Raw genomic sequence first — 57671 nt, 5'->3', positions numbered from 1 at the left:
TGGAGAGTTTCTTCATTATTTCCCCGTAGATTCGGGAGAAGGGAACTCCAGTTCCTGCAGGGAGAAATCCGAACAATTGCTTATATATCTGGGCGAAGATATTAAAACGAGTATTATAAAGTTGACAGTTCACATAAGCTGTGGCCACCTTTTGAGACTTTCTTTCAACCATTTCAAAGATTTTGTGGATGGCTGTGGTTTTGCCCGTGGCAGGAGACCCTATCACCACACTATTAACTGGTTTACCCCCCTTCAAAGCAGGCCTAAGACAAAGGGCCAAGGCTTCCATTTGAGATTCCCGATGAAGGAAATTTTCAGGAATATAATCCGGGTTAAACACAGTTATATCCTTGAAAAGTGTTTCTTCACCCATTAAAATGTCTTCAACACGATCTGGCATTTCTTCACACCACTAAATTCAATTAATAGATATTATCATATTTGTTATGTTTACTTATTAACCCGTTATGGTTTCAAGTAACTCTGGATCAATATTTTCCACACATTCCACAGGTTCTCCCTGTGAAATATTCAAAAACTTCACTTCAGAATTAACTGCAGCCCACCTGACCAGTTTTTTGGCCCATTTCAGTTTTTTCTGTTTTATCTGGTCTGCTGGACCATCTTCCTGGTCTGGTCTGGAATAATGGGTTACCATCTTCCCAAAGTCCATGCCAGATAATATTATAACCTTTGCCCCCAGGGCCATGGCCAGGAAAACACAACGATCACCATCAGTGAATCCTCCAAAATTGTAAACACTGGCAAGGGGTACACTCTGAGTGGTTCCCAGGACATTCATCAGTTTTTGAGTGTATTTCTCAATTTGTTCCAGGTTATTTCCATGGGCATGGACCACCATCAAGGCTCCTTGCTGGTTAGCAGATATAATGTCATCTATCCGACCGTCCAGGTCGGTTACTATGACATCAGGGCTTATTCCTTCCTCTAAAAGGGCGGTTGTGGCCCCGTCTGCAGCTATGAGGGTGAACTCATCTAGGTTAATCCTCTTTAAAACATCAAGATTGGGTTTTAAAGAAGGTCCTGCTCCGAAAACAATGACTTTATCCTTGATTTTGATATCTTGTGGTGTTAAAGCCCCGATATCATCCAATATGTTGTTTAATATTTCTGCAGAGCGTTCATCATCCTCCCGAACAAAACCGAAGTCTTCCAGGATGTGCTGGTACCACTGCATCCAGAGGGTCAGTTCCATATATAAGGTATATCCCATTATATACATAATAATACTTTGGAGGAAATTTTTTAATTGGAGTTGAAAAAGATGGATGAAACTTTACTGATGATTCCCGGACCCACCCGTGTGGCCCCCAGGGTCCTGAAGGCCATGTCAGAGAACATTGTTAACCATAGAAGTGCTATTTTCGGTGAAATTCTCACTGAAACCAACCAGATGATGTCTGATGTATTCCAGACTGAAAACAAATCTTACCTTATCACTGGCTCCGGCACAGCCGCAATGGAGGCCGCCCTGGCCAACACCATCAGTAAGGGAGACCGTGTGTTAAATATTGTGGGAGGTAAATTCGGACAACGTTTCATGCAGATAACCGAAACCCACGGCGGAATTCCTGTGCAACTGGAAGTTGAATGGGGACATGCAGTTAACCCTGATGATGTTCGTTACATCCTGGAAGAGGAAGAAGATATTAAGGCAGTGACCATTGTACATAATGAAACATCCACTGGTGTTGCCAACCCCATAGACCAGGTGGGTAAAATAATGGAGGATTTTGACGCCCTGTACATCGTGGACACTGTGTCATCCCTGGGTGGGGATGACGTGTTCGTGGATGGTTATGGAATTGACATTTGTGTTACCGGTTCACAGAAGTGCCTGGCTGCGCCTCCAGGTATGGCTGCCATCACCCTCAGTGATGATGCCTGGGATGTAGTGGATAAGACAGAAAATCAGACTTATTACCTTAACATGAAAAAATACAAAAAGAGTGGAGACGCAGTACCACCAGAAACACCCTACACCCCTGCAGTTTCATTAATGTATGCTATGCAGGAAGCCCTCAGAGTGATCATGGAAGAAGGATTAGAAGAAAGGGTTAAAAGACACAAACTCGCAGCTGAAGCCACCAGAAATGGTGTTAGTGCCCTGGGACTGGAATTATTCGCCCAGAAAGAAGCAGCCAGTAACACCGTGACCTCAATCCGGATGCCTGAAGGAATAACTGACAAAGAACTCCGTGGTACCATGAGGGAACGTTACAGGATTGAACTGGCTGGAGGTCAGGACCACCTTAAAGGTAATGTCTTCCGTATCGGCCATATGGGTAACATAACCCACAGAGAAATAATAAGCACCATCGCTGCCCTGGAAATGACCATGCAAGGCCTGGGACTGGATGTGGAAATTGGTGAAGGTGTGGCTGCTGTGGCGGATACTTATTTAGAGGGAAGTATTTAATAATACTTCCAAATTTCCTTTATTTTACTCGATCAAATATACTATTAACTATTCTAAGACTATTCCTTTTTTTAATTCACAAAAAGTGGAAATCCCTTTCCGAGATATAACCCTTAGTTAAAATCATTAGTATTATTAATATCCCAACTGCAGATAGTACTACAAGTCAAAATAAATGTCCATATGACAAAACCAAACATTAACCATTTGGGGTAGAGATGACTTACTAAAAACTTAATATCAATCATCATCATCATCATATAAATGATCTGAAGATATAAAAAGGTTATCCTGGTGTTATAATGAGGGTTTTGGACTTAATCAAGGCACATGAACAGGAAATTAAAAATAAATATAGTGTCACCAAAATAGGAGTTTTTGGCTCCTATGCCAGAGGGGAAGAGAAGGAATCAAGTGATGTTGATGTTCTAGTTGAATTTAATGAGGCCACATATCATAATTTTATAGAGCTGATATTTTTCCTGGAAAAATTACTGGATAAAAAAGTTGATCTGGTTACAACTGGAGGTTTAAGCCATTATATGAAACCTACTGTTGAAAAAGAGGTGTTATGGTGTGAACAAAGATGAAGTATTCCTATACCACATTCTAGATGAGATACACCTTGTAGAAAACCAGACAAAATCATTAGAATTTGAAGATTTTTTATCGGATCCGGTATTGCAAAGAGCAGTTTCAAGGAGTTTAGAGATTATAGGTGAGGTCTCAAAGAGTATATCAATTGAATTTAAAAATGCCAACCCACAAATTGAATGGAAAAAAGCTGCAGGTTTACGGGATAAACTCATTCACCACTATTCTGGTGTTGAATGGAATATAATTTGGAATGTTATTTACAACGAACTTCCACAAATGGAAAAGAAAATTGAAGCAATTTTAAATCAGGAAAAATAACTGTGGCAGGTATTTATCTAAATGGCAGTTTTTAAGTACTTCCATTTCCTTATTTTCCCCCTTTTTAAAATTACATTTTATTCCTTATTTTTCCTTTTATTTTTAATTCATCCCATTTTTTATCAATATTCCTTCTTATAATCATTATATTAAAATAAAACCTATTTTAAACAGCTTAATTATAACATATGTCCCAAAATGCAATTTGATAAAACTATTTTCACCCCTTCAATTCCATTGTTTATTAATTTTTTAATAAAAAGTATTAAATAGTAGTTCTTCTAAAAGGAATTTGTGGTGTTAGTATGAATAAAAAGTATTTATATATGATTATAGTAAGTATATTTTTGATGATAATCTCCTTCAATGGAACAGTTTCAGCTGCTAATTTAACTGTTAATCCAGGTAGCAGCATTCAAGCTGCGGTTAATAATGCATCTAATGGTGATATAATCATAGTTAACGATGATAATGGCTCTGCTTATACCTACACAGAAAATATCATTGTTAACAAGACATTGAATTTACAGTCTAACAGCAGCAACGTTACAATTCAGGCTTATGATGCTTCAAAATCAGTTTTCACAATAAATTCAAATGGCAGTGGTTCAACCATTAAAGGATTCACAATAACTGGCGGCACCAGTTTTACTTCGTCTGGAATCCGTCTGAATTCTGCAAGCAATTGCACCATCCAATCAAATAAGATAACTCGAAACAGAATTGGACTTTACATTAGTGGTTTATCCACAAACAATAATATATTTAACAATTACATTCAGAATAACACCGGCAATGGCATACTTTTATATTCAAAAAACAATACTATTACTGGAAACAATATTTCCAACAACTATGCTGGAATTTGGATTTATTCACGTGACAATCTGATTTCTAGGAATATTGTGTCGAATAATAGGGGTTTTGGAATTTACATTGAGGGTTCTAATAATAACTACCTCTATGGAAATATAATATCCAACAACAATTATGGTGTTTATTTCTTTGAATCTAACTTCGAAATGCACTTTAATCAGATATTCGGAAATCAATATGGTGTTTATTCAGATTTAGCTGGTTTTTTAAATGCGACCAATAATTGGTGGGGTAGCAACAACCCCACTGTCACCTCCTCTAACACACCAGCAGATATTGTAATCTATGATGGAACCGTGACTTATGATCCCTGGTTAGTCCTAAACTTGAGTGGTGCAGTTATTCATGTAACACATAACAACACATCCAACTCTCAGATAACTGCTGATATAACCCATAACAATCATGGGCAGGATACCTCTGGTTCTGGAACAATACCTGATGGTTTGCCAGTGCATTTCACCACCAATCTGGGAACTATCACTCCCACTGGAACCACCAGAAGAGGTCAAGTTACAGTTACACTCACCTCCAGTCCATCGTTTGGTGCAGCAACGGTTACTGCAACATTGGATGGTCAGACAGTTTCAAAAGCATTCCGTAAATCCTTCAGCACCATACAAACAGCCGTTGAAAATACATTAACAGTTGATGGTGATATTATCCTGGTGGAGAATGGAACCTACACAGAAAATATTGTGGTTAACAAAAAACTGGGCATTTTTTCTGACGGTAATGTTACTGTTCGATCTGGTACTCCCTCAAGCCCAACATTCACTATTAATAGTTCTGGCAGTGGTTCAGTAATAGAAGGTTTCATTATTACCCAATACACGTCCTCATACGGTATTCTTCTAAACTCAACCAATGAATGCTATATTTCAAATAACATCTTAACCCTTACAGGAGGAATTGGCCTTCACAATTCCCATAACAATACCTTATCTGGAAATATATTAGACGATAACAGTTGTGGAATTTATTCAACTCATTCATGTAACAATACCCTGTACTCGAATACTGTGTCCAGAACAGTGGACAATTCTGGAATCATATTAAGTTATTATTCTACTGATAACACCATCATAGGGAATGATATCAAAGATAATGGTGATGCGGGAATATACATCACAGGCCATTCCAGTGTTCAGGTTAAAGGGAACAACTTCACAAATAATACGATCCGTATCAGTAATTTATCAGATGTCCAAATATACAATAATAACATAACCAGTGCATCCACTGGAACTGGAATTTCGCTTTCTAACTTCTCTTCTGCAGAGATACACTTTAACAGAATCACTGGGAACTTCAGTTATGGGCTTATGGTGTGGAAAAGCACCGTAAACGCCACTAACAACTGGTGGGGTACCAACAATGTGATTTATAGTAATTCAACTATTCCTTCATCATGTAATATCTGGAATAGAAATGGCACTGTGATTTACGATCCCTGGTTGGTTTTAACTGTGAATACTTCATCTGTTAATTCTGGTGGGAATGCAAGTGTGACAGCAGATTTAACCCATAACAATGTGGGTAGTGATACTTCATCTGAGGGGCATATTCCAGATGATGTTCCAGTGAATTTCACCACCACTTTAGGCACTGTTATCAGTCCAGTTTACACTTTCAATGGGAAAGCAACAACTATTTTGAATCTGGGCACTACACAATCTGTGACTGTGACTGTTTCAGCATCAGTTGATGGACAGAATGTCTCCAAAGAGACCACACTATCTCCAGGAATGGCTATTCTGAATATCACCAGCACAGCCCTGGATCCTTCCAGGCCCTATTATGAATTAGTGGGTTACCAAAACATTACCGAAACAAAGGTTTTTAACTGGTATAAATTAGCTGTGATCCTTACAGATCCTTGTGACCAAAATGTTAATGCACTTAAAAATTATGTTTCCAGAACCTATGGTGATATGAGAATAATAGACTGTGCAATCCCTCCCGAAAATGTAGTGGAATACTTATTATATGGAAATCTTTACACTGACTGGTGGAGTGAAGAGCTTCTACAAGAATTTGTCTACTGTTGGGGTTTATCTGATGATGATTTCCATTATATCCAACAAAACTATCTTAGCTGGGATGTAATTAACTATCTCTATGATTGTATGTGGGATGATCTGGGTAATTGCACAGTTCAACAACCACCAAGCAATGATCGTGATGATATATTATGGTACAGTAGAATATGGAGTGCGGGAAATGCACCTTATGTACGATTCCCTTTAATGTTACCATATGTGCCTCCTAGCTGGACACATACCTCCACAACAAGCATTCCTATTTACCATGAAACATACAGTCCTCTGAATATAACCTGTGAGATTCCTTTAAATGAGTCTGTGACTTGGGTGAGTGTGGTTTGGAAAGCTAATGAATTTGATCGATTCACCGAAGAAATCGATCTGATTGTTAATGGACAGGTAGTAATTAACAAGACAGTGATTAATGCGGCTTATCTAGCTAATTCCCACATAGTTGATCCCAACAGTTATGATTCAGATGTATTTGATGATATAAACAATATAAATTATTATCTTTCAGATTCTACAATACCACGGACATATCTTGGCGCTATACTGAATATGACAGATTCTCAACTTCAGAACTTTACCAAAAGCCAGTTAGGAGAACTATTAATATCCCGTTATACTAATGTCTTTCAGTATAATGCTACAGAATCAGCAATGCTTAATCACTACGAATCATTTACTGATGATCTGATAATTTCCCTGTCTTATCCTGGAGATGAAGGTAAAAAAATAACAGTTGTGGATCCAGATACAAACAGTACAACCCTGATTAATCTCCCTGGAAGTTATACTCAGAGAATGAGTGATTTGATTTATCATAATGGAGCATACGCTTACGAAACAATAAACAATACTAATTGGTACGAGGGTTATGATGGTGTTAGGAGTTTTGCTATTGCTACCACCAGGGTTAGTGATGATATTTTAAGGTACTGGTTGAATCAAAAGGACAATTACAATCTTACAACAAATTACACTTACACAGAGGGTAATATGACTTATCTTTTTGGTCAGGGTCCTATGAAGGCGGCTTATGGTACTTTCTTAACTTCACTTCTGGTTGAGTACTGTCATGATAAGACTGCAGATGCCGCAGCATCCAAATACAATGTCACATGGAGTAGGACGGTTCCAGTTGTGGTTTCTGTGGTGGACGATGCTAACGTTTGTTACGTTACAGGTGAATCTGATCATAGGATGGGAATGGATGTTATTGGTAACCCTGCTAATGCCAGGGCGTTCCGCTATGCATGTTCCTCAGCTTTTTCACCCATAGAATACTGGGTTTTCACAGCATTAGGATTTGGAGACGACCCACGAGGAAGTGTCACACTGGGCCTTGGAGACATACTCATAGATGGTGAACCATTAGTTATATTTGAGAATGATGGTTACACTATAATTAAAAGGGCTGGAGATAATAGCATGTTTCTTATTATCGATCCAGTTACTGGAATAGTTAGAGATTGTGCTTCACCCCTTGATATATGCGGTAATTTCTGTTATAATGACCCTCAAACAGAATTAGCCTATGATTGGGGTGAGAGTTTATGGGCCCATAACACAACAATAAAAGACATCCTCGAAAACAATAATGGAACCATAGACTTCAGTGGAATGGCAGATAATGTTAAAGAAGGACTCACAGGTTTCATGAGCAGTGCTATGATGTCTTTAGAAAGCGCTGCTATGTTCCTTGTTAACAACCCTTCTATTCTTTTACTAAATCCAATAATAGGTACTAATATGGTTGGATTGATTGCAACAAATATATTTTTGGCTAAAACAATTTCGGAAAATAGTGGTAATATTTTCCAGTTTGTATCTACACATCAAGATACACTCCCCGGAGATATTGCATACACTACAACAACTGGAATTTCTGCATATGGCATATATGGCCTTATTTTTAGTGGATCTGTTGTGGCAGGGCCTTTTGGAGCAAGTATTGGTTTTATGGTTGGTTCTGGAAGTTTACTCCTTAGCCTAAGGACCAATTATTTTCCTTTAGACTATTGGCAATATTTTAACGTTCATCGTTCTTGGGTACAGGGTTATGAACATAGATGTTTTGTTGGAAGTGACAATCATGTTTATCATGTAGAAACTCCTAGAAACCCCGATGGTTCGCTTAGGGAGAATGAATCAGTGATCTACGATCAAGGTTATTTAATGGTGCCATGAGGTGACATATGTCGGAGAATTTAAAAAATTCAAAAGATCTGGAAAGAATTGCTAAAATCACTTTTGTTTCAATACTGTTAATTTTTTCAAGTCGAATCATTTATAGTCTAGGGCATTATGTTGATAATGTAATGATTTTGAGCCTTTTTTTAGCAATTATTGGTGTGGTTATTTTTATAATTTCTTTAGTAGGGTTAGTTAAGAGAAGAAAAGAACCAAGAGCGAAGCATATCATCAAAGGGTCACTAGTTGGCTTTATTCTGGCTATATTATATTTTTTTACTATTTACATGTGATAAATATAATATTGCCTGGAGTCGTACACATCCTATTGTGGTTTCTGCAGGTGATGAGGTCTACAATTATTATTTGACTTTGGAGAGTGATCATACTATGGGTATGTCTGTTGTTGGTGCTGCGAATAGTATGAGGGCGTTTAATTATGCTTGTTCATCTTCAATTTCACCTATTGAAGGTTGGGTAATGCAGACACTGTTCCCCAATGGTGATGGTTATTCTGTGACTATTGGTATAGGTGAAGAACTCCTTAATGGTACTACGATAAATATGTATCAGAGCAATGGCTATATTGTAATTACAGCAGTTAATGGCTCCAGTGAATTCATTCTAGTTGATCCTGAAACTGGTATTGTACGAGACATTTTCTATGGAACCTACTGCGGAGGCTACTGTTTCCCCAACCAGCAAACAGAATGGGCCAGTGATTTAGGTGAAGCTCTATGGGCCAATAACACAACAATAACCGACATCCTTATAAATTGTGAAGGAAGCATTGACTTAAGTCAAATACCCAATAACATTAAAGAAGGACTCACAGGCTTTATAAGTAGTGTAATGATATCATTGCAATGGGCGAACATGTTCATTATTGATAATATTCCTTTTAATCTATTCTCAACATTTGCAGGTTTTGACATGATTGGATTAGCTGTGAATAACGCTTACATGGGCAGTAAAATTGAAGAAAAGGATTACACTACTATTTATGGCTCAAATTATACACTAGAAAAAAATGAGAATAATCTTACACTTGAAGAAGCCCAAATAATTGTCCAAACCCATCCTAATGCTTTTGAATATGATGCTTGGGAGAGTCTTCAGGAAGCACTTGAAGATAAAAATCAACGAGCTGCTTTATAATTGGTGGCTGGTGTTGCGTTGTTGGCCGTGCCCGGTTGTCAAGAATTTGCACTTGGTTTTTTTACCGATAGTTTTTTCATGTTATTCCTTGATGATGAGGAAGGGGCTCCAAAGACTCCAGATACAAGTGCACCTAAGATAATAAGAGTAAAATATACAAGTACACCTAAAATAATAAGAGTATAATAATATGAGATGGCACTATGAACAATAAAAATAATTTAGCTATGGTTATAGGGATAATCATTTTAATTCTTTTAGTTTCCAATGTGTTCATTAGTTTTTTTAATAATTCTACTAAAACATTTTCTGATGCTTATATGAGTTTTAATTATCCTAATGACTTTGAAAATGCAGATTATTCCAGTAATGATACAAATTCTAGTTTTCCCTTAGAATTAATCGCTTATTTTGAAAATACTGCTCCATTAAAAGTACAAAACATGATGGTTTTTAAGAATATTAGCACAACTTCCACTTCGGAAATGAAAGATAGAACCATTTTGAGGGTTAAAAATGATTCTACATGTAAATTATTATCTTCAACCAATGAAACTAATCCGAATGGTGTTTTTGTGGAGAAATTGACATACAGTTATGAATACGCAGCAGGTAAACTAGTTTCTAGCGAAATGTACTTTAAAATTAACAATGAAATATACGCAATTGCAGTTTACGGGCCAGATACTAAAATAGGCAATCAAGTGATTAACGAAACCACTCAAACTATCTCCCAATCAATAAAATGACAAATGGGTACACTTTACTCTCAACAGATCCAATTACCAACATTAAACAACTATTGGAGAACAGTAGGGTATGAAGGTGTGAAATCTTTGCTATACCTCCAAGTGTAAAAAAATAGTACATTTACCTATTGGCTGAAACAGAATTCCACATATCAAGTAATCGCTATGAAATCAGCTTATGGAACATTCCTCACCGCATTGCTTGTGGAGTACTGTTATGATATGGTGGCGATCAGCAGCCAGTGAATTTGATAGACTGATTCACTCCATATACGTCCATTAACGTCTACAGGCTTCTATTCACTTTATACATATTTAAAATTATTTTGAAAACAATTTAATGCAAATTCTTCATATAACTTCCCTAATAACCCCAGCAATGGTCTTAAGAAGTATAGGCCCATCCATCCATGCCTGCCTTATTATGTAACCTGGTCTGAGGTAAAAGTTCCTGAAGGCCTTGTACTGTAGTTTTCGTAGTTCTTCTAATGAGCAGTCCACTGTTTCCAGGACTGGGGATATGAGGGTGTATTTAGACCAATCTTTTACCTTTATCAGGTTCTTTTCAAATGATTCCTTGTAGAATCTGGTTCCAGGGTAGGGTGTGGCCAGTGAAAACACTGCGTAGGAGGGGTTGAGTTCCCTTACAAACTTCACAGTCCTTTTTATACTGTCTTTGGTATCTCCGGGCATTCCCAGAACTACAGAGGCTATGGTGCGGATTTTATGTTTTCTGGATAGTTTGAAGGCCTGGCGTATTTTTTCAATGGTGATGTTTTTATTGGTGGAGTCCAGCATCTGCTGGTCTGCGGATTCCACACCCAGGAAAAGAGTTATACATCCAGATTCCCTCATTTTCTCCAGTAATTCTCCAGATAATGTGTCCACTCTGGCTGTGCACCCCCAAAAAACGTTCAGGTTTCTTTTTTGGATTTCATCACAGATAACCTCTACCCTGCGGTGGTTGAGGGTGAATGTATCATCCATGAAGGCTATGGTTCCCACGTGATGGTCACGCACCAGGTGTTCCATTTCATCCACCACATTTTCAGGGGAACGTAGTCGGAGTTTTGGACCATGCAAAGCTGCGGATGCGCAGAAAGAACATTGCATTGGACATCCACGGCTGGTGATCATGGTGGCCATACCGGTTTTCATGTTCAGCATCTTGTAATGGTCCATGGGCAGCAAATGTCGTGCTGGGAATGGTAATGAATCCATATCTGTTATGAGTGGTCGGGGTGGGTTCACCTGGTCTTCCAGGGCTATTCCCCTAACCTGTGACAGGTCCCCATCATTTTCCAGGGTTTGCACCAGTTCCAGCATGGTGTATTCCCCCTCACCCATAACCACCACATCCACATAATCTGTCTTCAGAAGCTCTTGATGGTTGAAGGTGGGATGGTATCCTCCCATAACTACCGTGGCCTGAGGACATGTTTTTTTCGCTATCTGGGCGGTTTTGTTAGCCTGCCCTATGGTGGGTGTGAGGGCAGTTATGGCCACCACCTGTGGCGTATTTCCCTTTAATTCTTCTTCCAAGTCTTCCCATGTCATCTCCAGGGCAGAAGCATCTATTATGTTCACATTATAACCATTTTCTTCTAAAACCGCTGCCATGTAAGATATTCCCAGTGGCGGGGCCACCACTCCAATGAATTTATATTTGGAGTTGGTTTGAGGGGGATTTATAAAAGTTACATCCATTTTCTCTGCTGTGATTTCATGAGGTTTTTCCATTTGCATCATCTTCATACGATCTTATTATCCCGTAGTGTTAGGCCCATCCTTGTTTTCTGCAGATAGGGTATTTTTGTTCCTAATATAGAGATATTATTGAAAATAGAAATAATTAAGAAGATAATGTGCCAGTGATTGGCTTAATGGGTGTGAAAGATAAAATAATATTGTTTTATATGGGTGGAAAAAATTAAAATGGGTTAATTATTGTTATAACTGATCTCCTATTTAAACTTCTTTTATCATGGTGGCAACAGTCTTGAGAAGGATAGGGCCATCCATGCGGACCTGCTTCAATAGATAGACTGGCCGTAAGTAAAACTGCCGGAAAGCCTTTTTCTGCAGGGATTTGAGCTCATCCCTGGAGCAATCCACTGTATCCAGCACTGGAGAAAGGAGAGTGTATTTAGACCAATCTTTAACCCTGATAAGATTATCTTGTACTGCTTCCTGGTAAAATCGGGTTCCAGGATAGGGTGTGGCCAGACTGAAAACTGCGTATGATGGGTTTAATTCTTTAGTGAATTTAATGGTCCTTTCAATACTTTCCCTGGTGTCTCCAGGCATACCCAGGACTACAGAGGCTATGGTGCGAATATCATTTTCCCGGGCCAGGGAAAACGCCTGTCTGATCTTTTCAATGGTGATCTGTTTATTGACCCGGTCCAGTTGTTGCTGATCAGCGGATTCCACTCCCAGGAACAATGTTATGCAACCAGAATCACTCAGTTTACGAAGTACTTTTTCAGATAAATTGTCAACTCTGGCTGTGCATCCCCAGTAAACATCAATATCCCTTCTCATGATCTCATCACAGATTTCTTCCACCCGGCTGGGTTTGAGGGTGAAGGTGTCATCCATGAATGCGATCATGCCGGCATCATGGTCTTGAATGAGGTGTTCCATCTCATCCACCACATTATCTGTGGACCTCATTCTAAGCCGGTTTCCATGCAGTGCTGCAGATGCACAGAAAGAACACTGCATGGGACATCCTCTACCTGATATCAGGGTGGCGGTGTCCAGTTTCATGTTCAAAATTTTGTAGTGGTCCATAGGTAACAGGTGCCTGGCAGGAAAGGGTAGTTCATCAAGGTCCTGGATAAGGGGTCGGGGAGGTGTTAGCACACCATCACCATAGGCTATGCCTTTAACATTTTTAATATCCCCTCCATTTTCCATGGTTTTCACCAGTTCCAGCATGGTGTATTCTCCTTCACCGATAATTACCAGGTCAACATAGTCTTTTTCCAGAATTTCCTGGTAGTTGAAGCTGGGATGGTATCCTCCCATAATCACCATGGCCTCAGGACAAGTTTTTTTGGCCAGCTGTGCAGTTTGCAGACCATGATAGATGGTGGGGGTTAAGGCGGTGATAGCTATTATTTGGGGAGATATTCGTCTGATCTCAGATTCCAGAGTTTCCCAGCTCATTTCCAGAGCTGCAGCATCTATGATCTGGACATCTATATCATTTTCCTCGAGAACTGCGGCCATGTAAGCTATGCCCAGTGGAGGTGCAACTAATCCTATGAACTTGTACTTAGAATTAAAATAAGGCGGATTAATGAACAGGACTTTCATGTGATCACCATAAGAAATGGGGACTTAAAATACTTACGGTGTAGGTATGATGATTTACTCCGGGAGTGGGATGTCTTCATTTTCATCAACTATAACTTCTATTAATACTGGTTTATTAAGTTTTAGTGCATCCTTCACTGCAGAAAGAATATCATCTGGAGAATCCACTCTTTTAGCTTGCATATGGTAAGCATTGGCCAGTTTCACAAAATCAGGATTGTCAAGTTCCACTTGGAATGGTGCACCATAGTAGAGTTCCTGCCACTGCCTGATGATGCCCAGGGAACGGTTATTGATCAAGCAGATTACTATGGGCAAATCCAGTTCAGTGATTGTTGCCAGTTCCTGTAGGGTCATCTGGAAACCCCCATCACCCACCACTACCACCACTTTTTTATCTGGCCTGGCCAGACTGACACCCACACTTGCTGGGACTCCGTATCCCATGGGTCCTAATCCTCCAGAAAAGATCAGTGAAGGAGATTCCAATGCTTTTATAAGCAGGTTTACCCATGTGGTGTGGCTTCCTGCGTCATTAACCAGGATTGAATCATCTTTACCTTCTAAAATTTCTTTAATGGCCCTTTGTGGTTTTAAAGGAGTTTTTTTAAAGTTTGTTCTGATTTTGTGAGTTTTAGGATGTTTGGAGAGTTGTTCTAACCATTTGTCTGTATTTTTTGGTGGTGTTTTCCTGATTTTTTCCAGGAATTTTTTTACATCTGCCTGAATATTCACACTGCCTTTTAAGACTTTTTCATCTAGATTCACCTGGATGATTGGCACATCACCCAGTCCTTTCAGTGTTCGTTCTGATAGGCGGCAGCCCATGGCCAGAACCAGGTCAGAGTTTTTCCCAGCGAAGTTAGCTGCTTTGGTACCTCTTTGACCTAAAAGTCCTAAAGAGAGTGGATGGTCCTCACTTAAGACTCCTCTGGCAGGATATGTAGTGGCCACCGGGATCCGGTGTTTTTCTGCTAGAACATGTAAATCATCAACTGCATGAGCCCATAGAACTCCAGCTCCAGCCAGGATCAGTGGTTTTTTGGAGTTTTCCACTAATTTTTCTGCCGGTTTGAGGTTGCTCCAATCATTAGGAAGATTTAATTCCACGGTTTCATCCAGCAAAGACTGATCAACCTCCATTTGGAGAACATCACGTGGAATATTTAAATGTATGGGACCGGTTTTACCTGTTTTGAGGGTTAAAATCGTCATTTTAAGAAGTTGGATTCCTTCTTGTGGTTCTTTTACAAGATGACTCTGCAGAGTTATGGGTTCAAAAACAGCGTTTATATCCACATCCTGGAAGACGTTTTCACCCTTTAACTGAGAGGAAACATCGCCAGTAATAACCAGTAGAGGTATTGAATCTTTGTAAGCGGTTGCCACACCCATTACCAGGTTTAAAGCCCCTGGTCCTGCGGATGCCACACAAACTCCTGGTTGGAATGAACTCCGGGCATATCCATCTGCTGCATGAGCAGCACCCTGTTCGTGACGTGTTAAAATATGTTTTATGGATGAATTTTGTAGGGCCTGGTAAAAAGGGAGGATTTGTTCCCCAGGATGGCCAAATACAAATTTGGTGCCTTCTTTTTCCAGTATTTTGACCAGTGCATCTGCCAATCTAATCTTGGCCATGTTTTGCATAACCCAAGGTATGTTGTTAACTATTATTAAATAGATAGTCCAGAGGTTATGGTCTAACTCCTGCAGATTGAAGTGCCTACTTAGAGTTGTTGTCAGTTCATTTTCAGGAAGGTAAGAAAAAATTTATTGGATTTAATTGACATAATAGAATGTAGTGTTCATCATTAATTACACTCTGGTAATGGATAAATGGTTTTAGAGGAGGGGTTACTATTTCCAGTGAATTAGATGCGCTGCTTAGGGAGAACAGATTATTTCCACCATCTGAAGATTTAATTAAAGCAAGTAACATCCAGAAATGGATGGAACGTTATGGTATTAACGACTATGACCAGCTTATTATGCGGGCTCAGGATGACCCGGAATGGTTCTGGGACGAGCTTGCCCGGGAATTGGAATGGTTCCAACCCTATACTGATGTTTTAAAATGGGATCCTCCCCATGCTGAGTGGTTTTCTGGAGGTAAGTTTAACATCACTTATAATGCCCTGGACCGGCATGTTAAAACCTGGCGTAAAAATAAGGTAGCCTATATATGGGAGGGGGAATCAGGTCAGGTGGTGAAGCTCACCTACCATGATCTTTATGTTAGGGTTAATCAGATGGCCAATGCCCTGCGCAGTCTTGGTGTTGGGAAGGGGGATCGTGTATCTATTTACCTGCCAATGATTTTGGAGTTACCAGTTGCCATGTTGGCATGTGCCAAGATTGGGGCAGTGCACAGTGTGGTGTTTTCTGGTTTCTGGGCTAAAGCATTCCAGGAAAGAGCAAACGATGCCCAGGTTAAGGTGGCCATAACTGTTGATGGATTTTATCGCCGGGGCAAGGTCATACCCCTTAAGGAAAATGTGGATGAAGTGTTGGATGGTATTCCTTCCCTTAAACATCTTATTGTAGTTCAACATGCCGGTTGTCCTGTGCAGATGAAATCTGGACGTGATTTCTGGTGGGATGATATCACCCAGGAACAGGAAAAGGAGTGTGCCGCCGAAGTAATGGATTCAGAAGATCCCCTGTTTATTCTTTATACCTCTGGGACAACAGGAAAACCAAAAGGTGTTGTTCATATCCATGGTGGTTATGCAGTAGGCACTTATACCACTTTAAAATTCGTCTTCGACATTAAAGATGAGGATATATGGTGGTGTGCTGCGGATATCGGCTGGATAACCGGCCACAGCTATATTGTTTATGCCCCTCTCATTATGGGAGCTACTTCTGTTATGTATGAAGGTGCCCCAAATTACCCTCAACCAGATCGTCTGTGGAAGATGATAGAAGATTATGGGGTGAATGTTTTCTACACTGCCCCCACCACCATCAGAATGTTCATGAAATACGGGGAAAAATGGCCCCAAAAACATGATTTAACATCTTTAAGACTTCTTGGTAGTGTGGGGGAGCCCATAAATCCAGAAGCATGGATATGGTACCATAAACATATTGGTAACCGCCAGTGCCCTATTATGGATACCTGGTGGCAGACCGAAACCGGGATGCACCTTATAACACCCCTCCCCATAACCTCTCTGAAGCCAGGGTCAACAGTTAAACCATTCCCCACAGTCAAGGCAGATGTGGTGGATGATGCAGGAGAATCAATAACTGAAGGTGGAGGTCATCTGGTTATCAAAACACCCTGGCCATCCATGTTCCGCACCCTTTACCATGACCAGGAACGTTATGTGGAGGCATACTGGAGCAGGTTTCCAGGATTATATCTCAGCGGTGATGTGGCCCGTGTTGACCAGGATGGCTATTTCTGGATACAGGGAAGGGAGGATGATGTCTTAAACGTTGCTGGGCATCGTATAAGTACTGCTGAGGTTGAATCCGCCCTGGTGAGCCATGTGAAAGTGGCTGAGGCTGCAGTGGTTGGGAAACCAGACCAAATTAAAGGGGAAGAGATCTTCAGTTATGTTACGCTAAAAGAAGGGTACAATCCATCTCCGAAATTAAAACACCATCTCAGGGAACATGTAAGGAAGGAGATCGGCCCAGTGGCCAGCCCGGCATATATTGGCTTTGTGGAAGATTTGCCCAAGACACGTTCCGGTAAAATCATGCGCAGGGTGATTAAGGCAAAGGTTAAAGGAGAAGACGTGGGTGATATAACCACACTTGCCAATCCTGAAGCCGTGGAAGGACTGGACCATGCATTATGAAGGACTATAAGTTATGAAAGAAGGAGTTAATGGTGGAAATAAAAAATAATCTAATAAGAATAAATAAATTAGAAGAAAATTAGAATGGAAAAATTAAAAAAAGAGAAGGCTAAAATTCAAAATTGTGCCTTTAAACTCATTTGTTCGATTATTTAGTCTTCTTTTTCCTGGTAACTTCCATCGTATTCGCCTGAACCCTCAACCGGGAAAACAACTCCCTGTGCAATTCTTTCACCACGTTTTAGTGTGAAGGGGAATTCTCCCTGGTTTACCAGGAGGAATTGTAGGGTTCCGTAGAATCCTGGGTCGCCCACTGCTGTGTGTATACTTATAAATGAGCGTAAGAGAGTGGAACGAGGCAGATAAAGCATTGCATAGCCTTTAGGAATTTTTATCTTCCGGTCAATGGTTACACTGTAAGCAGTTTTTGGTTGTAGGGTGTAAAGTGGTGGATCCAGTCTTTCCAGTTCTGGAAGATTCTTTTCATTGTCAATAAGGGATCCTGGTCCTTTCTGCTTGTAAACTTCATTAACTCTCAGATCTATGCCGGATGGTTCCACCAGTTCCCTGAATTCTGGGAATAATTTTATGAGTTCTTTTTCACCTAACATTGATTTTCACCTAACATGGATAGCTTTTTCCTGCAATAATTAGGATGATTTTTTTTACATTAGATTTTTTACTTGGATATTAGATAGATTCTGATTTAACACTTAAAAATATGACATCTTAAAAAAATAAAATTACATGACCAGTACGTCTATATCACCAGTTCAGCTTTCAATAATTCCCTATCAAGAAGTTGGTTGGATACAAATCCATCCACACCCATGGATAAAACAAACCTGAGATCTTTAACTGTATCCACCACCCCAGTATATACTTCAATATTGTGATTATGGGCTTTTTCCACCATTTTTTCACTCAAATACTGATAAAAAGGGAACATAACATCTGCCTGGGCATCTATGGCCTGATTTTCAGGATGTATTGGCTGGGATATGAAAATAACCCCTGTTTTAAGGGATTTGTCCAGGGATTTAAGGTTCAGTGAAACATTATGATAGAATGAGGCTACAATAACCTCTTGCAACATATTTTCCTGCCGGAGAGTATCTAAAACCTGTTTTTCAATGTGTGGTTCCTTTATTTCAATCACCAAACTAGGTTGCCCTTCAACAGTTCCTGTTCTTTTTACCATCTTCAGAACTTCTCTGAGTGTGGGTATGGTTTCTCCTTTGCCTGCATCAAGTTCCTTTAACTGGGTGAGTGTTTTTTCCTTCACCAATCCCGTGCCATTGGTGGTGCGGTCTACAGTTGCATCATGGATAACCACCAACTCTCCATCTGCAGATTGACGTACATCCACTTCTACCATGTCCACTCCTAAGCAAAATGCATGATTCATGGAGAGTAATGTGTTTTCTGGTTCCAGGGCAGAAGCACCCCGGTGAGCAATGATCTTCATAGGTATTTAATATGTGCTTTGACTCAAAAATCATTTAAGATCATCTCAAGAATTTAATCCAACATATGAATGATAATAATGATTTAATCCATCGTGGTTGAATGGTGATGAAATGAAGCAGGTTAAGGACCATTTTGAAAAAGAAGCAGAGGTATTTGACGAACTCATAAAGACATTGATCCCTTTCTATGATGATATGGTTAAATCCCTGATATTATCATTGCCTTTTAACAGGGAAGATGAAATTAAGGTTTTGGATCTGGGTTGTGGTACTGGAAATATATCAAAAGGGGTTAAAGATAGGTTTCCCAATGCACAGATTACTAGTGTGGATATGGCTGAGAACATGATCCAGATAGCAAAATCCAAACTATCACCTTACCGTGATATTGAATTTAAGGTAGCTGATTTCCGAGACCTTAACTTCCAAGAAGAGTATGATGCGGTGATATCCTCCCTGGCACTGCACCATCTACGCCCTGAAGAACAGGAATCATTCTACCATAGAATAAAAGGGTTCATTAAAGAGGGAGGAGTCTTTTATAATGCTGATAATATCACCGGAACTTCTCCCTACCTTAACCAGATTTATATGGATAAATGGGTGGAGTTCATTCTGGAAACTCATACCCTGGAAGAAGTAGAAAAGATATGGCTGCCCAAACACCGGGAAGAGGACTCACCTTCACCCCTGCGCAGTCACATTCAGTGGATGGAAGATGCAGGGTTCCATGATGTGGATGTGGTGTGGAAATATTATTATTTTGGAGTGTATGGGGGGCGGAGTTAGTTGTCAGCTTTAGGATAAACAATAATTCTAAAATTTTATTAGGTTCCATTAATAAGATTATTATCAAGTCTCTTATCTTTGGGTGATTTTGTGGAAAAAAAATGGCAGAATCTTCAAAATGGTTTAAACTGTGAAGATATTGTGATGATTCTCAGGGAACTCAACCCACAAATAAAAAAAGAATATAAAGCAGAAATTGTTGGTTTTTTTGGTTCATTTGCCCGTGGAGAGCAAAGAAAGGATAGTGATCTGGATATTCTGGTTCAATTTCAAGAAGGAGCATCTTTACTTGACTTTGCAGGTCTTGCAGATTTCCTGGAAGATGAACTGGGAATTAAAATCGATCTGGTTTCAAAAAGAGCTATTAGGCCTGAATTAAAGGAACAAATAATGGCTGAGGTTGTGTCAGTGTAAGAGAGACCAGAAATTATTTTTGAATGATATTGTCTCTGCCATGGAATCAATAGAATCTTTTGTGGAAGGAATGACTCTGGAAGAACTAGAAAAAGATGATAAAACATCCAGTGCTGTTGTTAGGAAATTTGAAATCATTGGTGAAGCCACTAAACATCTTTCTGAGAAAATAAAAGAAGAAAATCATGAGATTCCCTGGAAAAACATGGCCGGGATGAGAAATCGTTTGATTCATGCTTATTTTGGAGTAGATTATAAATTGGTGTGGGAAGCTATAAAGATTGAAATACCACGTTTAAAGCCAAAATTAGAAGAAATTTTAGAAAAATTAGATTAAAAGAATTTATTAATCCCCAAGAACCTGTTCCACCATCCAATCTGGATGAAATTCCATGATGTCTCCGTAGCCCTGTCCAACTCCTAAAAAGAGTATGGGTTTATTTATAACATGCCCTATTGAGAGTGCTGCGCCTCCTTTGGCATCGGCATCGGCTTTGGTGAGTATGATTCCGTCTACTCCCACGGCATCATCAAATTTACGGGCTTGCTCTACTGCATCGTTACCAGTGAGTGCATCCCCTACGAATATGGCGAGTTCTGGTTTGACCACTCTCTGGATCTTCTTCATTTCATCCATGAGGTTCACGTTGGTCTGCATTCTTCCCGCAGTGTCAATGAGTACCAGTTCTTTTTTCTGTGCCCTGGCATGTTCCACTGCATCATAGGCCACAGCTGCAGGATCTGCACCTTTCTGGTGGCGGATGATCTTCACTCCCACTTTCTCGGCATGGTGGGATATTTGTTCAATGGCTCCTGCCCTGAAAGTGTCAGAAGCAGCAATAACCGGAGTGTAACCTTCCTTAAGATAGTAATCAGCAATTTTAGAGATGGTGGTGGTTTTACCTGTTCCGTTAACACCCACGAACATTATTTTAAGTGGTTCGCCAGTTTTTTTGGCATCTTTAACTAATTTTTCCAGATCAGGGCCTTCAACAACCAGTATGTCAGATATGGCATTTTTTAGGGCTTCTTTAGTAAATTTGGCCACATCATTTCTCCTTTTTATCTTGCGGCCCACCAGGTTATCTTTAACTGATTTGACGATCTGTTCGGATACTTCCAGTGCAACATCACCTTCCAGAAGGGCAAGTTCCAGTTCAAAAAGGATGTCATCTACATCCTTCTCAGATATGGTTTTATGAGTGGCGAAGGTAAACAGGCCAGATGGTTCTTCTTCAGCGACATCTTCAGACTTTGTTAAATCTGTTTCAGAATCACTTACATCTTTCAACTCGGTTTTTGTTGAATCTTCATCTGTAGAAGTTGAATCTTCATCTGTATATTTCCTGCGTAAAAATGAAAAACGAGATTTTTCTTCCTCATCAGTGCCTTTTTGAGAGGATTCATCCTTCCTATCTTTAAGGGATGGGGTTTTTGAATCGTTATCTTCTGTACTCTCTTTTGGTAGTGTTTCAACCTTTTTTGAAGTAGTTTCAACCTTTTTATCCTTGGATTTTTTATCTCTATCTTTATTTAAGGTTGATTTTGCCTTTTTTTCCTCTGATTTGGCAGTTTCTTCTTCGGAGACTACCTCATCAGAGATTTTTCCAATTGCACCGGAGAACTTCTTTTTGAGAGATTCAAACAAAAACATCCCCTCCTTCAACAGAACTACACGATTTTAAAAAAAATATCTTGAAAAAATGTGGTTTTTTATAATGTTATAAATATTTTTTAACAATGTCCTTGTCTATAAAACAGAAATAAAGTTTAGGGTAATTATTCTTCTGGTGTACCCTCAATTTTTTGGATGAGTTCTTCAGCTTCTGGGCTTTTCTGGGTGATGATGTCACTGATCTTCTGGAGATCTCCCATCATCTTCTGCATTACTCCATCCAACTCTTTTTTCTGTTCTTCAATGCTTATTTTAGCATCTTCAATGTTTTTCTTAACCGCAGCCCCGGATCCGAGACCTACAATCACTTCTTCAGTGTTTTTAATTTCTGTGATTAGAAATGAGCCTGCTCCTATTGGTACCAGGGTTTCAGGTGATTTTTTCCCCTTAATAGCATCCAGTGTTTCTTGTGCAACTGTCAGATCTGCGATGGTGTTTTTAAGGGTTTCCACCTGCTGGTTTAACATTTCGGCCTGGGCTTTGTAGGCGTTAAGCTCGTTTATGATCTCTTCCAGCCTTTTCCGGTCTTCCATGTTGTTCACTCCGAAATCAGTGATTTGATCAGTGGATCAATTACTTCTTCAGCAGAGATTTCCTCTATTTTCTCAATATGTATCTGGTTGCGCACAATGTGATGTTTGCTACCGAATTCTGAGTAGATCTTCTCTTTAATATCATCTTCACCCATGGCTTTCAATTCCCTGGTGAAGGGTTTGAAACTGTCTCCCATGATGAATTTACCTTGAACTCTGTATATCTTCGTTTTCATAATAATTCCTCAAGAAAACCTAATGATTCTTCGATTCTTGCCATTTCCGGACCTGTAGTATTTTCTCCTACCAATACACCATTTGAATTGGCAACTGTGCCTGCACCCACCAGTTTTGTTCCCTGGTTAACTGTTCCAATATCTGCAGGGACTTTCATGGTTTTTTCCATGAATTCTAATTCTTTTGGGGTTGATGATGGGTGGACAAGTACTCCTTTGTTGGTGGCTACTGCCACTGATCCGGTGATTTTGAAATTAGCTATACTACTTCTGACCACGTCCACGTCAAGGGTTTCGGAAACCACTTCCATGGCTTCTTCAGATAGTAATGGGTTCACCAAAGCTCCGTGGTCGTTAGCCAGTATTATGTTGCCCACTGCAGTAAGTCTGTCAGGTATCCGTTCTACTTTTAAACCAGATTCTGTTATGGTTTTTATCTCTTTGTCAAAGGCGTATTTGGATACCAGAATTCCTCTGGAGTTTCCTACTGCCAGGGCTCCGGCCAGGCTGCTTCCACTTATAGGAGTTTTAATTACAGGTACTTCTAGGCATTCTTCCACAACTTGTACCATTTTTTCTCCCAGGTTAGGTGGTGCCAGGGCCACTTTGTCAGTGGCTGCCAGGGAAACCCCTAAATTGGGATTGCCGGCCAGATTAACTCTCCTAATCATAGGAGCTCACCTATTGGGCTAGGGTGACCAGTACGGAACCATCATCTTCTTTGGTTGCCTTAACTTTGATCTTAGGGGGTATTTTTTGAATTCCCCTTTCCCATATTGTTTCATTTACCGATGCATCCAGTTTGACGTCATCAGATTTCATGTGTTTCTGGATGAATTCCCTCACAACACGGGTTGCTTTTGGTGACCTTTTGGTTCTTGGAACCTTTTTAGCATCCCGGAGGGGTATAACATAAACTCTTTCCATCTCTATTCACTCCTCAAATTAAAATTATGCTTTTATCTTACTTCTTCTCCAATGTCTCATTTTCGGGTGGGTTCTAACTTTACGATTGGTTTTCATCATCACCCATAGAGGCACCCGTCTGTTTTGTTTGCCTGCCTTTGCCAGTCTTAACTTTTTGGCCAATGGTTTATTTCTGCTCATCTTTTCTCCATCCTGTTACTCTTGATTGTATGTGTGGGGGGAATAATTTACTAGCTGTGTCTTTACCTTCCACCTGGTTTATTAGACATCGTATTTCAATCTCATAGTCTGAATTGTTATCCCTGTTGGTGGGTTCCCTCACAAGGTTAAAGAGCTGTTTTGACAGCTGATTTATGGTTTTATGACCCCATCCAGCCAGATTTAAGTATTGAACACTTTTAGAATCTTCTAGGCTTTGAATTTCATTCAAATTTAATTTGGGCACCCGATCATCTCTTCTGGTGCCATCAGCCAACACCTGATATTTCTCTGCAGCCTGTTTGAGGATTTCTTTGTGTAGTAGATTGATTCCGTGGTTTGGAAATCCATCTTTTAATATTATGTTAACTGCTTCTTCCATTATCTTAGGATCTGCCCTTAGGACATGGTGTTTAAATCCTAAACAAGATGCAGATTGTGATGCGGATTTCCATGAAGGGAAAATACCAAAATTGGCTGTTACCAGTTCCACTTGATATCCTAATCGTTGGAGTATTACAGCTACCAGTGAGCTGTCTTTACCTCCACTGTATAACACCGCGGCTTTCATTTCCAGGTGATGTTAATATCTCTTTTCTGACCTGCCATCTTACGCAGTAATTCTTTAAGTTGAGGGTCAGTGATTTTTGATTTAATCCTGCCCATTTGGGCCAGTTGGATGAGTTGCAGTTCGATCTGATCCACGAACTCAGGTTTAGTGAGGCGGAGGTTTGCCAGGCGACTGCGGGCTTCAGGGGTGAGTATTTGAATCATTGCTTGTCTTTTTTGGGCTTCTAATTCCCTGCGCATCTGTTCCTGGGATTGGGCATCTTGGGATTGCTGTTGAGCTTGTTGTGCCGCTGCCTGTTGTTGTAGTTCCTGCATTCTTCTTCGCCTTATTTCCTCAATATCGCTCATCTTATACCTCCTCTCTTTTTAGTACCTTTATAAATTGATTATATATTCCTAATATTTTGCAAGTTCAGGTATGTCTTCTTTCAGTTTGAAAGAGGCTTTGTCAAGGAAAGATCTTCCGGCAGGAGTTACAACTCGTCCTTCTTCTCTTTTTTCAACTAGACCTGCTTTTTCTAACTGGTGAAGGGCTGTTCTGGTTACAGAACCACTGCCTCGTTTAAATTTCTCAGGGTTAGTACCTTTGTCCTTTTTTCCACCATAGTAGGTTCTGAGACTGTTTATGCCCACTGGACCGTCTATGTATACCCTGCGAAGTAGAGATGCGCAGCGCACATACCACCAATCAGGATTTTCGGGTCTTCTCTCTTTATGAACCCCTGTTTTGACGAATTGCGCCCATTCTGGGGGGGTTATCTTTTTGTTTTCACTTAACTCCTTGGCGATTTCGCTAATTAGCGAATCGGCAGGCACATCATAAATCGTAGTCATATTATTTCTCCTAATTTCTTCTTTTTTTGAAGATTACCGCAACGTTACCTCTAAAATCAATGAGTTTAGCATTTGATTTTTCGGTGATGTGGGTAATATAGTTTTCTTTCTCATGGGATATACCCTTGGAAAATCTGAGCTTCACCACTTCTCTTTCCTTAAGCTGGCGCTTAATTTCGTCCATAACACCGGGGTTAACTCCGGATTTGCCTATGTTTAAGGTGATGGTGGAAAGTGACCTACGCATCAGCTCCTTCTTGGAATGTGCGGGATTCAATTTTATTCCTCCTTTTTGCCTTCTTTTCTTTAATGTAAGGCTTTCTCATGATTTCTCCACATTCCAAACATTTGATATTTACCATTGAATCATGTAATCGTATTTGGCAGTTGGAACCTGGTTTTAGAAACTTATGACAGTTCCTGCAGAACCTTCCCCTCCATGAAGATGGTATCTTCAGGTTGTATTTAGTGGCTATTTTCCAGGCCATTTCCACGTAACGATGGGAACGTTCCGGATGAATAGAAAACTCCCCATCTGCAAGGTTTAAGAGGATTTCCATTCGCTCTAGAGCTATATCAATCATCCATCGCGGTCTTCTTCCTCTTTTCAACTTATTAACCCCTTGTGGAACCTATAAATGCCAGAATACGGAGATCTTAAGTTTCATCAGGAGTGTAAATCATAGGGGTTAATTCCTAAAAAACCTGAGGGTGTACTTAAGAATAATATTACAGTTTACTACTTTACCCCTTAAAAAGCTTTCCCCATTAATTATCTGTATAATTTTCAAGGGCCTCAAAGGTTTTATCTGGTTAAAAACCCTGAAAAATCTATATTGCCCGGCGGACGTGATTTTTCTCCCCTGATAATCTCTAAAATTGTGTTAACTGATTCTTCTGGAGTAATATTTGTGGTATCCACTTCATGCACCTTGGAACCATGTGTTTGGTGGGCTTCCCATGTGCAGATATCCAGGGCTTCTGCCTCGAGGTTTTCATGAATCTTGGATGATTTCCAATCCCTTTTTATGAGTCTTTCTTCAAGGACACTGGGTTCTGTTCGCAGAACAACCACGAAATTTGCCCGGGGGAAATAATGAGAAAGGTGTCCTTCGATTATTACACATTGATGGTCTTTTTTATCAATGATTTTTTGGATTTCTCCCTCTAAAGCAACCATATCCACAACTTTATAACCCTTTTGAGAATCCAATCCAGTGTAGAGTTTTTTCTCGTCAACTAATTGGTTAATATCAATTAGTGTGCAGTTAAACTCTTCGGCCAGTAAAGGTGATACAGTGGTTTTACCGGTTCCTGGGGTTCCTGTAAGGAGTATTATCATTTCCAAATCCATTTTTTCGATTCATTAATTTATTTTAGCTGTTAATTTGAATGTTCGGAATGTTTCATTCCGGGATCATCTGAATGTTTTATTTTAGCTGCTAATTTGAATAGTCAGAATGTTTTATTTCAGTTTTTCAATCAGGATTTCAGCAACTTTTTCTCCGGATAAAAGCATTCCCCCAAATATGGGGCCCATACGGGGAGAGCCATGCACTGCGTTGGCTGCCATACCTGTTACATATAATCCAGGGTACACTTCACTGACATTGCTTATGATTTTTCCTTCAGCCACATCAGCCCACATGGATTTTTCTCCCATTATCCCTCCGGTTTCAGTTTCCAGGGATGCTTCCATTTTTCTTTCCAGGACTTTCACTATCTCACATGGGTGTCCGGTGGCATCTATCACTGCTTTTGCACCTAATGTGATGGGATCTACATGGAGACCTGCCATTTCAACAGGGCTCCAATTAATCACTAATCCCTCCACTCCTTTCTCTTTTATCATCACGTCTTCAATTTCCATTAGGTTGAAGACTTTAAGTCCTGCTTGACATGCTTTTGAGCAGAGTGTGGAAGCAGATTCCACAGAATCAGCCAGGTAGTAGCCTTCCTGGTATTCTTGGTAGTTGATGCCCATTTCATCCAGGATTCGTTTTCCTTCTTCCTGGACTACGATCTTGTTGAACATCATTCCACCACCCCACATTCCACCACCCATACTGAGTTTCTTCTCAAATAGGGCAACTTTAAGACCGGCTTTGGCAAGGTAGTAACCGGCGGTGAGGCCAGATGGTCCTCCTCCACCTATAGCCACATCCATGTCCATGTAATCTAATAATTCCTCCATGTATCCTTCTACAATTCCCCTTGATACTATGATATCATCCAGTTTCATCGTTTTTACACCTCATAATATGTGATTAAAAATTTATTGTAATAAAATTACTTGATTTTTCTTGATGATTATTTTTTGATAATTATACGTAACACATCCTTATCTTCCAATACATGATCCAGTCCTACTTTCTGACCAGGAAATTTCACTGAACTACCCCATACTTTGGCGTGGCGAAAGTTTTTAAGAAAATCCCGGTGAAGTCTGCCTGCCACATCTTCCACAGTAGACCCATCCCTAACAATTAAAGGTTCATTTAAATCAGCTTTCTTACCTTGGGGCTTCAGATAAATTCTTATAAGCTTCAAACGATTGAATATTTCCTCTTTAAGTTCGTCAACCATCATTCCTTTATCCGCGGCGATGTAAAGCGCATCTTGCATCTTTTCATGAAGTTCTTTTAGGTATGATTCTTCTGCCAGATCGATCTTGTTAACCACCATTAGGAGTGGTATGTATACAATGCTATTGTCCAATGAATCAATGAATCGATCAATGGTAACGTCTTCTCTGATGAGTACATCAGCACTGTGCACCCCGTACTCATTGAGTATGGAACGGATCGTGCCTTCATCCATGTGGGTGAGGGGAACCGTAGAGGCTACTTTAATTCCTCCTATTTTTCTGCGTTTCACCTTTATATCAGGAGCGGTTTGGTTGGGTCTTATTCCAATGTTCAGTAGTTCATCCATAATCAGTTCCTTATGGTGGGGGTTGAATACATCCAGTACCATTACAACTAAATCCGCATTACGGGCCACTGAGAGGATCTCTCTTCCCCTTCCTTTTCCCTTGGAAGCACCGGCGATAATTCCCGGAATGTCAAATATCTGGATCTGAGCCCCACGATATTCCATGACTCCTGGGATGACATCCAGGGTTGTGAATTCATAGGCTCCAATTTTAGATTGGGCATTGGTAATCTGGTTGAGGATTGTGGATTTTCCCACGGAAGGAAACCCAACCAGGACAACTGTGGAGTCTCCTGTTTTTTTAAGAGTGAATCCTCTTCCTTTAGTGGATGATGAGCTTTTTTTTATGGATTCTTCCCTTAATTTTGAGATTTTTGCCTTGAGTTTCCCAATATGGTGAGATGTGGCCTTGTTATAAGGAGTTTTTGTTATCTCATCTTCAATCTTACGGATCTTTTCTTCGATGTCCATAAAGCTCACTTTAAAATAAGAGTGTAATCTATCAATATCAAATTCATATTAATTCTGTTAATATATTTGAATTATCCTTAAAACTACATTTATTTCTAATATAGGGTTTTTCACTTAAAATAGTTTTAATTAAAAATAAAGAAAATGGCAGAATGGAGTTTTAACTCACATCCCACACCATTACTTCAGATATTCCTGTTGATGGTTCCTTATTGGCCAGTTTGAAGTGTGTTAATCCAGATCCCTGCATGAAGAACAGGCGGGTGAACATGGAATCCTCCAGTTCCCGGTTCATGGCCACGGTAATCAGGTTGTTGTCCTGATAAATTACCAGTATGGAGAAGGTACTGTCGTTGTTAACTACAGTATCCACTGCCGTGGTACCATTGGTAACTATTATCAGACGATGAGGTGGGGCAACCTGGTTTTGACTCACCTGCAGACCACCAGTGATGTTATTGCCAGTGATCTGAACAGTTACATTATTTTCGCCTGTGATGTTAACCGTGCTGCCTGAGGAAGTGGCACCGGCCTGGGCCATTGAATAGATGTAGTTAGTTGAATTTCCAGTGGTGAAGTTCCAGCTTCCAAAGTAAGACCACCAACCTGCCTTACTCACCATGTCCATACTGGTAACCAAAACACTAGGAGTAGAATTGGTTGGATGGGTGTATTGTAAGACACTTTGCGCCTGTTGTGTGGTTAAACCATACTGGGAGGTTAAAATACTCTGAGCTGCGGTTTTATTAGTGACCAGAATCTTATCCATGATTTCAACTGTCTTACTTGTATCATTGGTGTAGTTTTCCAGGGTAGTGTAACCATCATCACCACTGGCAGCCAACATTTTCAGTATACCTGCAGAAAGAGCCTCGTCACTGGTGAATAATGCTTTACCAACCCAGTATGCCCTGGCATTGTTCTGTGAACCTCCATCAAAAGTTACTCCACGGTCTGCCTTGGCTGCAAATAGGTGTCCAAAGTCCCACCAGGAAGTCATTACCGTATCTTGATCTGTGTTATTTTTCACCCATGAGAGGGAATCAACCATGGCATCATCTGTACCAGGCACCACTGAGTTAGATAGGGTGTTAGCAGAACTTACTGGCACGAAACAAACCATCGCTATCACTATAGCCATTGCTATGACATGATAAGCGGGTTTTTCAATGTATTTTCTTAGATAATCTGCTAGGAACCCTACGAAAATCCCTGCACACAGAGATATTGGAAGTGAAAAGGCTTCCACAAATCTTACACCCTTGGTGAATGCATAAGCTGTAATTAAAAGCCATACTGCAAACAATATGGCATAATAAAGATAGGTACTCCTATCTCCAGGTTTTATTCCGCTTGCTTCTTTTTTTTCTTCTTTAACAGGTTTTTCAGGTTCTTTTGTCCTGTTTTTCCTGGATTTTCTTCCCCTCTTTGGTTTTCTATCCTTTTTCGGAGGTTTACTTTTGCCTTTTGCCCTGGCTTTTTGGATCCTCAAATTCCAGAAAATGATACACAAACCAAATATTCCACATACAAAGGGTATAACTCCCCCAACATCAACTACCACTGTTGAAATATCTGGAACCTGCAGTTCACCAACTGATATGAATACGTTAGGATAGGAAGCAGTGTGTGTTGCTGCTTGTAGTTTAGTTGCACTGATTGGCTGTATTAAATAGTACGTGAATAGGGAACTACCCCAAGCCATGAACATTAACACCAGACTCAACACTATAAATATGATTAGTGGGAGTAGGACTGGTTGTTCAAGGAGCCATTGTTTCTTACTGGAGTATTCTGACCATAATTTAAAACTATCCATTTTAAAGAGGTATTTTGATACCAGCAAATAGACTATGGCGACGAAGACCACTAGATAGAATATGTACCACCATCCTTCCCATGCTAAAGAGAACACAAGCATGGAAAAAGCTGCCAAAACAGCATATATCATTTTTTTCCGATTGTCAGTGGCGGTGATACTTTCACTGAAGAACCACACTACGAAAAGTGGTAGAATCATGTTAAACATGTCAGTGTCAAAGAAACCAACAAATGTGTGGGAAAAATAAAACGTGGCAACACCCACCAGTACTCCGGCAGTGATCCCTCCGTAATCATTGGTGATCCTTCTTACGAATAAATAAGCAGGAATCACACACAGTGAAGCTATAACTGCGGGTGTCCAGAAGCTAACTGCTAACAGAGGATAATCACCGAATAAATTGGCCAGGTAATAGAAAAATGCGGTTACCCAAACAATCAGGGGTGGATATTCTGCACTTCTTCCGGGAGGGAAGAATGAATGTAGATCCCAATCCGTACCATTCTGGATGGTATCCCCAAGATAGCCATGTTCAATGAAATTACTGGTTAAACGATAGTTATAATATGAATCCATCTCACTGAAATAGGGTAAACCAGTTTCTTCCTGGTAATAAGATTTATAATTGTCTGGCACTCCACCAATATCTGCAGCTTCTGCGCGGAGGAAGAATACCAGAGAAAATATAACTAGGATTATTATGATTGGTTTTAATTTGGATAAGATGTCATTTGCTTCCATGTTTTTCATTCCCCTATTACTCTTTTTGGTTAAACCCGTGAAAATTTGTGAACGTGTTTTTATCTATTTATCTTATATTGGACTGTTTAAACTATTTAAATTATAAAGTCTTTGGAGGTTATTAACAAGTTATAATACCATAAAAACACTTCCTGACTAACTTTGAATATCCAAATAACCCTTTGTTACAGGGGCTTAAGTAACTTTTTTTGGGTTGAATTTATTACCATAATGTTTAAACACAATAACAACAAATTATTTGAAGATTAATCAATGATATTTTTATCTTTGATGACAAAACCAATGAAAATCAGTCGGATGCACCAAAACAATGCAAAAAAAATAGTAAAAAGAAAAAAAGTAAAAAAATTAAATTTCAAGTTTTCTCAGATTTTTGATCCTGTTTTTCTTCCAGTGAACGAGTGTATCTGCATCGTGGAAAACCACTGCATCCCACAAATTCACCATAACGGCCCCTTCTTTTAATGAGATCCTTTCCACATTCCGGGCATACACCCACAACCTCATTTTGCATAGGTTCTTCACCGTCACGTCCACATTTGGGATCCATGCAGGCTCTTTGTCTGGGTTTTCCAAAAGATATCATTGGCAGGCCACATTCCTCACATTTTGTTTTAAGGACCGTAGCTCCACGAGGCATTGAATAAGTTGATTTACACTCAGGATAGGAAGTACAACCCACGAAACTGCCTCCTTTTGGTGAGTTAATCATGATGAGATTGCCACCACATTTACACTTACCCACGATCATACTTTCCCGGTAGGCAGCGTAAAGTTCTTCCCCGATTTTGATCTTGTTTGCATCGATATCATCCAGTATAGAACTTACTTCCAACTTGGCTTCAGCTATTATCTTCTCTTTTTTAACTTCGGCCTTCATTATGCCATCTAATTTGGTTTCAAATTCACGGGTGAGTTCTTCACTGGTGATCTTCTCTGAATATTTTTTAAGGGTATCAATAAGGTGTTCTCCCAGCTGGTTAACTGAGATCTTCTTACCCTCCACATATTTCCTATCATACAAGATAGATATGATGTTCGCCCGTGTGGATTTTGTTCCAAGTCCTCTTTTTTCCAGTTCTCGGATAAGTGAAGCCTGGTTGTACCTGGCAGGAGGTTTAGTCTCTTTTTCCTCCGAATATGCCCGAGCATCCAAGCTATCTTTCTCTTTTAGAGCAGGAAACTCATCATTTTCAACTTTACGGTAGGGATAGTGTTCTCTCCACCCCATTTTAGCCATTCTCTTCCGGCTGAAGCTGAATGGCTGGCCTCCAATATCCAATTCTGTCTTCATGGTTTCCATGATGCCGTTTTCACCGAAAACGCTGATGAAACGGTGAACAATAAGTTCGTATAATTTCTGATAATCTCTTCCCAGTCCTTTAGGAACCAATCCTGTGGGGTGGATGGCAGGGTGAGCTTCATCTGTTTTTTTACCTTCACGAGGTTTTATTGGTTCTTTCAACTTCTCGATCTGTTTACGGAATGCAGCATTCTTTTTCAGTTTGCCCAATATCTTTTTATAGCCAATACTAGGAGGTAATTTCTGGGAAGATGTACGGGGGTAAGATGTGTAACCTTCAGCATAAAGATTCTGAGCAATGGATTGAGTTTTCTTGGGACTGAATCCAAATACACCGTATGCTTCAGATTGCAATGAACCTAAATCAAAGGGTACTGGAGGTAATTGCGGAGTTTTTTTAATGTTTATTTTATTTACAAGGGCATTTTTACCCTCACAATCTGCCAATATCTCTTCCTGAACTTTTTTATCGAAGATCTTTCCCTTTTTATGGTCAGCAATTATGTCCCCTTCAATTTCTGCTTTGATAAGCCAGTAAGGCTCAGGGATGAAATTCTGAATTTCTTTCTCCCTTTCCACCAGAATTGCAAGGGTCGGAGTTTGTACTCTCCCTGCAGAAAGTTGTATGTAACGACTGGTGGCTTTCATAACTGAATCAGTGAGGTCTTTAGATATGTTTACTCCAAAAATAAAATCTAAAACATGTCTGGCCTCTCCACTGTCTACCTGGTTGAAATCCAATTTTATGGGTTCATTATAAGCTTTTAATAGGTCTTCCTTGGTGAGTGTGGAGAATTTCATACGCACTGCTTTATCAATACTTTCTGATCCACAAGCATACTTTAAAGCGTTAAATCCTATTAATGTACCTTCAATATCATAATCACAAGCATGAATAAAACGATCAGCATTTTTAGAGAACTTCTTTATGGCATCGATGTAATTTTTAACATATTTTTTACTTTTATCCTTTTCATGGAGTGGAACCCAGCCCACTTCAAACATACGACCTTTTTCCTTTTTCAAAGGTGACAGAGAGTATAAATGACCTACGGCAGAGAGTACTGTGGTTTTTTTACCATTTTCTTCGATTTCATAGTAAGGTACCCGTTTATAAGTCTTTTTTACCGCTTTGCCCGGTATTGCACCAGCTATCTTCTCTGAAGCCTTTGGTTTTTCGCATACTACAACTTCATGCATAAAAATCACTTGGACAATTAAATAATAACTATTATAATATTAATAATAATTACCGATCTGTATAATCATAATAATATTATTCCCATGGAATATAATTGATGATATTAGATTATAATAAATGTTATTGCAGTTGATGGTGCAGATATTAATGTTGATCTTAAAATAACCATGACCATAAAAATCTTGATTATGAAAATTATCACCAACGTGTGAAGTCCATATCTTGCAATTAAACCAAAATTTCAGATTAAACCATCTTTATCGGAGATTAAAATGTTAATCGGCGTTATATCAGACACCCACATCCCTGAAAGGGCAGATAGTATCCCTGAGATAGTATTTGAAATTTTTGAAGATGTAAATCTCATATTACATGCAGGAGACCTTGTTTCTCTTTCAGTTAAAAACCAGTTAGAAGCAATGAAACCTACAGTATGTGTTCAGGGCAACATGGATCGTTATATTGGTCTAAAACTACCTCAGAGGAAAAAATTAAATCTTGAGGGTATTAAAATTGGTTTAACACACGGAGAAGTTTATCCGAGGGGAGATACCCAACAGTTACGTTATATTGGTCTGGAAATGGATGTGGAAGTTTTGATTACCGGCCATACTCACTGGTCTTTCATCAAAGAGTTACCAGATATGCTCTTACTGAACCCAGGAAGTCCTACAGTTCCCCGACTCTCAGATCCGTCAGTAATGATCATAGAAGTTGAGGATGGTCAATTAGATGCCAAGATTGTTAAAATCGGAGATCCTGTTTGTAAAGCCCTCAATTTCAATAAACCCTAAATTTAAAATCTAGAATAAAAATAAACCCTAAATTAAAGAAATCCCCAAAAAACCCTTTGAATTAAATGATAACACAACCCCAATGAGAAGAATCCCTGCAGTTAAGGAGAAGAAAGGCAAATGAGTCAAAGATGGAATCAGGAACGGAAGAATGAAGAATATTACAAGAAAGCTAAAAAACAGGACTATCGTTCTAGAGCTTCCTTTAAACTACTGCAATTAAATCGTAAATTTAAAATAATTAAAAAAGGCAACTCAGTTGTTGATTTAGGAGCTGCTCCGGGTGGATGGTCCCAGGTAGCCCTTGAAGCTGTGGGTGAAGACGGTGTGGTGGTGGCTGTGGATCTTAATAGAATAAAACCATTTGATGAAGATAATTTTTGGAGCATAAAAGGAGATTTCACTCAGAAAGACACTTTAGAAGAAATCCAACGTACTCTGCAGGGTAAAACTCAAGTGATCATATCTGATGCCTCCCCTAAACTATCTGGAATAAAAGACTTGGATCAGCTCAGATCCATTGATCTAGCACAGAGTGTTCTGCAGATAAGTGATGGAATCCTGAAATATAAAGGTAATATTATTATGAAAGTTTTCCAGGGTGAAGGATATCCAGAACTCCTTAAAGATATTAAAAAAAAGTTTCAAACAGTTAAAACCACTAAACCTCCTTCTTCCAGGAAAAAAAGTGGAGAAATGTACATAGTGGGCCGAGGTTTCAGAAGGGAAGGAAAAAAACATTAAAATTAACTAAACAGATCATCCTGCCAATATAATTTAAAATTAGACTAATATAATTAAAAAAAAAGCTAATGTAAATAAAAAAGCGTTAGGCAGTAGTAGGCTAATGATCAAATTTTGCTCGTTTAAATGGTTCATGTTGAAAAGAATTACTTCATTAACCATTTACCTAAATGCCTTCACCCAGATACCTGAGACCTTATAGTAACTAAACTTGATTTAGCTGTTTGCAGTTGCGATTTGGCTTCTTGAAGCCTCTCATTAATTTCATCAGGCGATTTATTAACAGCAATTGCACTTTCAACATCAGTGATTGCTTGATCTGCTTTTACCAACTCTATTTTTGCATTATCAAATTTCGTTTTCAAATCCTTGTCGTTGGTTGCCTCCACTTGAATCTCTAATTCGTTATATTGGGCTTCTAAAGTTGCATAATCAGATTTAATGGCTGCTAATTCTTCATTAGCATTACTATTACTGGCATCGTCAGATATAAAAGACGAAAGTGATTGGAATCCAAAGTAAGCCAGTATGGCCAATGTGGCCACTATCATCAACACCCCCAAAACCGATATAGTCATGGAAGTGACCTTAAACATTTTCAATCTTGATCTTTTCATTTATTCACCTTTATAAAGGGATTAGTTAAACTAAAACTCATGTTAATCACAATTTATGGGAACTAAATCCCACATCAACGAATAATAAATCAATTTATCAGATTACATGTCATTATACTTAAGCACTTTTATCATTTATCTTCCATTATTATTTATTTCTACCTAATAAAATCCAAGTATTAACGCAAGTTTTAAAATAATGTTTTATTAATTATGGGAATAAATTTATTACTAATAAAGAAGGAATTCATTATAACAAACCCACTTTACCTTAAAATAAGGCCCTATTCTATTACATTAAAGTTAATAAATAATCAATCTTAATTACAGTAGTAATGATAGATTTTTATATGATTTCAAGCCAGATACTATCTTTAAGTCTGGATGGGTAAAATTTAATAATAGAAAAGATTATAGTTAGACGATGGAAACTTCAGCCCAATCTACCACTGATAAAACTAAAAATCCGGTGGCCAAATTCGAGGAATTCTTTAGTACCAAATACAAAGACACTGTATTCGAGGCTCTGGAGAAATATCCCGACCAAAGATCAGTTTTAGTTGATTATATAGAACTGGAAATGTTCGACCCAGACTTAGCAGACCTGTTAATCGAGAAACCAGAAGAAGTGATTAAAGCTGCTTCTAAAGCCATTCAAAACATTGACCCCCTTCGTAAGAATGCTGAATTACATATTCGCTTCGAAAACGTGCGAAACAACATACCATTACGTTATTTGCGCAGTAAATATATTGGTAAATTCGTGGCAGTGGATGGTATCGTCCGTAAGACAGACGAGATCCGCCCCAGGATCATGAAGGCGATTTTTGAGTGTCGCAGCTGCATGCGACTCCATGAAGTGCAGCAAAAAAGTAATATTCTCACTGAACCAGCTTTATGTCAGGAATGTGGAGGCCGTTCATTCCGTATTCTCCAGGAAGAGTCTGAATTCTTGGATACTCAAACTACTAAGGTTCAGGAACCACTGGAAAACCTTTCTGGAGGTGAACAACCCCGACAGATCAATGTTGTGCTGGAAGATGATCTTGTGGACACTGTAACCCCTGGAGATGTAGTAAGAATTACTGGAACCATGAAAACTGTCAGGGATGAGAAAACTAAACGTTTCCATAATTATATTTATGGTAACTACATCAGTGCCCTGGAACAGGAGTTCGAAGAATTAGATATCAGCCCGGAAGATGAAGAAAAGATCAAGGAACTGGCTGCTAATCCTGATGTTTACAATAAAATCATTAATTCCACTGCACCCTCTATTAAAGGATACCGGGAAGTTAAAGAAGCTATTGCCCTGCAATTATTCGGTGGATCTGCTAAAGAGTTGGAAGACAAAACCAGAATCAGAGGAGACATACATATTCTCATTGTAGGGGACCCTGGTATAGGTAAGTCCCAGATGCTTAAATACGTCTCTAAACTGGCACCAAGGGGTATTTACACCAGTGGTAAAGGAACCAGTGGAGTAGGTTTGACTGCTGCTGCTGTAAGAGATGAGTTTGGTGGTTGGTCCTTAGAAGCAGGTGCACTGGTACTGGGGGATAAGGGTAATGTCTGTGTGGACGAACTGGACAAGATGAGACCAGAAGACCGTTCAGCTATCCACGAAGCCCTGGAACAGCAGACCATAAGCATAGCCAAAGCAGGAATTATGGCCACTTTAAATTCACGTTGCTCGGTACTGGCAGCTGCTAACCCCAAATTTGGACGTTTCGATCGTTATAAATCTATCGCAGAGCAAATTAATCTTCCTTCAACAATTTTATCACGTTTTGACCTCATATTCGTGGTCGAAGATAAACCAGACACTGAAAAAGACGGTGCACTGGCCAGCCACATACTTAATATTCATCAAGACACATCAATCCCTTATGAAATAGATCCAGAACTTCTCAGGAAATACATTGCTTATGCTCGTCGGGACGTGCACCCCCACCTCACTAATGAAGCTATAGATGTTCTTAAGGAATTTTACGTAGGTATGCGTGGTGGTTCCGGTGATGAAGATTCTCCCGTACCCATAACCGCAAGACAACTGGAAGCACTGGTTCGTCTTGCTGAAGCAAGTACTAAAATCAGATTAGGACAAGAAGTGACTGCTGATGATGCTAAACGTGCAGTTAGTCTCCAGGAAAAATGTTTAAAACAGGTTGGATACGATCCAGAAACTGGTAAAGTGGATATTGACAAAGTAGAGGGACGTACACCTAAATCTGATCGGGATAAGATCAGAGTGGTCCAGGAAATCATCAAAGAATTGGAAGAGGAATATGGAGGACGTGCACCCACCAATATACTTATAACTGAAATGCGAGATAGATATAATATGAGCGAGGAAAAGGTTGAAGACCTGATCCGCCAGTTAAAACGAAAAGGAATCATTTACGAACCCCAACAAGGTTACCTGAGGGTTGCCTAAGCTGGAAACATCTTAAATTTTTCTAAATTCAAGCTAAATTCATTTAACAAGTTTTTATGAAATTCTATTTATGGAGGTATTAAATATGAGCGATTATGAAGAATTACTGGATAGAGCCGTCAAACAGATCCCCCCACAGGCACGTGAAACCAAAAGATTCTCTGTGCCGAAGGCCTACTCCATAATCCAGGGAAACCGCACAATTATTCAGAACTTCGGTGAAGTGGCTGATGCCATGAACCGAGACCCCCAACATGTTCTTAAATTCCTTTTAAGAGAATTGGGTACCGCCGGAAACCTGGAAGGAAACCGGGCCATAATGCAGGGAAAGTTCACCCATTACCTGATCAATGACCGGATGGACGACTATGTGAAACGTTTCATCATGTGTCATGAGTGCAACCGTCCCGACACCAGGATCATAAGGGAAGACCGTATCTTCATCCTCAAATGTGAGGCATGTGGTGCTAAGGCTCCACTGAAAACCCTTTAATTCCCTTTTTTTAATTTAATTCTTTTTTAAAATGACAAGTTCTATTAATTGAATACTGATAAATCAAGATTAGATATTATGTTCTGTATTGAGTGCGGTAAAGAAGACGAAGAACTGTTTAAAGGTCTTTGCAAAACATGTTTTGCTGCCAGGAACAGTTTGATCCATATACCCTCAGAGTTAGAGGTGGAAGTGTGCGCACACTGCTCCGCCACCCATGTGGGGGATAAATGGATGGAAACAGGGAAATCCGAAGAAGAACTTATTGCAGAAACCATAGTCCGTGAATCGGTTCCTGATGAAGATGCCGATGCAGTGGTGCTGGAAATAGATCTTCTTAACCAAAAGGGTTCCATGCTGGAAATACTGGTGATTGCTACTGGTAAAGTTGCAGGAGTGCCTATAAAAAGGGAATACAAAGTAAATGTCAAACTTAACCGAAGTGTCTGTCCGGAATGCAGCAAATATGCCTCAGGTTACTATGAAGCAGTACTACAGTTAAGAGCAGATGACAGATCTTTAGCATCTGATGAGATCCAGAGTGTTGATGATATCATCAAACATCAGCTGGAGAAATTATCCCGGAATAACCGTATGGCTTACCTTTCCCAGAGATTAGAACTTAAAGAGGGAGTGGATTACTATTTGGGCTCTTTGAAAGCGGCTCGGAAGATTTCGAACTCAGTTAAAGAGAATATGGGCGGAATTCTTGGAGAATCACCCCGCCTCATGGGCAGGGACAAATCTGCCGGCAAGGACTTATACCGGATATGGATATCTTTACGCCTGCCTTTTTTCCAAAAAGGCGATTTTTTAAACTATGGAGAACATATTGGACGGGTAATTGATTTAAATGGTCGAAAGATCACAATCCAAGACCTGGAAACAATGAACAAAACATCCCTATCCTGGCGTGAATATTCCAACCTGAAGATGGCAGTCATGAGGGATGATGTGAAGATTACTACGGTGACTTCTAAAACACCCACCCAAATCCAGTTACTTCACCCTGAAACATATCAACCCCTGGACCTGGATATCCTGCCAGAAATGTCTGAAATAAATATTGGAGATCAGGTGGAAGTAGTTGAGATTAAGGGAAAAATATACATTACACCACCCAAAAGATAAGGGCATAATAAAATAAGAAGGCAACAAAGAAATAATTGACTAATAACATTGATCATTGGTGATTACTATGGACATGGATTCAACAATTGATAAAATAACAGAAGGTACTCTGGAAGTGGTAACTCCAGAAGAACTCAGAGAAAAACTCATAAAAGACCAAAAAACAGCTTACATCGGATATGAACCATCAGGAAAGATCCATTTAGGCCATGCCATCACCGTGAAAAAAATGAAAACCCTGCAGGAAGCCGGTTTCAAGATCAAGATTCTCCTGGCTGATCTTCATGCTTATCTCAATGGTAAAGGAAGCCTAGAGGAAATAGAGGAAATCTCTGAATATAACAAACAATGTTTCCGGGCTCTGGGACTTTCTGAGGATACCCAATTCATTTTAGGAAGTAGTTTCCAGACTCAGGAAGATTACACCATGAAAGTGTATCAGTTAGCCCTATCCACCACTCTGACAAGGGCTCGGAGGAGTATGGCTCAGATAACCAGGGATGCTGAGGATCATCAGGTGGCAGAGGTTATCTATCCCCTGATGCAGGTGGTGGACATGCTATTTTTAAATGTGGATCTGGCTGTTGGTGGTATGGAACAACGAAAAATCCACATGCTAGCCCGGGACAATCTACCTAAATTAGGATTTACATCCCCGGTATGCATTCACACCCCACTCTTGCATGGTACAGATGGTTCAGATAAAATGTCTTCTTCTAAAGAAAACTTCATAGCTATTGATGATGAACCAGATGTAATTAAAAAGAAGATTAAAAAGAGTTACTGTCCCCAAGGTGAGGTTGAAGGAAATCCCATCATAGAAATAGCACACCATTTTATATTCAGCGAAATGGATACACTTCTTATTCAAAGACCGGAGAAATTCGGGGGAAACCTGGAATTAACCCAGGATGAACTCCTGAAAATGTATGGTGAAGGAGATCTGCACCCTCTGGATCTGAAAAATGGTGTTGCAGAATGTTTGGTGAATATCTTAGAGCCAGTGCGAAATTATCTTAAAACCCATAAAGAAAAATTATCTTAAATATGCAGGATGAATATATAAAAAGCAAATAAAGAAGGTGTTACCAAATGGGAGAAGAGATGTTATATGAGATGAGGATTCCTGCAGGAATCACTGAAAGGATCATGGCTGAAGTTATAATTAAATTTGACCTGGAACTCAAAAACACTGATGACGGCCCTATACTTTACGGTACAAAGGAAAACCTGGAAAATGCCCAGGACCATATTGTAAAAGCATTGAATCAACGTTTGAAAGAATTGGAAACCGGTAAAGAGGATTAAATACGCTAAATAAACTTTAAAAGAATTTTTAAACTAATTTAATCCTTATTTATTCAATTTCAGTATCTCCCTTCCCATAATTATTACTTACCGATTGTTGCTGATAGATTGATTTAAAAATCGATCAATTTTTGTGTTATTATCCAATTTTTTTTATATGCATAGGCTAAGCTTAGGTTTATATGCACATGCCAAGTTTGGGGGCTACTATCCTCTTTATATCATCATGCACTTTATTAACACCATTATTGGCATTTACCACCATGAAACCATGCTGGTCTGCCAGTTTAAGGTATCTTTTACGTACTTCATCCAGGAAATCCTTCTCTTCAAAGCTGTCTGAACCATCACATCTGGTTAGAGCGGTTTCTATTTCCAGATCCAAGAGTATCACCAGGTCTGGTTTTAGAGCATAATGGTTTATCTGCGCGATCCATTCTTCACCATTCTGGTAGGCCAAACTGGAGTAAAAAGAACGGTCACTTAGAACTATTCGATTCATATCTACCTCTTTTTGAATATGATCCATGAGTAAGGTTCGATCCGCAGCAAAAAGGAGAGCTAATGTCCTCTGAAAGCTTTCATCCTTTGCATCCGGGCTTTTAAGCATTTTTCTGATTAATTTTCCCACCATAGAATCGGTGGGTTCCCGGATACGAGTTACAGTGAGGCCACAATCCTCTAACCATTTTCCTAAAAGTTCCAGTTGTGTTGATTTTCCTGAACCATCAATTCCCTCTAAACAGATGTACATATTATATTCCTATGACGGCTTAACTAATAAGATTCACCCCTCTAAAACAGGGAGGGTGTGTTGAATCCAATATATTTTAAACGTTATAAATTATAATTCAACCAATGTGTGGGTTTTACCTCCCTCCCCCATAATCCACCCAAACGTAGTAAAAATTGCGTGAAGTGATGAGAATGTATATAAAAAATATGGATAATAAAAGTTAAAGACACTTTCCCACTTGCAAACAATATGGAAATTGTCTTATACCTTAAAAAAGTACTAAAGATTCATGGAACCCGGTGACATAATAGGACTGGCATTGGTCTATGGTTATGTGATCTTACTCTTGGTCATCTCTGAAAAAGTACTCAAAAAGTATCCGAACTTCAGCAGGAAGTTTCTGCATATTATGGTGGGTAATATCCTTTTTATTCTGCCTGTGTTCACATCTCGATGGGTTATGGCATTTTTAGCAGCAGCTCCATTTATTATTTTAACATTTCTAATGAGTCCGTCTTCTCCCTTAAAATTCAAGGACCGGATTTCCACTTCAGGCCATGGTTTAGGTCTGGTATACTATTCTATATCCTGGACTGTGCTGGCATTGATCTTCTTTGACCAACCCTGGATTATAGCAGTGGGCATAGCTGCCATGTCCTATGGAGATGGTATGGCTGCTTTAATTGGGAAACAATACGGCAAACTAAAATATAACATATCTGGAGATGAAAAAAGCCTGGAAGGCTCTTTAACCATGTTTTTAGTGCTTATAGCTGCCCTATGGATAGTTTTAGTCTACTATGGCATTCCTATCAACATAACTGTAATTGCCATTGTGGCTCTGGTGGCCACTATATTTGAGGCAGTGACACCCAAGGGTATGGATAACTTGACTGCCTGTTTTTCAGCAGTGATTTCTTATATTTTGCTGACAATATAGAGAACACATTTTGACTAGAATTGTTACCGTGTAAAATCACATAATATTGACTGAAAGTTACTGACCGTGTAAAACATCATAATTTAACTAACAGTGACTGGCAGTAGCACCATAATCTGACTAAAAGTGACTGGCAGCATAGAACAGACCATCGAATAAAGAGATGGTAAAAAAAATCACAGTGGATTAACATGCGTTTTATCATTGTTGATGGCCTGGATGGGTCTGGTAAGACCACCCAAGCCCAATTCATCCAAAAAAAATACCAATCCCTCGGTGAAAGTGTTATTCTAAGGGAACACCCTTCCCCTGATAATCCCTATGGTCAGAAGGCTAAAAAAGCCCTGCTTGGCAGAGGAAAAATTAATAAAATTAAAGCAGCGGTTTATTATGCAATGGATGTTATTCGTTCTGTAAAAAAATACAACAAAAACGCAGATAATATTATCATGGTTCGTTATCTGATGGGAGTAGCCTACTTACCCCTTCCCCTGGCCAAAATTCTTTACAAATTTTTTTGTCTGATCCTGCCCACCTCAGAATATATGTTTTTTCTGGATCTCAAACCAGAAGAATCCATTCAGAGGATGTCACAACGTGATAGTAAGGAAATGTTTGAGAATATGGATGATCTCATTAAGGTGAGGAAAAAGGCACTTGAACTGGCCAATGGATGGCATATTATCAATACCGCAGGCACCATTGATGATGCAAAAGATGAAATAAACATTATTCTGGATGAATTGGATGAAAAAGATGCTTAATATCCAATGAATCCATAAATCCGGTTAAACCTTCAATTTGCAGATTACCCCCCAATTACCCCCCCTCAACAAAAAAAATCCAGAAATTGAATGGTGGTGAGAAATGGACTGGGCGGGATTTGAACCCGCGGCCTCTGCCTTGCGAAGGCAACGCTCTCCCATCTGAGCTACCAGCCCAACTGATCTTATCTATTGAATTAAATATGATATTTACCTATTTGATTGGAGATTGAGTTATTTACTTGTATGGAAGATTTGCATTTTATTATCTGATTTGAGATTGAAAAATATATCTTACACTATCCTCACTTCTCTAGCTTATACGCCAACAACTTATTCCTAACAACTCCTGGCACCTATTGGAGAATTTTCATTTAACACAGGAATTCTGACAAGTTATATTCCCCTAATAGGATAACCAACAACTATTAATGATATGTAATTGTTTTCGAGTTTTTTTAAGTAATTATGAGCATAAATCACAGTTGTCTTTTGGGTTTTAAAATATTACAAAAATGACACATTTATTGATTTTCACCACCAATTCAGTGGGTTGTTACTATCATTAGAATGAAACGATCCATTAAAATAAGGATAAGTGCATAATTTCATATATGTAGTTAAATTACCATTCAAGTTTCATCAATAGGGATGCATCAGGGGGATATGAAAAATGATTGATAAAAGTGAGCTAATAGATCAGATTGAAGAAACTGAACTGGAAAAAACACCCGGAAAAGGGGACAGTTGGGAGAAACACATCTACCTCGAAGATAACACTATCCTAATTGTCGGTTATGAGGAAGAAGAATCATTCAGTGAACAGAATTCCCGGGGAGAAGCTGTTAAAAATTATTACTGGTTCTGGGAACTCCGGGACTCAAAAAATTGGGATGTGACTTTTGATAATCATGATAAAGAGTTCAGTTTTTGCGAGTCAACTGTTGGTGACTATACAGATCAGGACCGTGTGGAAGATATTGTGGGAGATATTGAAGAGGAAGATGTGTGCACCTGGAGTGAACAGGACTGGATCGAGGATATATCTGAAGAAATCGTAGAAGAAGTTATGGAATGGTTGGATAACCCTAAATGATTGAAAGTTACCCTAAAATTGATAATCTTAGAAAAAATTAAATTTTCCATCCCACTGAAATGATCTAATTAACCCCCTATTATTTCCAATAATTCAAACCCACTTTCTAGTCCAGATATTTCAGATTATTCTTTTAATCTCCCATCAATTATTCTCTTTTTTACTTTGTCTTCTGTTGTAAATAATAAGGCCAATCACTGCCAATACAATAATCACCAGCACCACGTTACCTAAAAAGGATATTTTAGCCTCTAAAGCCAGGTAAATGTTTCCAGAGAACCATGCCAGTAACCCCCAACCCAATATCTGCACTGCAGACCCAAAAAAGGTTGTTATGAGATATTTTTTGATGTCGTATTTGATTAACCCACAGAACAGGTTAATAACTATGGCCGGAATGATGGGGAGGCATCTGGCAATGAACATGAAAATATCATCGTAACGATTTTCATTGATGTGTTCTCCGATCTTCTCCACATCTTCCACTGAAACACCCAAATATTTGCTTGTTCTATCAATAAAAGGTGTTCCTAACTTATAAGCAAGGACATAGTATACTAAAGATCCTACAGTTATTCCCAGTGATGCTGGAATGACTATTTTTACGATTAAGGTTCCTAAATTCATAAGAGAAAAACTAGCTCCCTGCATGACCAGGAAGGTGGAAGTTAAAACTATCAAACTGGCTGGGATGGGGACTATGATCTGCTCCAGTATACAGCCTAAAAAGACTGCTAAAGACACATTACTAATAATAAATGATTCTGCACTGTTTATAATTGTAGATAACATGTTGTCCTCTAGATTAAATTTAGGTATTTTCCTATGAATATTCATCAATTCTATTTAAGTCTCATCCCCATTTTTGTATAATATTAGTATACCCACAAACATCAACACCCCAAACAACAATTGACTTATTTTTAATGGTTCTCCAAGCACTGAAAAAGCTATAAACGCCCCAAAGAGGGAGCTAGTGGAGTAAATAGATCCGGTACGGGTGGATCCAATTTCTCTTATGGCCAGATAGATGAGAACTATGGAAAAACTCATGCAAACCAGACCAATGAATAATAAAAGTGGGATCATATTCACAGGGAGGGTGAAACTCAATCCCAGGTAAAACGAAATAGTAAATAAAATTAATCCACCTATTGAACATTTAAGGCCAGTGAGAAAGAATACGTCCCTTTTGTTACTCAAAAATTTGGTTAAAATGGTGTCAAGGCTCCAGAAAAAACCAGAAGCGATCACCAGAAGACTGCCCACTAAATTCTGGTCAAATGAAAGATTTTGAAGATTGTTAGTGCTTAAAAAAATCGCACCTATCATTAAAAAACCAAAACCAAGTATATCTTTTGGTTTAACCTTTTCTTTAAGGAAGAATATTCCTAAAATAATAATGAACAACACTTCAAAATTGGCTAAAAGAGCAGCGTTAACTGCAGTTATCTGATTCAAACCATTCAGATATAATGCAGGGGCCAGCACAGCCCCAAATATGGCTGTTAAAAATAGGGTTAAGTAATCTCTTCGGGAGATGTTGATTTCCACCTTAGTCTCCCTGTGGAGGATTTCCAGAATTTTGTCGTGTAAAGGAGATACACGTATCAAAAACAGGAAGGCACCTGCCAGGGTGTAAACCATGGCTGCAAGAGCCAAAGGATGTAGATAACCAAGTAAGGTTTTATCCAGAGTAAACCAGATCCCAAAGAGCAGTGCCACCAGTAATGCACTTAAATATCCCCATAAACGATTCATGTTCCATCTATCCTCATGTTACATTAGTATTATTCAGATAGTCTATAATTCAGATAGTCAATTAATTGTTTATGAACTTATCAGTAAAATATTAATCTGGGCATTGATATCTGATAATTAGGGTTTTGTGAAATTATCTGGAAGTAAGAGTGTTTTTATGAAATTAACAATTACACATATTGAATTAATAAATAAGAGGGATGATGATGAAAATTGTTTATCTTCTGGTATTTGATGGCCTATCAAACAGGAAAAACTGTAAACTGATTTAAATTGATTGGCATCTTACAATTATTCTTCATCCAAACCCCACTTTTTCCTGAACTTCAGTTTTTCTTCGGCTGTCATCCAGTGACTGCCATCACAGTAGGGTTTATTTTCTGATTTTCCACAACGGCAGAGGGTTACACGGTTACGGGTTTCATATTGGGTGCCATCAGACGATTCTACGGGTATTCCACCCCTCACCCATATCGGACCCTGACATCTTTTTTGATCATCATGCACCAGGACTATGGAAGGTTCGAACTGGTTTTCAAATGTTTTTCCGGTTTTTTTATCCCAGAGTACCAATCTTCCAGAGGGACAGATCATTGCCTCTTCTATGGCAGTCTGTTTAGCTTCTGGGTTGTTTGATTCCTGTATTAGTTTCCTGATTCCCCCAGATCGGAGGCAAAATCGGGAGTGATCACAGAATTCCGGGACGTCAGTTAATCTTAGCTGGGGGCCTTCAAATATCTCGGCTTTTTCTATGTAAGGTTTTCTGCTAGCAGTTTCCGTGCCATCAAAATCAATATCATTATGTGTTCCATCACAGAATGGTTTATCCTTTGATTGACCACAACGACAGAGATTGTAGGTTTCCATGGTGCTTATTTCCTGTTCATCAACCAGATCCTTGGTGTGACCGGCCTCGTCTGTGATTATGATTTGCTCATATAACCGAACACCACCTGAAACAATATACGGACCGTTTTCAACGATTTTTATCTTCATTTTATTTTTCAAAAGATTATCTTTAACCATAACAACCTACCTCTTTGGGGGGGGGAGTATTATCTGATCTTTACCCATTATCTTTAACCTTTCCATTATCTTTAATGTTCAATTTAAATGCCAGTATTTTATATTAATAAACTGCCTAATACTGATTTGTCTAGTTGATTTTAACAGACACCTGATTGACTGATGCCCATGTATTTGAATAAAGATTTGGTATGAATAACAATTACATTGAAAAAAAAATTAATTGAATAATATATGGGGGTTTGAAACCTGGTTATAACTCTATTCACCTTAATTCCAATAAGTCTCATTATAATTGTGATCATTGCATTTTCTATGCTATGGCCCCTGGCAATTGGTGCTGCCTACTCCCCCTCATCCATGAAAGTGGTTAGAAGGATGCTTAACATAGCAGAAGTTGGTGATGAGGACGTGGTATATGATCTGGGCTCTGGTGACGGTCGCATAGTTATCGAAGCTGCCCAAAAATACCATGCATGGGGAGTGGGGGTTGAAGCCGATCCTTTAAGAGTGTTCTGGTCCCGGCTGAAGATCAGGAACATGGGACTTCAGGATCATGTGAAAATCATCTGGGGTAACCTGTTCCACCAGAACATCCACCATGCCACGGTGATAATCCTTTTCCTCTGGGGAAAAACTAATGAAAATTTAAAGGAAAAACTCCAGGAAGAACTTGAACCAGGAACCCGGATTGTGTCATATGTATGGAAATTTAAAGGATGGAAACCAGTGAAAGTAGATAAAAAAGAACGTATATATCTTTATATCATTGGTGAAAGTAACAAAACCAAGCATGATTCTGATGAAACCAATCCTCAATTAATAGCTGAATATGGGGAATGAATAACTAAGATTAAAAATAATATAAACTCAGAATAATGAACTTAAAAATGGTGAACCAAGGGCGAATGCCAGGAATACAATTGCCATCCCAATTTTTATTCTTTTAGATATTTTTCTAGTGTTTTTTAGGGATTGGTCATGCAATATGGACACTGCCCCTGCAACAAAAATAACAATGGCGATTATGAGAATTATAAGGTAGAATATGTTGAATATGTCCATAAAATAGAGTACAGGACTGGTTAAACTTGCAATTAACATGAAACCCGCTGCAATTATTGCAGATGTTCTTTTCCCGTAGACTATGGGTAGAGTGGTGGCACCTTCTTTTTTATCACCATCAAGGTCTTCCATGTCCTTGACAATCTCCCGGGCCATGGTCATTAAAAAGGCATAGATCCCCAGATAAATTGAAATTTGGATCTGACCCACAGCTATACCTCCAAAAACAAAACAAAACCCTGTTAAAAATGAAATGCTTATGTTTCCAATGAAACATTTTGTTTTCAGATCTTTAGCATAATAAATCATTAAAAGGGAACTTAAAAGAGCGATTAATCCCAGAAGCCAGTTGATCAAGAAGCCTATAATTATTCCAGTGATGAACAATAAGATGGAATAAATTAGTGCTGTTTTTAAGGCAATTCTCCCAGAAGGAATTGGGCGTTCTGGTTTGTTAATAGCATCTATTTTGTGATCAAAATAATCATTGATACTGTTTCCGGCACCAGTAACCAGGAAAACCACTACCGCTGCCATTAAAGCTTCTAAGGTGAACTGGCCGCTGATTACTGCCATTAAAAAAATGGCAATAACCGCCATTACCGCATTCCCTGGTCTTAAAATTTCAAGATAAGGATTCATAATAACACTTAATTATCTTTTCAAATCAAATAACCAAATATCCACTATACTAAAAACAATACAGCTAATTTAATTACTCTTTCATAGAATCAGCTTTCATCATCATGCGTTTTAGATTTCCTGGCCATATCCCCTAGTTCTTCCCTGCATTTTCTAAGTTCACGTTTAATCAGTGCCAATTTCAGATACAAATAGAGTGCTAAAACCAGGAAGATGAAAACCAGGATCAGTAAAAAACCAGTAATAATGCCGGCAGCCATTGCTTGCCAAAGGATGGTGAAACCATAAACCAGGTAGAACACCGCCCCAATGATTCCAATGATAAGTGCCAGTATTAAAACTATTTTCAAAGTTTTTAAGAGCTGTTCTGTTTCCATATTTTCACTTGAGCATATTTATTGTAGAATTTTATTATATAATTTGCCCATATAATAAATATTGAACTTGAGTAGTTATTGAACTTGTATTGAAGTTGAGTAACTATTGAAATTGTATTGAAGTTGAGTAGCTATTGAAATTGTATTGAAGTTGAGTAGCTATTGAAATTGTATTGAAGTTGAGTAGCTATTGAAATTGTATTGAAGTTGAGTAACTATTGAACGTGTATTGGATTTGAGTAGTCAATTGTTCCCGTCCTTAGATAAACTTATTACTAAATCAACACTAATCATTCGAGGATAAATGTCAAAAATCAACATACCCGAACTTTTAGCCCCTGCTGGTTCCATGAAAGCTTTAAAAGCTGCTGTAAATGCAGGAGCAGATGCAGTTTACCTTTCCGGTAAAAGATTCGGTGCCAGACAATTTGCCCAGAATTTCAGCTCAGTTGAACTGGAAAAGGCATTGGAATACGCGCATCTTCGTGGTGTTAAGGTTTACGTAACTGTGAACACTTTGATAAAGGAAACTGAAGTTTCCAGGATGGCTGATTATCTTGTGCAACTCTACTCTTGGGGAGTGGATGCTGTGATTGTGCAGGATCTGGGTGTGGCACAACTTGCCAGAAAACTTGTACCTGACCTGGACCTGCACTGTTCTACCCAAATGACAATCCACAACCCCCAGGGAGTTATTTGGGCTGCAAATAATGGATTCAAAAGGGTTATACTTGCCAGGGAGATGAATCTGGAAGATATTGAAGCTACCGCCTGCCAGCTTTCCAGAAAGATAGAACTGGAAGTGTTCGCCCATGGAGCTATCTGTTATTCCTATTCAGGACAATGTCTCCTCTCTTCATTCATAGGAGGGAGGAGTGGTAACCGGGGTACGTGCGCCCAGCCCTGTCGTAAAAACTATCAGCTCATCCTGGCAAAAACCGATAAGTACGGGAAATATAAAGATCACCAGGAAATACCCTTAAAAGATCATTACCTCCTTTCAACCAGGGACCTTGCAATATATTCCCATCTGGATAGGATAACAGAGGCACCTGTGGATTCAATTAAAATAGAAGGTAGGATGAGGCCTCCGGAATACGTGGCCAGCGTGGTTAAAATCTACAGGGAAGCACTTGACAGGATTGCCCTGAAAAAATGGAAACCGCAGAAAAAAGAGCTTTCAACACTTGAAATGTGTTTCAACCGGGGTTTAACTAAAGGTTGGCTCCTGGGTGCTCTTAACCAGGAAATGATGGGAAGAAGCAGGCCGGGTAACCGGGGTTTATTCCTGGGGAAAGTTGTAAATTACCATAAGCACGACAAAAAAACAGTTATTACCATCAAAAGCATGTTCAAACCTGAAAAGGGTGACGGAATCCTGTTTAAACAGCCAGGTAAAAAAAGTGATGAAGTTGATCTCTGGGGAACTGTACTTAACCATTCCCCTGAAATCAGGAAGGGTAAACTATTTTTAAAACTGCACAAACCAGTTAAAGTGGGAAGTGAAGTGTTCATAACCCGGAGAAAATCTCTGATTGATAGGGCCCAGGAAATAATGAATAATCCACAATTACCCCAAAAAATTCCACTGGACCTGGAGATAACATTGAACTCTGAACTGATTCCCCTAATCAATGTATATGTGGTGGAACCTTCACTAAAAAACATGGAAGTTAAGTATAAAGCCGATTTTTCTATGGAAAAAGCAAAAAAACAACCACTTTCTCATGAGACAATTATCAATCAGCTCAGGAAAACAGGGGGTACACCCTTCATTATCAGAAACATTCAGATGGATTATCCTGGAAATCTATTCACCCCCATAGGTAATTTAAATCATTTACGCAGACAGATGCTGGAAAAAGTCCAGGAAAAAATATTAACTATATATCAACTGCCTTCAGATGAAATAAAATGTGCAAAAAAACGTTTGTCGACTTTTAAAAAGGATTTTGTAAGAAAAAGTAAAAAAACAACAGAAAAATGGAAAATGAGGGAATTAGAGGAAGAAAATAAAAAACCACTCCAAAAACAACCTCACCCCCCTAGTATATTAACTGTTTACGTGGATTCTATTCCTGCATTGGAAGCTGTTCTTGAAGCAGGATGTGGGAAAATATATTTCCAACCAAAAATAACGAATTCAAAATGTGATAACAATTTAAATAAGGGTTTTAATTGCTTGAAACCGGATGTAAATTATGAAATCTATTTTGAGAATATGGCTTTGCTTTTAAAAGAAGCATCATCATTAGCCCGAACTTACAAATCTGATTTAATCTGGAAATGGCCAGATATTACTGATAATAATTATGTTAAAGGAGCAGCCAGTCTTCTTAGAAATTTGCCTGAGAAAACAATTTCTGGCGTGATGGTTGGAGGTTTGGGGGCTCTTTGGGCTTTAAAGGATGGTTTTGATTCTGTGAAGTTATATGGATCAGGAGCTTTAAACATCTGGAATCACCTGACTGTGGATGAACTGTCCCCATTTCTAGAAAGTTTTACCTTATCCCCGGAACTATCCAAGGAAGAGTTAAAAAAGGTGATTTTAAACTCAAGTGATTTGCCCTCACATGAATTTGAATTCTTAGTTCAGGGAAACATGGAAGCCATGGTAAGTGAAGATTGTCTTTCCTGTATCTTAAAGGACAAAATTCTCCCCAGAGAATCCCTTGAAGATCGACAACATCAATTTTTAGGAATAAAAGACCCTAAAAACAGGATATTCCCTGTGAAAATTGATGATGAATGTCGCACTCATGTTCTGAATTCTGTGGAACTGTGCCTTATTGATTACCTTCCCCTCCTTTTAAAGATAGGTTTTGATAGCTTGGTGATTGATTCCAGGGGAAAACCAGCTGATTATGCTTGGAAAATGTTTTCACTCTACCAGACTGCTTTAGAATTAAGCATTCATGGTGATCCTCATCAGGATAACAAATTGCACAACCTTAAAAAAAGGGTTAAAAAGATATCAAATGGTGGGATAACAACAGGAAACTTCTTGAGGGGTGTGGAAGAAGATTAATAATCGAAAACATGAAATGATATTGTTTGAAAGGACAAAATATTGTTTTAAATAAAAGAATAGAATGTTGTTTAAAATAAAAATTGGACTAAAAATGTAAAAATAGATCTAAAAGGTAAAAAATAGTTTATGGATTAAAACGGTAAATTGAGCCATTCAAATACTCCTATCATTTTCAAGGCTATGTATGTCAGGAGGATGGCAAATAAGTACTTTAACTTTTTAGCAGAAAGTTTATGAGCGGTTTTAACACCCACCCTGGCCATAGGTATACTGAAACCCGCCAAAACCACAAATTGAACTAAATTAACGTATCCCACTGAGTAGGGAGGCAGTCCAGTGGCGTTCATGCCTGTGAAGATGTAGGTTATTATTCCACCAATGGATGCAAAGACAATGAAGGCTGTGGAGGTTCCAATGGCTTTGTGAGTTGGGAATTTAAGGAGAATGTTAAGTATGGGAACCATGACCACTCCCCCTCCAATCCCCAGAAGTCCTGAAGAAAAACCTCCCAGAAATCCCCAGAAAACATAAGTTGGTTTTGAATTAGATGTTCCTTCTTCTGTTTCAGAAGATTTGGAGCCTACCATCCATAATGCACTGAATAGGGCTAATAAACCAAATATAAAACTTAATATGGCTGCTGAGATGTTACTTGCTATTCCTGCACCAATGATGCCCCCACATAATCCAGATATTCCCAGAAAGATGGAAGGAACTACCAGGACTGCTCCACGTCTCCAGTGACCATAGGCTCCGCTTAGAGCTGTGGGAAGGATTACTGCCAGGCTGGTGGCAAAAGCAATCCTTATGGATGTGTCAGGATCTATGCCCATTGACGTGAGAAGGAAGAACTGGACAGGTGCCATAATGAAACCACCACCCACTCCCAGGAGACCTGAAGCAAAGCCTACAAATGTGCCTGTGGCAACAAGAATTAAGATATATGTTATAAGTTCCATTTAGACTCATTCCTTAACTTAAAAAAATCTTTAATAAAATTTCCTAAGAGATTGATTTATTGATAAGATCATATGTCCTTTTTCATTGATTGAATATCCCCTTAAAACTTATTCTAATATTTTAAACTGAGCTTTATAACATTTTTTGAAGGTTTTCTGGAGTTAGGGTTATAACTCTCAGATCATGGTTTATATCTTAAAGAGCAAAGTTAAAACCAGGAAAAGTTCAAATAAGTTTAAGTTAAAGAATTCACAAAAATTAAACGATTTCACTTTAACTCAATGATCTAACGGGATCATGAGGGTGAATCAGTACCGGTGAGACATTTGGATCTGCGTGAGATTAAAGGCATAGGTGATAAGTTAGCCTCAAGGATCATAAACCATTTCGGTAGCCAGGAGGAATTCCTGCGCTCTGCACATAATTATGAAGTGTATCGGCTGGCGAATATGGAGGGAATAAGTCAACGTCGGGCAGTGGAGATCATCAACACAGTTCTGGGCAATCCCACTGAAGAGTTCCTGAAAACAGAAAGATCCGTTCAGATCTACGAGGAAATTATCCAGTGTATGATACAATATGCTAGCACCGACTACGCCCGAAACCGGGTTCTTCTCCTAAGCCCAAGTAAAGATCCCCATGAAATCAAGAAAAATCTGGAAATGGTTATGGAAGCCAAAGAAAGGGTTTCCCAGCTCCCCATAGATGATCTTAAGAATCTATTGAAAAATGTGGATTTTACTAAAATATCCAAACCAAAATATGACACTTCTAAAGCAATTTTAGTTGAATCTAGAGATGATTACACCCGTTTAATGGATGGTGGGCTTAATCAGCACGCACAGATATTGAGTATTAGTGAAGTGGGAAGTCTGGATGAATTCGAACTGGTGGTTTATGTATACCGAGAGGGTGTTCTGGAATTGGAGGAAACATCTAACCTGACCATGGTTAACGGAGATGTTGAAGATTTCGAAATCGTTCCAGAAATTGTTTTATCATATTATAAAGATAACCAGGTTCTTTTAGAGAACATTCTAAACATAAGGAAGATACTTGGATATGAATCTGTTTTGGGAGATGTTTTAGATATATTGAAATCTTTGGAATCTTCTGATCTGGATGAAAAATTATTTGATGATGCTGTAAACCATGCCAAAGAAAAAGCAGATAAAAGATTAGAAGATGCCATTAAAAAGGTTGACCTGTCTGGCGAAGAGGTTTTAGATCTCCTAAACAAAAGCATGCCCCCTAAAATCCAGGAGATATTCAACCATATCCTGAAAGATACTATTGATGATATTAAAAAAGATACTGGTGTTGGTTTTGATCCTTTTATCCAGAAATATCCTCTTGAAATAGATGAACAAGAATTGGAAAGGGTTAAAAAGCAGGAAATTGGGAAACAAGAGGTTAAATCTTTTGAAAATAGAGTTAATGCTGCTTCTGAACTTGAAGTGATCAGGAGGGATGTTGAAGCTGAGATCAAAGAAATACTGGAATTTGACTACCAGTTTACTCTGGGGTGTTTCGCCTACTTTTACGACTTACATGACCCACTCTTAAGTGATGGTTTCAGTTTTAAGGATGGTTTACATCTCAATTTAGCACTTGAAGATCCTTTGCATGTGCAGAGAATCAACTATTCCCTCAAATCACCGGATAATGTGGTTCTTCTTACCGGTGCCAACAGTGGAGGTAAAACCACTCTCCTGGAGACTTTGGCACAGATCAGTATTATGAGTCAGATGGGTTTACCTGTCTGCGCCAGGGAAGCCAGGGTGAAACTGGTTGACGAGCTTTATTTTTTCAGTAAAAAACGTTCTCTGGATGCGGGAGCATTTGAATCGTTTTTAAGCACGTTCATGCCAATAGTTGTTAGGGAAGAAGAGAAATTAATCCTGTTAGATGAGTTAGAGGCAATTACTGAGCTTGAAGCAGCAGTGAAGATCATTTCCAGCTTCATAAATTTCATCCAGGATTCTGAATCTTTTGCCATTATTGTAACCCACATGGCCAGGGAAATACTTAAAAATACAGATGTAAGGGTGGATGGTATCGAAGCCAAGGGCCTTGACAATGATTACAACCTGATTGTGGATCGTACCCCTAAGATGAACTACTTCGCCAGGAGCACCCCGGAACTGATACTGCGGATGGTTTACGAAAGATCCGAGGGTAAATTGAAAGATATTTATGGGAAAATGTTGGAAAGGTTCTAAAATCATGTTGATGTTCTAAATCCATCAAACACTCCATTAATATAAAAATTGATAAAAAGAGAATTGGGAAAGGGTAATAAAAAAATAAACCCTTAGATATAGATTCCTGAACCTACCAGGTAGGTTTGATTCTGGTACTCTGCTTTTTTGATATAAGTTATTTTCAGTGAAGGTGCGGTTTCTCCAGGTTTGGGCCACATGTATTCTACCCAGCCACTTCCATTTTCAGCAGTTTGAATGAACAGTTTTCCAATTGGTTTTCCGTCAGAATCAACTAGATCAGTCATGTTTTTACCTTCACCACTTGGATCAGGAGGGTAAACAACCCTAATACCATCTAACTGCCATACAAAGACGTAACTATCATTATGAACCCATTCAGAACTGCGGAGTTCTGGAAAAGCTGCCTCGCCATTTTCATCAATAAGTTGAACCGCCTTATCAACCAACAAAACCAGTTCAGCTTTTTGTTCACTTTCAACCTTCTGCTGGTATAACACTCCAGTTAAGGCAACCAGAATAATTATGACTACCAAAAAGATTTCAATTTTTTTCATGTTCCCTCCCACAAAACAGTTTTAACAATGGTTTTATATACGAATTTTTTTCCAATCTTCCATGTTATATTATTTCATTCATCTCTATTTTTATTTTAAATTTTTTCAAATATAACTTTCAGGGTGTTGGTTAATTCTGATTCAAATCCTGCTTTAATTAGGAAAGATATGTCAGATTCACTTTTAAGAATAAAATTCAGCTCTATTGATGATTCTCCCATTTCAAGAATTGGCTGATCACAAGCAGCGGCTTTTATTCCTTCAGTAAGAGTCAATATACCTTTTGCAAGTTTTTCATCCAGTTCAAGCAAGCCATAGGCTGATTTTTTTCGAGTTTGAGGAGTTTTCAAGGTTAAAAATATGGTTTGAACTGATTTGGCAGAAATGTCTGAACCGATTTTCAGTTTTCCCAACAATGGAATCTGTAATGTTACTCCTGCCCCTGCATTCTCTGATGCTATTGACTTCAACTTTAATTGAATGCTTTTAATTTTCATCCCAGAAGATTCCATATTTTCCTGAGTTTCAATTAAAGCTCTTTTCACGCTGCCAATAATCTCACCAACAGCAACACCTTCACTCTCCCCTATTCCCCCATCAGAGTTTAAAACTCTTTTTACCGATTTTTTATCCATTTTAATCACCGAAAATAAATTATAAAGGATTTTCATATGGTGAAAGGATCCTTTATGATCATAAAATTAGTACTTTATAATGAATGTTTAATAATATTTGATTTATATTTTCTGTGTTAAATACAATGAAGCTATGATTCAATATGCAAAAAATAATTTGATTGAAATATCAACATATAAATTAACAGTTTAATACAATAAGGAAAAATTAAGCCATGAAAATCATAGGAATCGATTTAGCAGGTAAACGTGATAATCCCACAGGAATCTGTGTTTTAAACCTAAGAAAGGCCATTAGAGGCAATATCGATCTCTGTACACTTTATTCTGATGAAGAGATTTTAGAAAAAGTTAATTCCGTGAATCCATATTTGATTGTAGTTGATGCTCCTTTATCATTGCCTAAAGGGCGTTGTTGTCTGGAAAAAGATTGTGAATGTTCGGTTGGTGGGCATTTCCGTCAGTCTGAACGTGAAATACGTATATATGGATCAGTGCTGCCTTTGACTTTCAGGGGGATGAAAATGTTGACCATGAGAGGTGTGGGTTTGGCCAGGGTTCTTAGTGACCAATACCTGTTAAAAGAGACTCATCCCCGCACAGCTCAGAAGATACTGGGTTTTGAAAATCTTAAAAAAGATCTGGGAAATTATTTCCATTTTAATATTGATCCCAATGA

At 38.9% G+C, this 57671-nt stretch carries 58 protein-coding genes and 1 tRNA gene (2 of these 59 cut by a window edge); 25 read left to right on the top strand and 34 right to left on the bottom strand.

Annotation, left to right across the window (positions count from 1 at the left end):
- Both J2743_RS09940 and J2743_RS09935 read right to left on the bottom strand, forming a co-directional pair.
- Nucleotides 1-400 carry the 5' end (the start) of an ORC1-type DNA replication protein gene (locus tag J2743_RS09940; RefSeq protein ID WP_209626757.1) on the bottom strand. Its footprint begins 728 nt before the window's first position, so 400 of the gene's 1128 nt are visible here — the first part of the coding sequence; it begins with the start codon at nt 398-400; its stop codon lies beyond the left edge, outside the window.
- Nucleotides 401-457: 57 nt separating this feature from the next.
- Nucleotides 458-1216, bottom strand: coding sequence for a 6-hydroxymethylpterin diphosphokinase MptE-like protein (locus J2743_RS09935; protein WP_209626756.1), 759 nt, complete (start codon nt 1214-1216; stop codon nt 458-460).
- 69 nt (nt 1217-1285) lie between these two features.
- Between J2743_RS09935 and J2743_RS09930 the strand changes: the two genes are divergently transcribed.
- The 7 genes from J2743_RS09930 to J2743_RS09900 all read left to right on the top strand — a co-directional run bounded on the left by J2743_RS09930 (nt 1286) and on the right by J2743_RS09900 (nt 10379).
- Nucleotides 1286-2440 (top strand): pyridoxal-phosphate-dependent aminotransferase family protein, encoded by a 1155-nt coding sequence (locus J2743_RS09930; protein ID WP_209626755.1) that lies wholly within the window; start codon nt 1286-1288, stop codon nt 2438-2440.
- Nucleotides 2441-2742: 302 nt separating this feature from the next.
- Nucleotides 2743-3030 (top strand): nucleotidyltransferase family protein, encoded by a 288-nt coding sequence (locus J2743_RS09925; protein WP_209626754.1) that lies wholly within the window; start codon nt 2743-2745, stop codon nt 3028-3030.
- Nucleotides 3017-3355 carry a HepT-like ribonuclease domain-containing protein gene (locus tag J2743_RS09920; protein ID WP_209626753.1) on the top strand — a complete coding sequence of 113 codons (339 nt, stop codon included), beginning with the start codon at nt 3017-3019 and terminating at the stop codon, nt 3353-3355. Before J2743_RS09925 ends, J2743_RS09920 begins: the two co-directional genes overlap by 14 nt.
- A gap of 305 nt (nt 3356-3660) precedes the next feature.
- The gene (locus tag J2743_RS09915; RefSeq protein WP_209626752.1) at nt 3661-8469 is read left to right on the top strand and encodes a right-handed parallel beta-helix repeat-containing protein; all 4809 of its coding nucleotides are present in this window, start codon (nt 3661-3663) and stop codon (nt 8467-8469) included.
- Nucleotides 8470-8802: 333 nt separating this feature from the next.
- A complete protein-coding gene (locus J2743_RS09910) occupies nt 8803-9630 on the top strand; it encodes a hypothetical protein (protein WP_209626750.1) in 828 nt (275 codons plus the stop codon).
- A 21-nt stretch (nt 9631-9651) separates the two neighbouring features.
- The gene (locus J2743_RS09905) at nt 9652-9816 is read left to right on the top strand and encodes a hypothetical protein (RefSeq protein WP_209626748.1); all 165 of its coding nucleotides are present in this window, start codon (nt 9652-9654) and stop codon (nt 9814-9816) included.
- A 17-nt stretch (nt 9817-9833) separates the two neighbouring features.
- Complete coding sequence (locus tag J2743_RS09900) at nt 9834-10379, top strand: hypothetical protein (protein WP_209626746.1); 546 nt, start codon at nt 9834-9836, stop codon at nt 10377-10379.
- 351 nt (nt 10380-10730) lie between these two features.
- Here the strand turns inward: J2743_RS09900 and J2743_RS09895 are convergent, their stop codons facing one another.
- The 3 genes from J2743_RS09895 to J2743_RS09885 all read right to left on the bottom strand — a co-directional run bounded on the left by J2743_RS09895 (nt 10731) and on the right by J2743_RS09885 (nt 15344).
- Complete coding sequence (locus J2743_RS09895) at nt 10731-12086, bottom strand: B12-binding domain-containing radical SAM protein (RefSeq protein WP_209626770.1); 1356 nt, start codon at nt 12084-12086, stop codon at nt 10731-10733.
- Between the two features lie 261 nt (nt 12087-12347).
- Complete coding sequence (locus tag J2743_RS09890; protein WP_209626744.1) at nt 12348-13703, bottom strand: B12-binding domain-containing radical SAM protein; 1356 nt, start codon at nt 13701-13703, stop codon at nt 12348-12350.
- Nucleotides 13704-13757: 54 nt separating this feature from the next.
- Entirely contained in the window at nt 13758-15344 is a 1587-nt protein-coding gene (locus tag J2743_RS09885; RefSeq protein ID WP_342451647.1) for a thiamine pyrophosphate-binding protein, read from the bottom strand.
- Between the two features lie 221 nt (nt 15345-15565).
- Here J2743_RS09885 and acs point away from each other — a divergent pair, with 221 nt between their 5' ends.
- Nucleotides 15566-17518 carry an acetate--CoA ligase gene (gene acs, locus J2743_RS09880; RefSeq protein ID WP_209626768.1) on the top strand — a complete coding sequence of 651 codons (1953 nt, stop codon included), beginning with the start codon at nt 15566-15568 and terminating at the stop codon, nt 17516-17518.
- 152 nt (nt 17519-17670) lie between these two features.
- Here the strand turns inward: acs and J2743_RS09875 are convergent, their stop codons facing one another.
- Both J2743_RS09875 and J2743_RS09870 read right to left on the bottom strand, forming a co-directional pair.
- A complete protein-coding gene (locus tag J2743_RS09875; protein ID WP_209626739.1) occupies nt 17671-18129 on the bottom strand; it encodes a dCTP deaminase in 459 nt (152 codons plus the stop codon).
- A 149-nt stretch (nt 18130-18278) separates the two neighbouring features.
- The gene (locus tag J2743_RS09870) at nt 18279-18986 is read right to left on the bottom strand and encodes a glycerophosphodiester phosphodiesterase (protein ID WP_209626737.1); all 708 of its coding nucleotides are present in this window, start codon (nt 18984-18986) and stop codon (nt 18279-18281) included.
- Between the two features lie 112 nt (nt 18987-19098).
- On the opposite strand from J2743_RS09870, the gene J2743_RS09865 reads away from it, so the two are divergent.
- From J2743_RS09865 to J2743_RS09855, 3 genes are all read left to right on the top strand, one after another.
- The gene (locus J2743_RS09865; RefSeq protein ID WP_209626735.1) at nt 19099-19776 is read left to right on the top strand and encodes a class I SAM-dependent methyltransferase; all 678 of its coding nucleotides are present in this window, start codon (nt 19099-19101) and stop codon (nt 19774-19776) included.
- A gap of 90 nt (nt 19777-19866) precedes the next feature.
- Complete coding sequence (locus J2743_RS09860) at nt 19867-20190, top strand: nucleotidyltransferase family protein (protein WP_209626733.1); 324 nt, start codon at nt 19867-19869, stop codon at nt 20188-20190.
- A 19-nt stretch (nt 20191-20209) separates the two neighbouring features.
- Nucleotides 20210-20527, top strand: a complete 318-nt coding sequence (locus J2743_RS09855; RefSeq protein WP_209626731.1) for a HepT-like ribonuclease domain-containing protein — start codon at nt 20210-20212, stop codon at nt 20525-20527.
- 9 nt (nt 20528-20536) lie between these two features.
- Here J2743_RS09855 and ftsY read toward each other — a convergent pair whose 3' ends face one another.
- The 16 genes from ftsY to topA form a co-directional block, all read right to left on the bottom strand.
- Nucleotides 20537-21838, bottom strand: a complete 1302-nt coding sequence (ftsY, locus tag J2743_RS09850) for a signal recognition particle-docking protein FtsY (RefSeq protein ID WP_209626729.1) — start codon at nt 21836-21838, stop codon at nt 20537-20539.
- 131 nt (nt 21839-21969) lie between these two features.
- Entirely contained in the window at nt 21970-22398 is a 429-nt protein-coding gene (gene pfdA, locus J2743_RS09845; RefSeq protein WP_209626727.1) for a prefoldin subunit alpha, read from the bottom strand.
- Between the two features lie 5 nt (nt 22399-22403).
- Nucleotides 22404-22634, bottom strand: coding sequence for a 50S ribosomal protein L18Ae (gene rpl18a, locus J2743_RS09840; RefSeq protein WP_209626725.1), 231 nt, complete (start codon nt 22632-22634; stop codon nt 22404-22406).
- On the bottom strand, nt 22631-23305 hold the full coding sequence (locus J2743_RS09835) for a translation initiation factor IF-6 (RefSeq protein WP_209626723.1): 675 nt from the start codon (nt 23303-23305) through the stop codon (nt 22631-22633). Before J2743_RS09835 ends, rpl18a begins: the two co-directional genes overlap by 4 nt.
- Nucleotides 23306-23315: 10 nt before the next feature.
- Entirely contained in the window at nt 23316-23561 is a 246-nt protein-coding gene (locus J2743_RS09830) for a 50S ribosomal protein L31e (protein WP_209626721.1), read from the bottom strand.
- A gap of 24 nt (nt 23562-23585) precedes the next feature.
- Nucleotides 23586-23741 carry a 50S ribosomal protein L39e gene (locus tag J2743_RS09825; RefSeq protein WP_039376813.1) on the bottom strand — a complete coding sequence of 52 codons (156 nt, stop codon included), beginning with the start codon at nt 23739-23741 and terminating at the stop codon, nt 23586-23588.
- Complete coding sequence (locus J2743_RS09820; RefSeq protein ID WP_209626719.1) at nt 23728-24330, bottom strand: DUF7411 family protein; 603 nt, start codon at nt 24328-24330, stop codon at nt 23728-23730. The genes J2743_RS09825 and J2743_RS09820 overlap by 14 nt, the downstream gene beginning before the upstream one ends.
- On the bottom strand, nt 24327-24677 hold the full coding sequence (locus J2743_RS09815) for a DNA-binding protein (RefSeq protein ID WP_209626717.1): 351 nt from the start codon (nt 24675-24677) through the stop codon (nt 24327-24329). The genes J2743_RS09820 and J2743_RS09815 overlap by 4 nt, the downstream gene beginning before the upstream one ends.
- A 48-nt stretch (nt 24678-24725) precedes the next feature.
- The gene (locus tag J2743_RS09810) at nt 24726-25163 is read right to left on the bottom strand and encodes a 30S ribosomal protein S19e (protein ID WP_209626715.1); all 438 of its coding nucleotides are present in this window, start codon (nt 25161-25163) and stop codon (nt 24726-24728) included.
- A gap of 10 nt (nt 25164-25173) precedes the next feature.
- Complete coding sequence (locus J2743_RS09805; RefSeq protein WP_209626714.1) at nt 25174-25410, bottom strand: YhbY family RNA-binding protein; 237 nt, start codon at nt 25408-25410, stop codon at nt 25174-25176.
- On the bottom strand, nt 25403-25774 hold the full coding sequence (locus J2743_RS09800) for a ribonuclease P protein component 4 (protein ID WP_209626712.1): 372 nt from the start codon (nt 25772-25774) through the stop codon (nt 25403-25405). Before J2743_RS09800 ends, J2743_RS09805 begins: the two co-directional genes overlap by 8 nt.
- A 194-nt stretch (nt 25775-25968) precedes the next feature.
- Nucleotides 25969-26517 carry an adenylate kinase family protein gene (locus tag J2743_RS09795; protein WP_245248226.1) on the bottom strand — a complete coding sequence of 183 codons (549 nt, stop codon included), beginning with the start codon at nt 26515-26517 and terminating at the stop codon, nt 25969-25971.
- 111 nt (nt 26518-26628) lie between these two features.
- Nucleotides 26629-27405 (bottom strand): sulfide-dependent adenosine diphosphate thiazole synthase, encoded by a 777-nt coding sequence (locus tag J2743_RS09790; RefSeq protein WP_209626710.1) that lies wholly within the window; start codon nt 27403-27405, stop codon nt 26629-26631.
- 68 nt (nt 27406-27473) lie between these two features.
- Nucleotides 27474-28568 (bottom strand): OBG GTPase family GTP-binding protein, encoded by a 1095-nt coding sequence (locus J2743_RS09785; protein WP_209626707.1) that lies wholly within the window; start codon nt 28566-28568, stop codon nt 27474-27476.
- A gap of 160 nt (nt 28569-28728) precedes the next feature.
- Nucleotides 28729-31131, bottom strand: coding sequence for an STT3 domain-containing protein (locus tag J2743_RS09780; RefSeq protein WP_209626705.1), 2403 nt, complete (start codon nt 31129-31131; stop codon nt 28729-28731).
- A gap of 376 nt (nt 31132-31507) precedes the next feature.
- A complete protein-coding gene (gene topA, locus J2743_RS09775; RefSeq protein WP_209626703.1) occupies nt 31508-33655 on the bottom strand; it encodes a DNA topoisomerase I in 2148 nt (715 codons plus the stop codon).
- Between the two features lie 273 nt (nt 33656-33928).
- On the opposite strand from topA, the gene J2743_RS09770 reads away from it, so the two are divergent.
- Nucleotides 33929-34450, top strand: a complete 522-nt coding sequence (locus J2743_RS09770; RefSeq protein ID WP_209626701.1) for a YfcE family phosphodiesterase — start codon at nt 33929-33931, stop codon at nt 34448-34450.
- 120 nt (nt 34451-34570) lie between these two features.
- A complete protein-coding gene (locus J2743_RS09765; protein ID WP_209626699.1) occupies nt 34571-35194 on the top strand; it encodes an RlmE family RNA methyltransferase in 624 nt (207 codons plus the stop codon).
- Between the two features lie 176 nt (nt 35195-35370).
- Here the strand turns inward: J2743_RS09765 and J2743_RS09760 are convergent, their stop codons facing one another.
- Entirely contained in the window at nt 35371-35811 is a 441-nt protein-coding gene (locus J2743_RS09760; RefSeq protein WP_209626697.1) for a coiled-coil domain-containing protein, read from the bottom strand.
- Between the two features lie 424 nt (nt 35812-36235).
- Between J2743_RS09760 and mcm the strand changes: the two genes are divergently transcribed.
- The 5 genes from mcm to J2743_RS09735 all read left to right on the top strand — a co-directional run bounded on the left by mcm (nt 36236) and on the right by J2743_RS09735 (nt 41180).
- A complete protein-coding gene (gene mcm, locus J2743_RS09755; RefSeq protein ID WP_209626695.1) occupies nt 36236-38248 on the top strand; it encodes a minichromosome maintenance protein MCM in 2013 nt (670 codons plus the stop codon).
- Between the two features lie 85 nt (nt 38249-38333).
- Nucleotides 38334-38741, top strand: coding sequence for a translation initiation factor IF-2 subunit beta (locus tag J2743_RS09750; protein ID WP_209626693.1), 408 nt, complete (start codon nt 38334-38336; stop codon nt 38739-38741).
- Between the two features lie 78 nt (nt 38742-38819).
- A complete protein-coding gene (locus J2743_RS09745) occupies nt 38820-39872 on the top strand; it encodes a 60S ribosomal export protein NMD3 (protein WP_209626691.1) in 1053 nt (350 codons plus the stop codon).
- A gap of 67 nt (nt 39873-39939) precedes the next feature.
- Nucleotides 39940-40917, top strand: coding sequence for a tyrosine--tRNA ligase (locus J2743_RS09740; protein WP_209626689.1), 978 nt, complete (start codon nt 39940-39942; stop codon nt 40915-40917).
- 47 nt (nt 40918-40964) lie between these two features.
- Complete coding sequence (locus J2743_RS09735; protein ID WP_209626687.1) at nt 40965-41180, top strand: hypothetical protein; 216 nt, start codon at nt 40965-40967, stop codon at nt 41178-41180.
- Between the two features lie 178 nt (nt 41181-41358).
- On the opposite strand, the gene tmk is transcribed toward J2743_RS09735, so the two are convergent.
- On the bottom strand, nt 41359-41934 hold the full coding sequence (gene tmk, locus J2743_RS09730) for a dTMP kinase (protein ID WP_209626685.1): 576 nt from the start codon (nt 41932-41934) through the stop codon (nt 41359-41361).
- Between the two features lie 271 nt (nt 41935-42205).
- Here tmk and J2743_RS09725 point away from each other — a divergent pair, with 271 nt between their 5' ends.
- Together J2743_RS09725 and J2743_RS09720 are read left to right on the top strand one after the other, a co-directional pair.
- Nucleotides 42206-42856, top strand: a complete 651-nt coding sequence (locus tag J2743_RS09725) for a diacylglycerol/polyprenol kinase family protein (RefSeq protein ID WP_209626682.1) — start codon at nt 42206-42208, stop codon at nt 42854-42856.
- Between the two features lie 191 nt (nt 42857-43047).
- Nucleotides 43048-43620 carry a nucleoside/nucleotide kinase family protein gene (locus J2743_RS09720; RefSeq protein WP_209626681.1) on the top strand — a complete coding sequence of 191 codons (573 nt, stop codon included), beginning with the start codon at nt 43048-43050 and terminating at the stop codon, nt 43618-43620.
- 104 nt (nt 43621-43724) lie between these two features.
- On the opposite strand, the gene J2743_RS09715 is transcribed toward J2743_RS09720, so the two are convergent.
- Nucleotides 43725-43797, bottom strand: a tRNA-Ala gene (locus tag J2743_RS09715).
- A 496-nt stretch (nt 43798-44293) separates the two neighbouring features.
- Here J2743_RS09715 and J2743_RS09710 point away from each other — a divergent pair.
- On the top strand, nt 44294-44716 hold the full coding sequence (locus J2743_RS09710) for a hypothetical protein (protein WP_209626679.1): 423 nt from the start codon (nt 44294-44296) through the stop codon (nt 44714-44716).
- 144 nt (nt 44717-44860) lie between these two features.
- Here the strand turns inward: J2743_RS09710 and J2743_RS09705 are convergent, their stop codons facing one another.
- From J2743_RS09705 to J2743_RS09695, 3 genes are all read right to left on the bottom strand, one after another.
- Nucleotides 44861-45508 (bottom strand): DedA family protein, encoded by a 648-nt coding sequence (locus J2743_RS09705; protein ID WP_209626676.1) that lies wholly within the window; start codon nt 45506-45508, stop codon nt 44861-44863.
- A gap of 54 nt (nt 45509-45562) precedes the next feature.
- The gene (locus tag J2743_RS09700) at nt 45563-46477 is read right to left on the bottom strand and encodes a DMT family transporter (protein WP_209626674.1); all 915 of its coding nucleotides are present in this window, start codon (nt 46475-46477) and stop codon (nt 45563-45565) included.
- Between the two features lie 291 nt (nt 46478-46768).
- Nucleotides 46769-47503 carry a CDGSH iron-sulfur domain-containing protein gene (locus J2743_RS09695; protein WP_209626671.1) on the bottom strand — a complete coding sequence of 245 codons (735 nt, stop codon included), beginning with the start codon at nt 47501-47503 and terminating at the stop codon, nt 46769-46771.
- Nucleotides 47504-47818: 315 nt separating this feature from the next.
- Between J2743_RS09695 and J2743_RS09690 the strand changes: the two genes are divergently transcribed.
- Nucleotides 47819-48346, top strand: a complete 528-nt coding sequence (locus J2743_RS09690) for a class I SAM-dependent methyltransferase (protein WP_245248224.1) — start codon at nt 47819-47821, stop codon at nt 48344-48346.
- A gap of 27 nt (nt 48347-48373) precedes the next feature.
- Here J2743_RS09690 and J2743_RS09685 read toward each other — a convergent pair whose 3' ends face one another.
- Both J2743_RS09685 and J2743_RS09680 read right to left on the bottom strand, forming a co-directional pair.
- A complete protein-coding gene (locus tag J2743_RS09685) occupies nt 48374-49210 on the bottom strand; it encodes a UbiA family prenyltransferase (protein WP_209626669.1) in 837 nt (278 codons plus the stop codon).
- An 89-nt stretch (nt 49211-49299) separates the two neighbouring features.
- Nucleotides 49300-49587, bottom strand: coding sequence for a hypothetical protein (locus J2743_RS09680; protein WP_209626667.1), 288 nt, complete (start codon nt 49585-49587; stop codon nt 49300-49302).
- 304 nt (nt 49588-49891) lie between these two features.
- Between J2743_RS09680 and J2743_RS09675 the strand changes: the two genes are divergently transcribed.
- Nucleotides 49892-52615 (top strand): U32 family peptidase, encoded by a 2724-nt coding sequence (locus J2743_RS09675; RefSeq protein ID WP_209626665.1) that lies wholly within the window; start codon nt 49892-49894, stop codon nt 52613-52615.
- Nucleotides 52616-52749: 134 nt separating this feature from the next.
- Here J2743_RS09675 and J2743_RS09670 read toward each other — a convergent pair whose 3' ends face one another.
- Nucleotides 52750-53577, bottom strand: a complete 828-nt coding sequence (locus J2743_RS09670; protein WP_209626663.1) for a sulfite exporter TauE/SafE family protein — start codon at nt 53575-53577, stop codon at nt 52750-52752.
- Nucleotides 53578-53904: 327 nt separating this feature from the next.
- On the opposite strand from J2743_RS09670, the gene J2743_RS09665 reads away from it, so the two are divergent.
- Nucleotides 53905-55800, top strand: coding sequence for a MutS-related protein (locus tag J2743_RS09665; RefSeq protein WP_209626661.1), 1896 nt, complete (start codon nt 53905-53907; stop codon nt 55798-55800).
- Between the two features lie 92 nt (nt 55801-55892).
- Here J2743_RS09665 and J2743_RS09660 read toward each other — a convergent pair whose 3' ends face one another.
- Nucleotides 55893-56357, bottom strand: coding sequence for a cache domain-containing protein (locus J2743_RS09660; protein WP_209626659.1), 465 nt, complete (start codon nt 56355-56357; stop codon nt 55893-55895).
- A 95-nt stretch (nt 56358-56452) separates the two neighbouring features.
- Nucleotides 56453-56992, bottom strand: a complete 540-nt coding sequence (locus tag J2743_RS09655) for a trypco2 family protein (protein ID WP_209626657.1) — start codon at nt 56990-56992, stop codon at nt 56453-56455.
- 215 nt (nt 56993-57207) lie between these two features.
- On the opposite strand from J2743_RS09655, the gene J2743_RS09650 reads away from it, so the two are divergent.
- On the top strand, nt 57208-57671 hold the 5' portion of the coding sequence (locus J2743_RS09650; protein WP_209626655.1) for a DUF429 domain-containing protein. It continues 145 nt past the right edge of the window; only the first 464 of its 609 coding nucleotides appear in the window; it begins with the start codon at nt 57208-57210; its stop codon lies off the right edge, out of view.

It is taken from the genome of Methanobacterium petrolearium, from assembly GCF_017873625.1.
GTDB classification, from domain to species: Archaea; Methanobacteriota; Methanobacteria; order Methanobacteriales; family Methanobacteriaceae; genus Methanobacterium; species Methanobacterium petrolearium.
This window is presented reverse-complemented; position numbering and strand designations above follow the sequence as displayed.

Excerpts from the sequence above, each read along its gene's own strand:
- J2743_RS09720 (WP_209626681.1), top strand. The coding sequence starts at position 43,048 with ATGCGTTTTATCATTGTTGATGGCCTGGATGGGTCTGGTAAGACCACC.
- J2743_RS09785 (WP_209626707.1), bottom strand. The coding sequence starts at position 28,568 with ATGGACATCGAAGAAAAGATCCGTAAGATTGAAGATGAGATAACAAAA.
- J2743_RS09745 (WP_209626691.1), top strand. The coding sequence starts at position 38,820 with ATGTTCTGTATTGAGTGCGGTAAAGAAGACGAAGAACTGTTTAAAGGT.
- J2743_RS09930 (WP_209626755.1), top strand. The coding sequence starts at position 1,286 with ATGGATGAAACTTTACTGATGATTCCCGGACCCACCCGTGTGGCCCCC.
- J2743_RS09935 (WP_209626756.1), bottom strand. The coding sequence starts at position 1,216 with ATGGAACTGACCCTCTGGATGCAGTGGTACCAGCACATCCTGGAAGAC.
- J2743_RS09700 (WP_209626674.1), bottom strand. The coding sequence starts at position 46,477 with ATGAATCGTTTATGGGGATATTTAAGTGCATTACTGGTGGCACTGCTC.
- J2743_RS09815 (WP_209626717.1), bottom strand. The coding sequence starts at position 24,677 with ATGAGCGATATTGAGGAAATAAGGCGAAGAAGAATGCAGGAACTACAA.
- J2743_RS09760 (WP_209626697.1), bottom strand. The coding sequence starts at position 35,811 with ATGAAAAGATCAAGATTGAAAATGTTTAAGGTCACTTCCATGACTATA.
- pfdA (WP_209626727.1), bottom strand. The coding sequence starts at position 22,398 with ATGGAAGACCGGAAAAGGCTGGAAGAGATCATAAACGAGCTTAACGCC.
- J2743_RS09890 (WP_209626744.1), bottom strand. The coding sequence starts at position 13,703 with ATGAAAGTCCTGTTCATTAATCCGCCTTATTTTAATTCTAAGTACAAG.
- J2743_RS09825 (WP_039376813.1), bottom strand. The coding sequence starts at position 23,741 with ATGAGCAGAAATAAACCATTGGCCAAAAAGTTAAGACTGGCAAAGGCA.
- J2743_RS09790 (WP_209626710.1), bottom strand. The coding sequence starts at position 27,405 with ATGAAACTGGATGATATCATAGTATCAAGGGGAATTGTAGAAGGATAC.
- J2743_RS09820 (WP_209626719.1), bottom strand. The coding sequence starts at position 24,330 with ATGAAAGCCGCGGTGTTATACAGTGGAGGTAAAGACAGCTCACTGGTA.
- J2743_RS09710 (WP_209626679.1), top strand. The coding sequence starts at position 44,294 with ATGATTGATAAAAGTGAGCTAATAGATCAGATTGAAGAAACTGAACTG.
- J2743_RS09660 (WP_209626659.1), bottom strand. The coding sequence starts at position 56,357 with ATGAAAAAAATTGAAATCTTTTTGGTAGTCATAATTATTCTGGTTGCC.
- J2743_RS09655 (WP_209626657.1), bottom strand. The coding sequence starts at position 56,992 with ATGGATAAAAAATCGGTAAAAAGAGTTTTAAACTCTGATGGGGGAATA.
- J2743_RS09810 (WP_209626715.1), bottom strand. The coding sequence starts at position 25,163 with ATGACTACGATTTATGATGTGCCTGCCGATTCGCTAATTAGCGAAATC.
- J2743_RS09865 (WP_209626735.1), top strand. The coding sequence starts at position 19,099 with ATGAAGCAGGTTAAGGACCATTTTGAAAAAGAAGCAGAGGTATTTGAC.
- J2743_RS09875 (WP_209626739.1), bottom strand. The coding sequence starts at position 18,129 with ATGTTAGGTGAAAAAGAACTCATAAAATTATTCCCAGAATTCAGGGAA.
- J2743_RS09870 (WP_209626737.1), bottom strand. The coding sequence starts at position 18,986 with ATGAAGATCATTGCTCACCGGGGTGCTTCTGCCCTGGAACCAGAAAAC.
- J2743_RS09925 (WP_209626754.1), top strand. The coding sequence starts at position 2,743 with ATGAGGGTTTTGGACTTAATCAAGGCACATGAACAGGAAATTAAAAAT.
- J2743_RS09705 (WP_209626676.1), bottom strand. The coding sequence starts at position 45,508 with ATGTTATCTACAATTATAAACAGTGCAGAATCATTTATTATTAGTAAT.
- J2743_RS09895 (WP_209626770.1), bottom strand. The coding sequence starts at position 12,086 with ATGGATGTAACTTTTATAAATCCCCCTCAAACCAACTCCAAATATAAA.
- J2743_RS09750 (WP_209626693.1), top strand. The coding sequence starts at position 38,334 with ATGAGCGATTATGAAGAATTACTGGATAGAGCCGTCAAACAGATCCCC.
- mcm (WP_209626695.1), top strand. The coding sequence starts at position 36,236 with ATGGAAACTTCAGCCCAATCTACCACTGATAAAACTAAAAATCCGGTG.
- J2743_RS09765 (WP_209626699.1), top strand. The coding sequence starts at position 34,571 with ATGAGTCAAAGATGGAATCAGGAACGGAAGAATGAAGAATATTACAAG.
- J2743_RS09780 (WP_209626705.1), bottom strand. The coding sequence starts at position 31,131 with ATGGAAGCAAATGACATCTTATCCAAATTAAAACCAATCATAATAATC.
- J2743_RS09740 (WP_209626689.1), top strand. The coding sequence starts at position 39,940 with ATGGACATGGATTCAACAATTGATAAAATAACAGAAGGTACTCTGGAA.
- J2743_RS09690 (WP_245248224.1), top strand. The coding sequence starts at position 47,819 with ATGCTATGGCCCCTGGCAATTGGTGCTGCCTACTCCCCCTCATCCATG.
- tmk (WP_209626685.1), bottom strand. The coding sequence starts at position 41,934 with ATGTACATCTGTTTAGAGGGAATTGATGGTTCAGGAAAATCAACACAA.
- J2743_RS09735 (WP_209626687.1), top strand. The coding sequence starts at position 40,965 with ATGGGAGAAGAGATGTTATATGAGATGAGGATTCCTGCAGGAATCACT.
- J2743_RS09830 (WP_209626721.1), bottom strand. The coding sequence starts at position 23,561 with ATGGAAAGAGTTTATGTTATACCCCTCCGGGATGCTAAAAAGGTTCCA.
- J2743_RS09900 (WP_209626746.1), top strand. The coding sequence starts at position 9,834 with ATGAACAATAAAAATAATTTAGCTATGGTTATAGGGATAATCATTTTA.
- rpl18a (WP_209626725.1), bottom strand. The coding sequence starts at position 22,634 with ATGAAAACGAAGATATACAGAGTTCAAGGTAAATTCATCATGGGAGAC.
- J2743_RS09680 (WP_209626667.1), bottom strand. The coding sequence starts at position 49,587 with ATGGAAACAGAACAGCTCTTAAAAACTTTGAAAATAGTTTTAATACTG.
- J2743_RS09795 (WP_245248226.1), bottom strand. The coding sequence starts at position 26,517 with ATGGATTTGGAAATGATAATACTCCTTACAGGAACCCCAGGAACCGGT.
- J2743_RS09675 (WP_209626665.1), top strand. The coding sequence starts at position 49,892 with ATGTCAAAAATCAACATACCCGAACTTTTAGCCCCTGCTGGTTCCATG.
- J2743_RS09685 (WP_209626669.1), bottom strand. The coding sequence starts at position 49,210 with ATGAATCCTTATCTTGAAATTTTAAGACCAGGGAATGCGGTAATGGCG.
- J2743_RS09835 (WP_209626723.1), bottom strand. The coding sequence starts at position 23,305 with ATGATTAGGAGAGTTAATCTGGCCGGCAATCCCAATTTAGGGGTTTCC.
- J2743_RS09915 (WP_209626752.1), top strand. The coding sequence starts at position 3,661 with ATGAATAAAAAGTATTTATATATGATTATAGTAAGTATATTTTTGATG.
- J2743_RS09725 (WP_209626682.1), top strand. The coding sequence starts at position 42,206 with ATGGAACCCGGTGACATAATAGGACTGGCATTGGTCTATGGTTATGTG.
- J2743_RS09770 (WP_209626701.1), top strand. The coding sequence starts at position 33,929 with ATGTTAATCGGCGTTATATCAGACACCCACATCCCTGAAAGGGCAGAT.
- J2743_RS09695 (WP_209626671.1), bottom strand. The coding sequence starts at position 47,503 with ATGGTTAAAGATAATCTTTTGAAAAATAAAATGAAGATAAAAATCGTT.
- topA (WP_209626703.1), bottom strand. The coding sequence starts at position 33,655 with ATGCATGAAGTTGTAGTATGCGAAAAACCAAAGGCTTCAGAGAAGATA.
- J2743_RS09670 (WP_209626663.1), bottom strand. The coding sequence starts at position 53,577 with ATGGAACTTATAACATATATCTTAATTCTTGTTGCCACAGGCACATTT.
- J2743_RS09805 (WP_209626714.1), bottom strand. The coding sequence starts at position 25,410 with ATGCGTAGGTCACTTTCCACCATCACCTTAAACATAGGCAAATCCGGA.
- J2743_RS09885 (WP_342451647.1), bottom strand. The coding sequence starts at position 15,344 with ATGGCCAAGATTAGATTGGCAGATGCACTGGTCAAAATACTGGAAAAA.